At 64.5% G+C, this 53481-nt stretch carries 62 protein-coding genes (2 of these 62 only partly in view); 30 read left to right on the forward strand and 32 right to left on the reverse strand.

Features of this window, described 5'->3' with window-relative positions:
* On the reverse strand, positions 1 to 108 hold the 5' portion of the coding sequence (purE, locus tag ACN0V4_RS02690; protein WP_417672971.1) for a 5-(carboxyamino)imidazole ribonucleotide mutase. 390 nt of this gene lie to the left of the window's left edge; 108 of the gene's 498 nt are visible here — the first part of the coding sequence; its start codon is at positions 106 to 108; its stop codon lies off the left edge, out of view.
* Between the two features lie 106 nt (positions 109 to 214).
* Positions 215 to 439 carry a YdcH family protein gene (locus ACN0V4_RS02695; protein ID WP_417672972.1) on the reverse strand — a complete coding sequence of 75 codons (225 nt, stop codon included), beginning with the start codon at positions 437 to 439 and terminating at the stop codon, positions 215 to 217.
* A gap of 164 nt (positions 440 to 603) precedes the next feature.
* Here ACN0V4_RS02695 and ACN0V4_RS02700 point away from each other — a divergent pair, with 164 nt between their 5' ends.
* The 9 genes from ACN0V4_RS02700 to queF all read left to right on the forward strand — a co-directional run bounded on the left by ACN0V4_RS02700 (position 604) and on the right by queF (position 6737).
* Positions 604 to 1017, forward strand: coding sequence for an Hsp20 family protein (locus tag ACN0V4_RS02700; RefSeq protein WP_417672973.1), 414 nt, complete (start codon positions 604 to 606; stop codon positions 1015 to 1017).
* A gap of 5 nt (positions 1018 to 1022) precedes the next feature.
* Entirely contained in the window at positions 1023 to 1247 is a 225-nt protein-coding gene (locus ACN0V4_RS02705; RefSeq protein ID WP_417672974.1) for a DUF1150 family protein, read from the forward strand.
* On the forward strand, positions 1244 to 2146 hold the full coding sequence (locus ACN0V4_RS02710) for a PhzF family phenazine biosynthesis protein (RefSeq protein WP_417672975.1): 903 nt from the start codon (positions 1244 to 1246) through the stop codon (positions 2144 to 2146). The genes ACN0V4_RS02705 and ACN0V4_RS02710 overlap by 4 nt, the downstream gene beginning before the upstream one ends.
* Before the next feature lie 33 nt (positions 2147 to 2179).
* Positions 2180 to 3040, forward strand: a complete 861-nt coding sequence (locus tag ACN0V4_RS02715; RefSeq protein ID WP_417672976.1) for a glycosyltransferase family 10 domain-containing protein — start codon at positions 2180 to 2182, stop codon at positions 3038 to 3040.
* Positions 3041 to 3137: 97 nt separating this feature from the next.
* Positions 3138 to 4268: a hypothetical protein gene (locus ACN0V4_RS02720; RefSeq protein ID WP_417672977.1), complete on the forward strand. Its 1131-nt coding sequence runs from the start codon at positions 3138 to 3140 to the stop codon at positions 4266 to 4268.
* 224 nt (positions 4269 to 4492) lie between these two features.
* On the forward strand, positions 4493 to 5194 hold the full coding sequence (queC, locus tag ACN0V4_RS02725; RefSeq protein WP_417672978.1) for a 7-cyano-7-deazaguanine synthase QueC: 702 nt from the start codon (positions 4493 to 4495) through the stop codon (positions 5192 to 5194).
* Complete coding sequence (gene queD / locus ACN0V4_RS02730; protein WP_417672979.1) at positions 5194 to 5547, forward strand: 6-carboxytetrahydropterin synthase QueD; 354 nt, start codon at positions 5194 to 5196, stop codon at positions 5545 to 5547. The genes queC and queD overlap by 1 nt, the downstream gene beginning before the upstream one ends.
* On the forward strand, positions 5544 to 6251 hold the full coding sequence (gene queE, locus ACN0V4_RS02735; protein WP_417672980.1) for a 7-carboxy-7-deazaguanine synthase QueE: 708 nt from the start codon (positions 5544 to 5546) through the stop codon (positions 6249 to 6251). Before queD ends, queE begins: the two co-directional genes overlap by 4 nt.
* 21 nt (positions 6252 to 6272) lie before the next feature.
* On the forward strand, positions 6273 to 6737 hold the full coding sequence (gene queF / locus ACN0V4_RS02740; RefSeq protein WP_417672981.1) for a preQ(1) synthase: 465 nt from the start codon (positions 6273 to 6275) through the stop codon (positions 6735 to 6737).
* A 77-nt stretch (positions 6738 to 6814) separates the two neighbouring features.
* Here the strand turns inward: queF and ACN0V4_RS02745 are convergent, their stop codons facing one another.
* From ACN0V4_RS02745 to trxB, 4 genes are all read right to left on the reverse strand, one after another.
* Positions 6815 to 8533 (reverse strand): bifunctional sulfate adenylyltransferase/adenylylsulfate kinase, encoded by a 1719-nt coding sequence (locus ACN0V4_RS02745; protein WP_417672982.1) that lies wholly within the window; start codon positions 8531 to 8533, stop codon positions 6815 to 6817.
* Between the two features lie 176 nt (positions 8534 to 8709).
* A complete protein-coding gene (locus ACN0V4_RS02750) occupies positions 8710 to 10419 on the reverse strand; it encodes an adenylate/guanylate cyclase domain-containing protein (protein ID WP_417672983.1) in 1710 nt (569 codons plus the stop codon).
* A 161-nt stretch (positions 10420 to 10580) separates the two neighbouring features.
* Positions 10581 to 11093 (reverse strand): GNAT family N-acetyltransferase, encoded by a 513-nt coding sequence (locus tag ACN0V4_RS02755; RefSeq protein WP_417672984.1) that lies wholly within the window; start codon positions 11091 to 11093, stop codon positions 10581 to 10583.
* A gap of 144 nt (positions 11094 to 11237) precedes the next feature.
* The gene (trxB, locus tag ACN0V4_RS02760; RefSeq protein WP_417672985.1) at positions 11238 to 12182 is read right to left on the reverse strand and encodes a thioredoxin-disulfide reductase; all 945 of its coding nucleotides are present in this window, start codon (positions 12180 to 12182) and stop codon (positions 11238 to 11240) included.
* 261 nt (positions 12183 to 12443) lie between these two features.
* Here trxB and ACN0V4_RS02765 point away from each other — a divergent pair, with 261 nt between their 5' ends.
* Entirely contained in the window at positions 12444 to 12944 is a 501-nt protein-coding gene (locus tag ACN0V4_RS02765) for an Lrp/AsnC family transcriptional regulator (RefSeq protein WP_417672986.1), read from the forward strand.
* 6 nt (positions 12945 to 12950) lie between these two features.
* On the opposite strand, the gene ACN0V4_RS02770 is transcribed toward ACN0V4_RS02765, so the two are convergent.
* From ACN0V4_RS02770 to lgt, 4 genes are all read right to left on the reverse strand, one after another.
* The gene (locus ACN0V4_RS02770) at positions 12951 to 13736 is read right to left on the reverse strand and encodes a Hint domain-containing protein (RefSeq protein ID WP_417672987.1); all 786 of its coding nucleotides are present in this window, start codon (positions 13734 to 13736) and stop codon (positions 12951 to 12953) included.
* 542 nt (positions 13737 to 14278) lie between these two features.
* Positions 14279 to 15034 carry a peptidoglycan editing factor PgeF gene (pgeF, locus tag ACN0V4_RS02775; protein WP_417672988.1) on the reverse strand — a complete coding sequence of 252 codons (756 nt, stop codon included), beginning with the start codon at positions 15032 to 15034 and terminating at the stop codon, positions 14279 to 14281.
* Positions 15031 to 16101: a class I SAM-dependent methyltransferase gene (locus tag ACN0V4_RS02780; RefSeq protein ID WP_417672989.1), complete on the reverse strand. Its 1071-nt coding sequence runs from the start codon at positions 16099 to 16101 to the stop codon at positions 15031 to 15033. Before ACN0V4_RS02780 ends, pgeF begins: the two co-directional genes overlap by 4 nt.
* On the reverse strand, positions 16098 to 16988 hold the full coding sequence (gene lgt, locus ACN0V4_RS02785; protein WP_417672990.1) for a prolipoprotein diacylglyceryl transferase: 891 nt from the start codon (positions 16986 to 16988) through the stop codon (positions 16098 to 16100). The genes ACN0V4_RS02780 and lgt overlap by 4 nt, the downstream gene beginning before the upstream one ends.
* A gap of 96 nt (positions 16989 to 17084) precedes the next feature.
* On the opposite strand from lgt, the gene ACN0V4_RS02790 reads away from it, so the two are divergent.
* A complete protein-coding gene (locus ACN0V4_RS02790) occupies positions 17085 to 17333 on the forward strand; it encodes an accessory factor UbiK family protein (RefSeq protein WP_417672991.1) in 249 nt (82 codons plus the stop codon).
* A gap of 49 nt (positions 17334 to 17382) precedes the next feature.
* Here ACN0V4_RS02790 and ACN0V4_RS02795 read toward each other — a convergent pair whose 3' ends face one another.
* Positions 17383 to 18807, reverse strand: coding sequence for a TrkH family potassium uptake protein (locus ACN0V4_RS02795; protein WP_417672992.1), 1425 nt, complete (start codon positions 18805 to 18807; stop codon positions 17383 to 17385).
* A gap of 361 nt (positions 18808 to 19168) precedes the next feature.
* Here ACN0V4_RS02795 and ACN0V4_RS02800 point away from each other — a divergent pair, with 361 nt between their 5' ends.
* The gene (locus ACN0V4_RS02800; protein ID WP_417672993.1) at positions 19169 to 19360 is read left to right on the forward strand and encodes a DUF2798 domain-containing protein; all 192 of its coding nucleotides are present in this window, start codon (positions 19169 to 19171) and stop codon (positions 19358 to 19360) included.
* Between the two features lie 44 nt (positions 19361 to 19404).
* Here ACN0V4_RS02800 and ACN0V4_RS02805 read toward each other — a convergent pair whose 3' ends face one another.
* The 8 genes from ACN0V4_RS02805 to ACN0V4_RS02840 form a co-directional block, all read right to left on the reverse strand.
* Positions 19405 to 21477, reverse strand: coding sequence for a TonB-dependent receptor domain-containing protein (locus ACN0V4_RS02805; RefSeq protein WP_417672994.1), 2073 nt, complete (start codon positions 21475 to 21477; stop codon positions 19405 to 19407).
* Between the two features lie 100 nt (positions 21478 to 21577).
* Positions 21578 to 21991, reverse strand: coding sequence for a hypothetical protein (locus tag ACN0V4_RS02810; RefSeq protein ID WP_417672995.1), 414 nt, complete (start codon positions 21989 to 21991; stop codon positions 21578 to 21580).
* A gap of 80 nt (positions 21992 to 22071) precedes the next feature.
* Entirely contained in the window at positions 22072 to 22569 is a 498-nt protein-coding gene (locus tag ACN0V4_RS02815; RefSeq protein WP_417672996.1) for a GNAT family N-acetyltransferase, read from the reverse strand.
* 16 nt (positions 22570 to 22585) lie between these two features.
* Positions 22586 to 22843, reverse strand: a complete 258-nt coding sequence (locus ACN0V4_RS02820) for a YjhX family toxin (protein WP_417672997.1) — start codon at positions 22841 to 22843, stop codon at positions 22586 to 22588.
* A 198-nt stretch (positions 22844 to 23041) separates the two neighbouring features.
* Positions 23042 to 23251 carry a hypothetical protein gene (locus ACN0V4_RS02825; protein ID WP_417672998.1) on the reverse strand — a complete coding sequence of 70 codons (210 nt, stop codon included), beginning with the start codon at positions 23249 to 23251 and terminating at the stop codon, positions 23042 to 23044.
* Positions 23252 to 23324: 73 nt separating this feature from the next.
* Positions 23325 to 23561, reverse strand: coding sequence for a thioredoxin family protein (locus tag ACN0V4_RS02830; protein ID WP_417672999.1), 237 nt, complete (start codon positions 23559 to 23561; stop codon positions 23325 to 23327).
* 10 nt (positions 23562 to 23571) lie between these two features.
* On the reverse strand, positions 23572 to 24627 hold the full coding sequence (locus ACN0V4_RS02835) for a permease (protein ID WP_417673000.1): 1056 nt from the start codon (positions 24625 to 24627) through the stop codon (positions 23572 to 23574).
* Positions 24624 to 24914, reverse strand: coding sequence for an ArsR/SmtB family transcription factor (locus ACN0V4_RS02840; protein ID WP_417673001.1), 291 nt, complete (start codon positions 24912 to 24914; stop codon positions 24624 to 24626). The genes ACN0V4_RS02835 and ACN0V4_RS02840 overlap by 4 nt, the downstream gene beginning before the upstream one ends.
* Positions 24915 to 25217: 303 nt before the next feature.
* On the opposite strand from ACN0V4_RS02840, the gene ACN0V4_RS02845 reads away from it, so the two are divergent.
* The 4 genes from ACN0V4_RS02845 to ACN0V4_RS02860 are packed head-to-tail and all read left to right on the forward strand — an operon-like array spanning position 25218 to position 27859.
* Positions 25218 to 25718, forward strand: a complete 501-nt coding sequence (locus tag ACN0V4_RS02845) for a YbjN domain-containing protein (protein WP_417673002.1) — start codon at positions 25218 to 25220, stop codon at positions 25716 to 25718.
* A 38-nt stretch (positions 25719 to 25756) separates the two neighbouring features.
* On the forward strand, positions 25757 to 26572 hold the full coding sequence (gene proC / locus ACN0V4_RS02850) for a pyrroline-5-carboxylate reductase (protein WP_417673003.1): 816 nt from the start codon (positions 25757 to 25759) through the stop codon (positions 26570 to 26572).
* Positions 26565 to 26906 carry a tRNA-binding protein gene (locus tag ACN0V4_RS02855; protein WP_417673004.1) on the forward strand — a complete coding sequence of 114 codons (342 nt, stop codon included), beginning with the start codon at positions 26565 to 26567 and terminating at the stop codon, positions 26904 to 26906. Before proC ends, ACN0V4_RS02855 begins: the two co-directional genes overlap by 8 nt.
* On the forward strand, positions 26906 to 27859 hold the full coding sequence (locus ACN0V4_RS02860) for a 2-hydroxyacid dehydrogenase (RefSeq protein WP_417673005.1): 954 nt from the start codon (positions 26906 to 26908) through the stop codon (positions 27857 to 27859). The genes ACN0V4_RS02855 and ACN0V4_RS02860 overlap by 1 nt, the downstream gene beginning before the upstream one ends.
* Here ACN0V4_RS02860 and ACN0V4_RS02865 read toward each other — a convergent pair.
* Complete coding sequence (locus ACN0V4_RS02865; RefSeq protein WP_417673006.1) at positions 27856 to 28452, reverse strand: thymidine kinase; 597 nt, start codon at positions 28450 to 28452, stop codon at positions 27856 to 27858. The genes ACN0V4_RS02860 and ACN0V4_RS02865 overlap by 4 nt on opposite strands.
* Before the next feature lie 356 nt (positions 28453 to 28808).
* Between ACN0V4_RS02865 and ACN0V4_RS02870 the strand changes: the two genes are divergently transcribed.
* Positions 28809 to 29267, forward strand: a complete 459-nt coding sequence (locus ACN0V4_RS02870; protein ID WP_417673007.1) for a hypothetical protein — start codon at positions 28809 to 28811, stop codon at positions 29265 to 29267.
* 212 nt (positions 29268 to 29479) lie between these two features.
* Here ACN0V4_RS02870 and ACN0V4_RS02875 read toward each other — a convergent pair whose 3' ends face one another.
* Positions 29480 to 30604: a beta-ketoacyl-ACP synthase III gene (locus ACN0V4_RS02875; protein ID WP_417673008.1), complete on the reverse strand. Its 1125-nt coding sequence runs from the start codon at positions 30602 to 30604 to the stop codon at positions 29480 to 29482.
* Between the two features lie 400 nt (positions 30605 to 31004).
* On the opposite strand from ACN0V4_RS02875, the gene ACN0V4_RS02880 reads away from it, so the two are divergent.
* Positions 31005 to 32726 (forward strand): PHA/PHB synthase family protein, encoded by a 1722-nt coding sequence (locus tag ACN0V4_RS02880; RefSeq protein ID WP_417673067.1) that lies wholly within the window; start codon positions 31005 to 31007, stop codon positions 32724 to 32726.
* Positions 32727 to 32924: 198 nt separating this feature from the next.
* On the opposite strand, the gene carB is transcribed toward ACN0V4_RS02880, so the two are convergent.
* From carB to ACN0V4_RS02895, 3 genes are all read right to left on the reverse strand, one after another.
* The gene (carB, locus tag ACN0V4_RS02885) at positions 32925 to 36287 is read right to left on the reverse strand and encodes a carbamoyl-phosphate synthase large subunit (protein WP_417673009.1); all 3363 of its coding nucleotides are present in this window, start codon (positions 36285 to 36287) and stop codon (positions 32925 to 32927) included.
* 187 nt (positions 36288 to 36474) lie between these two features.
* Positions 36475 to 38028: a M10 family metallopeptidase C-terminal domain-containing protein gene (locus ACN0V4_RS02890; RefSeq protein ID WP_417673010.1), complete on the reverse strand. Its 1554-nt coding sequence runs from the start codon at positions 38026 to 38028 to the stop codon at positions 36475 to 36477.
* Positions 38029 to 38248: 220 nt separating this feature from the next.
* Positions 38249 to 39499: a class I SAM-dependent methyltransferase gene (locus ACN0V4_RS02895; RefSeq protein WP_417673011.1), complete on the reverse strand. Its 1251-nt coding sequence runs from the start codon at positions 39497 to 39499 to the stop codon at positions 38249 to 38251.
* A 177-nt stretch (positions 39500 to 39676) separates the two neighbouring features.
* Between ACN0V4_RS02895 and aspS the strand changes: the two genes are divergently transcribed.
* Positions 39677 to 41563 carry an aspartate--tRNA ligase gene (gene aspS, locus ACN0V4_RS02900; protein WP_417673012.1) on the forward strand — a complete coding sequence of 629 codons (1887 nt, stop codon included), beginning with the start codon at positions 39677 to 39679 and terminating at the stop codon, positions 41561 to 41563.
* 121 nt (positions 41564 to 41684) lie between these two features.
* On the opposite strand, the gene ACN0V4_RS02905 is transcribed toward aspS, so the two are convergent.
* The gene (locus ACN0V4_RS02905; protein WP_417673013.1) at positions 41685 to 42398 is read right to left on the reverse strand and encodes a BglII/BstYI family type II restriction endonuclease; all 714 of its coding nucleotides are present in this window, start codon (positions 42396 to 42398) and stop codon (positions 41685 to 41687) included.
* Positions 42399 to 42401: 3 nt separating this feature from the next.
* Positions 42402 to 43034 (reverse strand): MT-A70 family methyltransferase, encoded by a 633-nt coding sequence (locus ACN0V4_RS02910; protein ID WP_417673014.1) that lies wholly within the window; start codon positions 43032 to 43034, stop codon positions 42402 to 42404.
* 264 nt (positions 43035 to 43298) lie between these two features.
* On the opposite strand from ACN0V4_RS02910, the gene ACN0V4_RS02915 reads away from it, so the two are divergent.
* The 3 genes from ACN0V4_RS02915 to ACN0V4_RS02925 are packed head-to-tail and all read left to right on the forward strand — an operon-like array spanning position 43299 to position 46633.
* A complete protein-coding gene (locus ACN0V4_RS02915) occupies positions 43299 to 44681 on the forward strand; it encodes a DUF1800 domain-containing protein (protein WP_417673015.1) in 1383 nt (460 codons plus the stop codon).
* A gap of 11 nt (positions 44682 to 44692) precedes the next feature.
* Complete coding sequence (locus ACN0V4_RS02920; protein ID WP_417673016.1) at positions 44693 to 45871, forward strand: DUF1501 domain-containing protein; 1179 nt, start codon at positions 44693 to 44695, stop codon at positions 45869 to 45871.
* A gap of 42 nt (positions 45872 to 45913) precedes the next feature.
* Complete coding sequence (locus ACN0V4_RS02925; protein WP_417673017.1) at positions 45914 to 46633, forward strand: GNAT family N-acetyltransferase; 720 nt, start codon at positions 45914 to 45916, stop codon at positions 46631 to 46633.
* 4 nt (positions 46634 to 46637) lie between these two features.
* Here ACN0V4_RS02925 and ACN0V4_RS02930 read toward each other — a convergent pair whose 3' ends face one another.
* On the reverse strand, positions 46638 to 47360 hold the full coding sequence (locus tag ACN0V4_RS02930; RefSeq protein ID WP_417673018.1) for a response regulator: 723 nt from the start codon (positions 47358 to 47360) through the stop codon (positions 46638 to 46640).
* Between the two features lie 156 nt (positions 47361 to 47516).
* On the opposite strand from ACN0V4_RS02930, the gene mce reads away from it, so the two are divergent.
* Complete coding sequence (mce, locus tag ACN0V4_RS02935; protein ID WP_417673019.1) at positions 47517 to 47921, forward strand: methylmalonyl-CoA epimerase; 405 nt, start codon at positions 47517 to 47519, stop codon at positions 47919 to 47921.
* 43 nt (positions 47922 to 47964) lie between these two features.
* The gene (locus tag ACN0V4_RS02940; protein WP_417673020.1) at positions 47965 to 48240 is read left to right on the forward strand and encodes a DUF1467 family protein; all 276 of its coding nucleotides are present in this window, start codon (positions 47965 to 47967) and stop codon (positions 48238 to 48240) included.
* 52 nt (positions 48241 to 48292) lie between these two features.
* On the opposite strand, the gene ACN0V4_RS02945 is transcribed toward ACN0V4_RS02940, so the two are convergent.
* Together ACN0V4_RS02945 and ACN0V4_RS02950 are read right to left on the reverse strand one after the other, a co-directional pair.
* Positions 48293 to 48994, reverse strand: coding sequence for an EI24 domain-containing protein (locus ACN0V4_RS02945; protein WP_417673021.1), 702 nt, complete (start codon positions 48992 to 48994; stop codon positions 48293 to 48295).
* The gene (locus ACN0V4_RS02950; protein ID WP_417673022.1) at positions 48991 to 49569 is read right to left on the reverse strand and encodes a nitroreductase; all 579 of its coding nucleotides are present in this window, start codon (positions 49567 to 49569) and stop codon (positions 48991 to 48993) included. The genes ACN0V4_RS02945 and ACN0V4_RS02950 overlap by 4 nt, the downstream gene beginning before the upstream one ends.
* A 320-nt stretch (positions 49570 to 49889) precedes the next feature.
* Between ACN0V4_RS02950 and ACN0V4_RS02955 the strand changes: the two genes are divergently transcribed.
* Positions 49890 to 50168, forward strand: a complete 279-nt coding sequence (locus tag ACN0V4_RS02955; protein ID WP_417673023.1) for a DUF167 domain-containing protein — start codon at positions 49890 to 49892, stop codon at positions 50166 to 50168.
* A gap of 20 nt (positions 50169 to 50188) precedes the next feature.
* Here the strand turns inward: ACN0V4_RS02955 and ACN0V4_RS02960 are convergent, their stop codons facing one another.
* Positions 50189 to 50437 (reverse strand): hypothetical protein, encoded by a 249-nt coding sequence (locus ACN0V4_RS02960; RefSeq protein WP_417673024.1) that lies wholly within the window; start codon positions 50435 to 50437, stop codon positions 50189 to 50191.
* Between the two features lie 134 nt (positions 50438 to 50571).
* On the opposite strand from ACN0V4_RS02960, the gene ACN0V4_RS02965 reads away from it, so the two are divergent.
* From ACN0V4_RS02965 to ACN0V4_RS02985, 5 genes are all read left to right on the forward strand, one after another.
* Positions 50572 to 51312, forward strand: a complete 741-nt coding sequence (locus tag ACN0V4_RS02965) for a M48 family metallopeptidase (RefSeq protein WP_417673025.1) — start codon at positions 50572 to 50574, stop codon at positions 51310 to 51312.
* Positions 51309 to 51686, forward strand: a complete 378-nt coding sequence (locus ACN0V4_RS02970) for a YigZ family protein (RefSeq protein WP_417673026.1) — start codon at positions 51309 to 51311, stop codon at positions 51684 to 51686. Before ACN0V4_RS02965 ends, ACN0V4_RS02970 begins: the two co-directional genes overlap by 4 nt.
* Before the next feature lie 68 nt (positions 51687 to 51754).
* Positions 51755 to 52018 carry a DUF6455 family protein gene (locus tag ACN0V4_RS02975; protein WP_417673027.1) on the forward strand — a complete coding sequence of 88 codons (264 nt, stop codon included), beginning with the start codon at positions 51755 to 51757 and terminating at the stop codon, positions 52016 to 52018.
* A gap of 22 nt (positions 52019 to 52040) precedes the next feature.
* Positions 52041 to 52322, forward strand: coding sequence for a DUF6455 family protein (locus ACN0V4_RS02980; RefSeq protein ID WP_417673028.1), 282 nt, complete (start codon positions 52041 to 52043; stop codon positions 52320 to 52322).
* 3 nt (positions 52323 to 52325) lie between these two features.
* On the forward strand, positions 52326 to 52601 hold the full coding sequence (locus tag ACN0V4_RS02985; RefSeq protein WP_417673029.1) for a DUF6455 family protein: 276 nt from the start codon (positions 52326 to 52328) through the stop codon (positions 52599 to 52601).
* Between the two features lie 7 nt (positions 52602 to 52608).
* Here the strand turns inward: ACN0V4_RS02985 and ACN0V4_RS02990 are convergent, their stop codons facing one another.
* Both ACN0V4_RS02990 and rimO read right to left on the reverse strand, forming a co-directional pair.
* Complete coding sequence (locus ACN0V4_RS02990; protein WP_417673030.1) at positions 52609 to 52863, reverse strand: CDGSH iron-sulfur domain-containing protein; 255 nt, start codon at positions 52861 to 52863, stop codon at positions 52609 to 52611.
* A gap of 199 nt (positions 52864 to 53062) precedes the next feature.
* A protein-coding gene (rimO, locus tag ACN0V4_RS02995; RefSeq protein ID WP_417673031.1) for a 30S ribosomal protein S12 methylthiotransferase RimO crosses the window boundary here: on the reverse strand, positions 53063 to 53481 show its 3' portion. The gene runs 976 nt beyond the window's last position; only the last 419 of its 1395 coding nucleotides appear in the window; its start codon lies beyond the right edge, outside the window; the stop codon is at positions 53063 to 53065.

A 53481-nucleotide genomic window follows, 5' to 3' on the forward strand; every position in this document is an offset into this window, starting at 1 on the left:
ATAGGGGATCTCCAGGGTGTCGAGGATCTCTGCGGCGAGTTTCATGGTCGGCCAGTCGGACTGGCTGCCCATGATGATGCCGACAGGCGGGTTGGCGGGATTGTCCATGAGCTGCGCGCCCCAAGCTGCGCCGAAACCGGCTAAGGAGCGCGCACTATATCCAAATCGATCCCGCAGGCAATGCGTCTTGCCGACCGGCCCGGCGACTGGTGGCTCAGGCGATGATATCGGGAGTCAGCCGGTCTTCGATCAGCGCGATCATGTCCTTCAACCAGAGTTTTTGCTTTTTCAGCCGTTGCACGGTGAGCTGATCGGCGGTGCCACGGTCGACAAGTGCGATGATCGCCTCGTCCAGGTCGCGATGCTGGCGGCGGAACACCTCAAGCTCGACACGCAGAACCTCATCGGTTTTCATCGAGATATCGGTGCGGATGTTCATGGCGACTCACTTGGTTGGTGAAGCTTTGTCAGAAATCAGAATACGATGCCGCACGGTTTTCGCCTAGCCCTTGTTAATGATCGTCATTCTGCCCATATTCAGTCCAGTAGCGGTCGCCGGCATGGGGCCGCCTGCTCCGTCGCTTTGGTAAAAGGACGAAAGACGTGTCGAAACTTACCCTGGGGTCTTACCCGCATTTGCTGGGCTTCGAACAGCTTGAACGCCTGTTGGAACGTTCGGCCAAATCGGGCAACGAAGGATACCCGCCGTATAATATCGAGCAGACCTCCGAATGCTCCTATCGCATTACCCTGGCGGTTGCCGGGTTTGCCGAGGAGGATCTGTCCATCACGATCGAGGATCGCCAATTGGTGATCCGCGGTCGTCAGAGTGATGACAACGGCGGGCGCGTATTCCTGCATCGTGGCATTGCCAGCCGTCAGTTCCAGCGCATGTTCGTGCTGGCCGATGGGGTCGAGGTGGGGGAAGCCCTGATGGAGAACGGTCTGCTGCATGTGGACCTGACCCGTGCCGAACCGGAAACCGTGGTGCAGACCATCAACATCAGAAAGGGGTAACGCACATGAACACGCCTTTTGATTTCAACCAGGATGGCCGTCGGATCGTTTACGTGAAGGCGGTGGATGTCGCCAACTTGCCGGCCGAAGTTCGTGCCGGGGCGCAGGGGCTTGATCACCTCTATGCGGTGCATGACGCCGAGGGGCAGCAGCTTGCGCTGGTGGCGGATCGGCGGATGGCCTTCATCCTGGCCCGTCAGAACGATCTTGAACCGGTGACCGTCCATTGAGCCGGTTCACCTTCGACTGGGTGGACGCCTTTACCGACCGCGCCTTTGGCGGCAACGGTTGTGTCGTCGTTCACGAGGCCGATGAATTGAGCATCGCGGATCGGCTGGCGCTGGTCCGCGAAACGTCACTATCGGAATGCGCCTTTGTCGTCGGCTCGGACGTGGCCGATTTCGGTGCGCGCTATTATCTCGCCGACAAGGAAATCCTGATGGCGGGCCACCCGACGGTGGCCACCGTGGTGTCGCTGGTCGATCGTGGCCTGGTCAGCTTGACCGAGGGCCGCGCCGATTTCACGCTGGAGGTCGGCTCCGGCGTGCTGCCGATCACGGTCGAGCGGGGGCCGGCCGGCGTGAAGGTCGTCATGACCCAGGCGGCGCCGCAGTTCGGCCGCGCCTTTGATCCCGCCGAGATCGCGGCGATGGTGTCGCTGGCGCCTGAGGATATTCTGGGCACGCCGCAGGTGGTCTCCACCGGCTCGCCCTTCTGCATAACAGTTTTGGAAGACAAGGACGCGCTGCGCCGGGCGCGGCTTGATGTCGATCTGTTCTATGCGATGAACCCGCCGGGCACCCCGCGCGCCGAGGTGATCGAACCCTTCCTGGTCACCCTGGGGGGCGAGACCGAGGCGGGTGATACCTTCTCGCGCCTGCTGCTGCCGCCGCCGTTGCCGGCGGAGGATCCCTTTACCGGCTCGGCTACCGGCTGCATGGCCGGCTACCTGTGGCATCACAACCTGATCGACGCGCCGACTTTCAAGGCGGAGCAGGGCCATTGGATGGGCCGTCCCGGTCTGGCCGAGGTCGAGGTTCTGGGCCCCCGCGCGGCTCCCACCGGCGTCAAGGTCGGCGGCCAGGGCTATGTGCTGATGCGCGGCGAGCTGGAGCTGCCAGCGGCCTGATCCCGGCGGCAGCAAGCAGGACAGGACCACCCGATGACCGAGCCCGCAATCGCCATCCTGCCCTATGGGCGTCGCCTGGGGCCGGGGCTGTCGGCCATGCCGCTCGCCGATCTGATCTGGCCCCTGGGCTGTCCGGACCGGCTGAAGGGCGGCAGCGTCGGCGATCTGGGGCCGCAGGATCACCTGCTGGTCTATCCCCGCACCGACATCCATTTCCGCCTGCGCCGTGGCACAAGGGCGCGGATTTCGCTGATCATGGCGGAACCCGAGGTGATCCACCGCAAGCACCTGCGCCTGCTGCGGCTCAGCTGGCGGCGATTCTATCGCATCCTCACCTTCAACGAGGGGCTGCTGCAGGCGGTGCCCAATGCGGTGCTCTTCCCGCTGGGCACCACCTGGGTGCCGGAATGGCGCGATTTGCCATTGGACAAGACGGCGATGTGTTCGCTGATCGCCTCGGCCAAGCGCGACTCGGAAGGCCACAAGCTGCGCCACGCGATGGTCGACTGGTCACGCGCCACCGGGCAGCAGGTGACGGTTCTGGGCCGCGGCTATACCCCCTTCGAGGCCAAGGCCGAGGGGCTCGCTCCCTACCGTTATTCCATCGTCATCGAGAATGTGCGCGAGACCAATTATTTCTCGGAGAAACTGATGGATGCGGTGCTGTGCAATACGGTGCCGATTTATTGGGGCTGTCCCAATCTCGATCGGTTCATGAACCCGGAGGGCATCATCCAATGCCGGACCGAGGCCGATCTGCGCGCGGCGGTCGCCGCCATGTCGGTCGAGGATTTCGAGGCGCGCTTGCCGCAGCTTCGCCGTCTGCAGGGAGAGCTGCAGAGATATATCGACATCGATGCCCGGGCGGCCGAGGTCATTCAAAAAAGTCTCTGAACCAGTTTTAATTTTCGGAGCTGGCTGGCCGATCTAATTCTGCCCCGTTACGGTCCGAAGCCGGAGATATTTCAGGTTCTGAAGGAGATCGTTCCGTATGAAGCCAATTGTCAGGCTGCTCGGGGCATTTGCCATTTCGTTGTTTTCAGGTCTCACGGCGCAGGCGGGGATGGAGGAGCCCTATGTGCGATGCGTGCAACAGCAATTATCTGCGTTGGGTCTGTCCGATGTTGCCGTGACCGGTCGGATCAATTCTGCGACGAAGGCCGGGGTGGACACCGTCCGCCGCCAGTTTGGCGATGGCACCAACCTGGCCGCCTTGCCGCGCCTCTCTACTGATTCTGTGGTCAGCTGGTGTCGCGAGATCGGAGCGTTGAAACCGGGATTGCGGCAAATGATGCCCAGCAGCCGGCCGCCCTTCGTTCTGGGGCAGAGCGATATGCAGACCGTGCTTCTGCAATCGAGCTTTTCTGAGGTCGAACAGTTTTATCGTTCGTTCTATGGCATTTACCCCGCCAGCCGAGTGGATGTGGCGGGTGCCGATTCAGGGGAAGTTCTGGCAGATTTCGCGCTGGAACTGCAGCGTCGGCGCGGCCCTTCGATCGGGCGGATGCGCGATTACGTGGCCAGAATCTGCGACACCCCGAGCCTGCGTTTCGGCGGGCAGGCCTATATGAACCAGCTTCTCATCTGCTGGCCCTATGAGACCAGCTATGGCGCCGATTGGCGTCGGGATATCGCGGGTCAATTGTCGTTTCTGATGGTTCATGAATACATGCATCACGTGCAGCGAGAGCTTGCCAACAACAAGGTCGGGGGGCCGGGCTATGGCTATCGGACCAAGATGGGGCCGGCTTGGATGGTCGAAGGGTCTGCATCGCTGGCGGAATATCGCTGGGCGCAGCAGCGGGGCGGAAACAGTGCCAAGATGCTGGCAAAGGCGCAGAAATATTCTGAAGACAGCAAAAAGACATTGAACGCCATGCTGGAGCATGGATCGGTCAAAGGATACGAGCAATATCAGATTGCCATGTATGGCGTGTTCCTTTTGGAGGAACGCTTCGGACAGGCATCTGTCCTGAATTATTGGCGTGCGATTGGGGCGAATGCCTCGTGGGAAAGTGCCTTCCATTCTGCATTCGGACTATCGATGGGAGAGTACATGGGGCAATTCAAGACCATGCGTCTTGATCCCGCCAAAGCCATGGCCTTTCGTGCGGTAAAGTAACGCCAGATAATAGGTGGCAAAGACGGGCCGGCATTCGATGCCGGCCTTCGTGTTTTCGCGGGGCCTGCCACGGCGTTCAGGTGGGCTGTCAAGCTGATCTCCCCCATCCGAAGGGCGTGCCTCCCATCCGGGGGGCAGATGCCTTGCGTTTTCGCGGCGTTCTCTGTAAGCCCCCCGCCACACCGGTCGCAGCCTACCCGGTTATCAAAACAAGGACTGAAACGATGAAAACTGCTGTTGTCTGCTCCGGCGGACTCGATTCCGTGTCGTTGGCCCATGTGCTGGCGGCGGAAAACTCTCTCACACGACTGATCTCTTTCGATTACGGCCAAAGGCACCGGAAAGAGCTGGACTTCGCCGCCGCCTGTGCGGCGCGGCTCAAGGTGCCGCATCATGTGATCGACCTGCGATCGGTGGGGGCGGCGCTGACCGGCTCGGCCCTGACCGACGAGCTGGATGTGCCGGACGGCCATTACGCGGAAGAGACCATGCGGATCACCGTGGTCCCCAACCGCAACGCCATCATGCTGACCATCGCCTTCGGCATCGCCGCGGCGCAGGGGGATGACGCGGTGGCCACTGCCGTGCACGGCGGCGATCACTTCATCTATCCTGATTGCCGTCCGGCCTTTACCGAGGCGTTTGACGCGATGCAGCGGGCGGCGCTTGACGGTTATGCCGATGTGCGCCTTTCCACCCCCTTCGTGCACCGCAGCAAGGCCGATATCGTCACCGCCGGCGCCAAGGCCGGCACGCCCTTTGAGCAGACCTGGTCCTGCTACAAGGGCGGCGAGGTACATTGCGGCCGGTGCGGCACCTGTGTCGAGCGGCGCGAGGCCTTCGACCTCGCCGGAGTCGAAGACCCGACGCCCTATGCCGATCCCGACTTCTGGCGTGCGGCGGTGGCGGCGCGGGGCGAGGCGTGATGCACAGGATCAGCAAGGAATTCCACTTCTCCGCCTCGCATCAGCTCTCCCATCTCGCCCCCGATCATCAATGTGCCAGGCTGCATGGGCACAATTACATCGTGGTGGTCGAACTGGCGGCGGCCGAGCTGAACGCCGATGGCTTCGTGCGGGATTACCACGAACTGGCGCCGCTCAAGGCCTATATCGACGGGACTTTCGATCATCGGCACCTGAACGACGTGCTGCCCATGGCCTCCACCGCCGAGAACATGGCGCGGCATTTCTTCGACTGGTGCCGCGCGCGTTGGCCCGAGGTGACGGCGGTGAAGGTCTCCGAGACCCCCAAGACCTGGGCGGAGTACCGGCCATGACCCTGCGGATATCCGAGATTTTCGGGCCGACCATCCAGGGCGAGGGGACGCTGATCGGCGTGCCCACCGTCTTCGTGCGGGCGGGGGGCTGCGATTACCGCTGTGTCTGGTGCGACAGCCTGCATGCGGTGGACAGCGCCTATCGGGCAGACTGGGCGCCGATGACGCCCGAGGCGATCTGGGCCGAGGTGCAGCGCCTATCCTCCGGCCAGCCGCTGGTGGTCTCGATTTCGGGCGGCAATCCGGCGATCCAGGATTTCGCGCCGCTGATCGCCCTGGGCCGGGCCGAGGGCTATGGCTTTGCCTGCGAAACCCAGGGCTCGGTGGCACGCGACTGGTTTGCCGATCTCGACACCCTGGTGCTCAGCCCCAAGCCGCCGTCATCGGGCCAGGTGGTGGATTGGGCGGCTTTTGATGCCTGCCTTGCGGCGGCGGGGCAGGGGCCGCAGGTGGGGATGAAGATCGTGATCTTCGACGAAGTGGATTACCTCTGGGCGCGGGAGGTGGCGCAACGTTACCCCGACCTGCCGCTTTATCTGCAACCCGGGAACCCTGAGGTCGACCCGGAGCGCCCGGTCGATCTGACTGCGGCGCTCGCCCGGCTGGAAGGGCTGATCGACCGGGTCACCGCCGACCGATGGTTCCGCCCCCGGGTGTTGCCGCAGCTTCATATGCTGGTCTGGGGCAACAAGCGCGGCGTCTGACGACAGTTTAGGAGACAGATCATGACCAATTCGATCTACAAGGATCTCAAGCAACTGGGCGGCGCCACCGTGCTGCCCGCAAACCCCGATGAGGCGGTGCTGGAGCGGGTGCAGAACCCGCAGGCGGATGTGACCTATAACGTCCGCTTCACCGCGCCCGAGTTCACCTCGCTCTGCCCGATGACGGGGCAGCCGGACTTTGCTCATCTGGTGATCGACTATGTGCCGGGGAACTGGCTGGTAGAGAGCAAATCGCTGAAGCTCTACCTCGGCGCCTTTCGCAATCACGGCGCCTTTCACGAGGATTGCACCGTGTCGATCGGCCGGCGGCTGGCAGAGTTTCTGGCGCCGCAATGGCTGCGCATCGGCGGCTATTGGTATCCGCGCGGCGGCATCCCGATCGACGTCTTCTGGCAGACGGGTCCGATGCCGGAAGGTGTCTGGATTCCCGATCAGGGGGTGCCGCCCTATCGCGGTCGGGGATAGGCCAGTCGCCCATCGTCAAAGAAAAACGGGCCGGAGCATCGCTCCGGGCCGTTTTCTTTTCTTCAGGGATGGCGCGATCAGCTCAGGCCGATCAGCCCCATCTGCTCCAGCTTCAGCAGCACCTGATGGGCGCAATTGTCCACATCAGTGCCCTCGGTTTCCAGCCGCAGCTCGGGGGTTGCCGGCGCCTCGTAGGGGTCGGAAATCCCGGTGAATTCCTTGATCTTGCCTTCGCGGGCCAGCTTGTAGAGCCCCTTGCGGTCGCGGCGTTCGCATTCCTCGATCGAGGTGGCGACATGCACTTCGACAAAGGCGCCATAGGCTTCGATCATCTCACGCACGGCGCGGCGGGTCGAGGTATAGGGCGCGATCGGGGCACAGATGGCGATCCCGCCGTTCTTGGTGATCTCCGAGGCCACATAGCCGATCCGCTTGATGTTGATGTCGCGGTGCTCTTTCGAGAAGCCCAGCTCGGAGCTGAGGTGCTTGCGCACCACGTCGCCGTCGAGCAGGGTCACCGGACGGCCACCCATCTCCATCAGCTTGACCATCAGCGCGTTGGCGACCGTCGACTTGCCCGAGCCGGAGAAGCCGGTGAAGAAGACGGTGAAGCCCTGCTTGGCCCGCGGCGGCTTGGTCTTGCGCAGCTCGGTCACCACCTCGGGGAAGGAGAACCATTCGGGGATCTCCAGACCTTCGGCCAGACGGCGGCGCAGCTCGGTGCCCGAGATGTTCAGGATCGTGACGTTATCCTTGTCCTCGATCTCGTCCATCGGCTCGTATTGCGCGCGTTCCTGCACCCAGACCATGTGCTTGAAGTCGACCATTTCGACGCCGATCTCGTCCTGATACTGGCGGAACAGGTCCTGGGCGTCGTAAGGCCCATAGAAATCCTCGCCGGCCGAGTTCTTGCCGGGGCCGGCGTGGTCGCGGCCGACGATGAAGTGGGTGCAGCCGTGGTTCTTGCGGATCAGCCCGTGCCAGACCGCCTCGCGCGGGCCGGCCATGCGCATGGCCAGGTTCAGCAGCGACATCGTGGTGGTCGAGGCCGGATATTTGTCCAGCACCGCCTCATAGCAGCGCACGCGGGTGAAGTGATCGACATCGCCCGGCTTGGTCATGCCGACGACCGGATGGATCAGCAGGTTGGCCTGCGCTTCTTTGGCGGCGCGGAAGGTCAGCTCCTGGTGGGCACGGTGCAGCGGGTTGCGGGTCTGGAAGGCGACAATGCGGCGCCAGCCCAGCTTGCGGAAATAGGCGCGCAGCTCGTTCGGGGTGTCGCGGCGGCCCTTGAAATCATAGTGCACGGGCTGCTGGATGCCGGTCACCGGGCCGCCCAGGTAAATCTTGCCGGCCTGATTGTGCAGATAGTTGACGGCCGGGTGCGCCAGATCGTCGGCGCCAAAGACCATCTCGGCCTCGCGCGACTTGTTGGGTTCCCAACGGTCGGTGACGGTCATGGTCGCCAGGATCACGCCTTCCTGGTCGCGCAGCGCGATATCCTCGCCCAGCTCAAGCCCGTCGGCAAAGCTTTCGGACACGTCCAGCGTGATCGGGATCGGCCAGAGAGAACCGTCAGCGGTTCGCATGTTCTCGACGACGCCGTTGTAATCGGCTTCGGTCAGGAACCCCTTGAGCGGGAAAAAACCGCCATTCATCAGGAGTTCGAGATCACAGATCTGGCGCGGGGTCAGATCAAGGCTTTTCAGGTTGGCGGCCTCGAATTTCAGTTTTTGTGCGGAATCGTAGGAAACATAAAGCTCAGGGATAGGAGCCAGATTGCTAAGCATCGTCATTTCAAATCTCTCGACTTCGGTTGTTCGGTCGGGCCCGCGGCCGGGTCGTTGGCGGCATAGCCCTGCTTCCAATTAAAAGTCCAGTAGTCGTTGGGGGATTTCTACCGGGAATAGGTGGTTATAGCACAGTTTTCGCGGCTTTTCGCCGGTTTGGCGCCCGGGCGAGCGAGGCTGCATCATTCGCGCGCGGGGATGGCGGGGGCCTGCGCGACCGCGGGGCCGGGCGTCAGGTGGTCCAGCATGCTGCCGTCCTTGAGCGGCAGCGCCTTCAGGGGGGCAGGGCGGCCGCGCAGGTCTAGCTCGATCAGCGGCAATGGCGCGGTGTCGATCCCGGCGGCCTCGAGCAGCGGGGCGGAGATCAGGAATTCGACTTCAAGATCGCGGGTGCGCCCCTCCAGCCGGCTGGCGGTATTGACGGTGTCGCCGATGATGGTGCGGGGGGCATTGCCGGCGGCGCCGATCTCTCCCAGCACCAGATCGCCCAGATGCAGGCCGACGCCGATGCGGATCGGTGGCACGCCTTCCCGTTCGAGTTCCGCGTTGAAGGTGGTGAGCGCCATGCTCAGCCCGCGGGCGGCCCGCAGCGCGGCGCGGGCAGAGCTTTGCATATCCTCGGTCTCGAAGACGGCCAGCAGCCCGTCGCCGAGGTATTTGTCGACGCTGCCGCCAGCCTCGAGGATCGGCGGCACGATGGCGTCGAAGAAGCGATTTAGCAGGAACACCACGTCATAGGGCAATTGCCCCGCGGTGCGGGCGGTGAAACCGCGCATGTCGAGAAACAGGATCGCCAGTTGCCGTTCTTGCCCGCGGCTGGCATGGGCGCGGTCACGGCGCCCGTCCGGGCGGAAGACGCGAAACACCGTCATCGGATGGGTCGGACGGATCTGGCAGGCCAGCCGGGTATTGGGACCGGCGTTCACCGCCCGCAGGCTGTTGGCCTCGGCAGGGCTGGGCGGAGCGAGGAATTCGCCTCCCGCCTCGATCACCACCCGGCAGGTGGTGCAGCGCCCGCGCCCGCCACAGAGCGCGGTATGCGGCACCCCGTGCAGCTGCGACATCTCCAGCAGGGTCAGACCGCAGGGTGAGGTGGTTTCGGGCCCGTTGACATAGCGGATCCTGACCGAACAGCGCCGCCGCAGCAGCCGGCGCAACAGATGGATCACGGCCGCTAGCAACAAGAGCGCCAGGAACACCTCTCGGCCATGAAGCTCAATCCCGGCTAGGGACTGGAAGACCTGGCGGTCGGGCCAGTGAAATCGGGCCATCTCCAGCGTCCGGGCGGCCGGATCGGCGAAGACTTCGGTGATCCGGCGGCCTTCGGTCATGAAGCCGGCCAGCGCATAGGCGGGGATCAGCATGGCCAGCCCGCTCCAGAGCGGAGCAAGGCGGTTCCACCATGGTTTGCTCCGCAGCCAGAAATGCAGCCCGACGCAGCCATGAACCCAGACCGTCAGCAGCAACAGCGCCTGCGTCCAGCCATCGGCGGTGTTCCAGATCAGCGCGATCAGATAGTCCATCTGGTCATTGACGCCATAGAGCGCATGGGCCAGTCGGGTATGGGTGATATGCGAGATCAACAGCAAGGGGATCGCTAGGCCCGAGACGAACTGCAGCGCGTTCCACCAGGGCATCCGCAGGCTGCGCCGCGCCGCCAGGCTGTAAAGCGCCAGCGCCGCATGGACCAAAAGGGCTGTGTAAAGGATCACCGTGCCGGTCAGGCTGCGTGTGACGATCTCGCGCAGCATCTGTCCCGTCTCCAGCCATTGCGGCGAAAACAGCCCGAGCCCGATGTTGAGCAGGTGGAACAGCACGAAGGTGAAGAGCACCAGACCGCTCGCGATCCGCGCCCTTGTCATCCAATTGCCCCGCCAAAGCTGTGCGGTCACGGGGTCTCTCCCTGTTCTTTGCTGTTGCCGCAAAGTCTGCGGCGCAGCGGACGCCGGGTCAACTGTCGCCGCCGCACAGAGGCCGTGCGACGGACCAGAGCCCAAGGGCAGGGCGGGCGCGTTCGTTCGGTGTATCTCGTCTGCCGCGGCTAACCGGGGTTTCAGCCCGCGCGGGGCGAGCGGAAGACGTCGTTCAAATAGGCCGCGTCCTGAATTCGAAAATGCGTGGTGCCCACCTTTTCGAAGCCCCGGGCCAGATAGAAGCCGATGGCGGGCGTGTTCTCGGAATTCGTGGTCAGCCAGATCGTCGGGCTGCCGGTGGTACGGGCATGGTCCAGCGCAGCGTCCAACAGGGCCTTGCCGATGCCTTTGCCATGGTGGCGTGGCTGGACGTAGAGCGTGGAGAGCTCGGTGGGGAAGCAACCTTCGACGGGGGCAGGGCTGTCGGCGGTGATGCGGGTGAACCCGTCGAGCCCGTCTTCGTTTTCCGATACGATGAAATGTTCCTTGGGATCGTCCAGCAGCGCGCTGAACTTTTCCGTGGTGAATTCGCTCAAGGCGAAATCGGCGAAAAAGGCATTCACGCCCCGGCGAATATAGGTTCCCAGCCAGACCTCGATCGAGATCGCCGCGAGAGACGAGGCGTCAGAGGGGCGGGCGATCCGCAAGGTCATTTGAATTCCGGCCAGCTAGAGGTTCTCGCACCATCTAAAGATGTCCGGCGAAGGGTGGCAAGGGGGCCGTCTGCTGTCGTCTCGGCGGGGCGCCCTGGGGCGCACCCGCCTGCTTCTTGTGTGCTACGCCGGGGGCGAGGCGCGTCAGTCGTTCTGCGCGGCGAGCCAATGCTCGGCGTCGAGCGCCGCCATGCAGCCCATGCCGGCCGAGGTCACCGCCTGGCGATATTTATGATCGGTCAGATCGCCGGCGGCGAAGACGCCGGGCACCGAGGTGGCGGTGGAACCGGGCTGGACCGAGACATAGCCGCCGTTGTGCAGGTCGAGCTGATCCTTGACCAGTTCCGAGGCCGGCGCGTGACCGATGGCGACGAAAACCCCCTTGCAGGGGATTTCGCTGATCTCGCCGCTGCGCACGTCCCTGACCTTGATGCCGGTGACGCCCTTGGGAGACGCTTCGCCCACGACCTCTTCCAGCTCGTGATGCCAGAGCGGGTGGATCTTGGGGTTCTTCATCAGCCGGTCGATCAGGATCTTTTCCGCCCGCAGCTCGTCGCGGCGATGGATCAGCGTCACTTTCGAGGCGAAGTTGGTCAGGAACAGCGCCTCTTCCACGGCGGTATTGCCGCCGCCGATCACCACGATCTCCTGGCCGCGATAGAAGAAGCCATCACAGGTGGCGCAGGCCGAGACGCCGAAGCCCTTGTAGGCCTCTTCCGACGGCAGCCCCAGCCATTTGGCGCGGGCGCCGGTGGCCAGGATCACCGCGTCGGCGGTATAGGTGGTGCCGCTGTCCCCCTTGGCGGTGAAGGGGCGTTTCGACAGGTCGAGATCGGTGATGATGTCGCCGATGATCTCGCAGCCCATCGCTTGGGCGTGCTCCTGCATCTTCACCATCAGGTCGGGGCCCTGCACCTCGGTGAAGCCGGGGAAGTTTTCGACCTCAGTGGTGGTGGTGAGCTGGCCGCCGGGCTCAAGCCCCTGCACCAGGATCGGCGACAGCATGGCGCGGCTGGCATAGATGCCGGCGGTATAGCCGGCCGGGCCGGAGCCGATGATCAGAACCCGGGTGTGGCGCGTGTCAGTCATGATATCCCCATAGATTTCCGCGCGGCGCTCTGGCCGCCAACTTTGACATGGGATATAGCCGCGCCGGCAGGACGCTTAAAGCCCCAAGGGCATCGTGCCCTGACTGCAGCCGGCCAGGTCCACCCCGCCCCGATCGGGGAACTTGCACAGCTTCGTGGCATTGATCCTCAGGAACCATGACGCAATATTGCGTTGCGGCGAAAGATTATTGCGCGTGCCCGGCGTGCTGCTATAAGAAACGCAACTTTAGGGGAGCATTTCATGGCGACCACACGACTCGACCCGATTGATCGCAAGATCCTGTCGGAACTGCAGGCCGATGGCCGGATGACCAATGTCGAACTGGCCAAACGCGTCGGCATCTCGGCGCCGCCTTGCCTGCGCCGCGTGCGCACGCTGGAGGAATCGGGGCTGATCCGCGGCTATCATGCCGACGTCAATGCCCGTGATCTGGGGTTCGAGGTTCAGGTTTTTGCCATGGTCGGGCTCGACAGCCAGGCCGAGGTTGAACTCAGCGCCTTCGAAGAGCGCTGCCGGAATTGGCCGCTGGTTCGCGAATGCCACATGCTGAATGGCGAGGTCGACTTCATCCTGAAATGCGTCGCCCCCGATCTCAGCAGTTTCCAGAGCTTCCTGACCGGCGAGCTGCTGACCACGCCGAACGTGGCCAGCGTCAAGACCTCGCTGGTGATCCGCTGCGCCAAGGACGAACCGGGCGTCCCCTTCGACGTTCTGGAAGAACGGCTGAGCCGCAGCGCCTGAGGCGGCTTAGCTGGCGATCGCGTTGATCTCGCCGTCGCCGGTGCGCGCGAAGGCCTGCGGGCCGAAAGCGTGCAGATCCCGCAGATGCGGGAAGAGGGTGAGGAAGATCTCCCGCATCGCCGGGCTGGTCGTCCGGAATGCGTTGGCGCCGGGGTGATAGGTTTCGAACTCCAGCCCGCCGACACGGATCACCGCATGACGCGGCAGCATCAGGTGATAGACCTGCACCGCCGTCGGCGGCGCGGTTTCGATCACATTCATGCCATCGACGAATTCCTGAACCGAGGTCAGCAAGGGGTTGCCGCCCGCCAGGGTGCGCAGGTGTATCGGGGTTTTCAGCAGCCGGGCCGAGGGGCCGATCAGCACGTCGGACATCGGCGTCTGCATTCCGAAGCTATCGGCCAGGATGCGGATCAGCCGATGATAGCGACCGCGGGCGTCGGGGCGGCCGGGAACGATGGTGGTGCAGCCCTTCCAGGTCAACCTTTCGGCCTGGCCGTCGCGGGTCAGGATCATGTCGCCGGGCAGCAGATCCTCGACCGCGACCGGGCCGCAGTCGGTTTCCACCATCGAGCGGCGGGTAAAGGCGCAGAAGGCATTTTCGAACAACGGCAGCGCCGGGGCGATATGGGTGCTGTCGACGATGTCGCCATTCGGGGCGAGCGTGCTGATTTCATAGCGGCGCAGTTGCGGCCGGCTGTGGGCGCGCAGGGCGGCGGGATCCTGCAGCAGCGGGGAAACTTCGGTGGCATTCTTGACTGCACGAGTCAGGGAATGGGGGATAATCGTCATAACTTACCGGCCCTTGTTCTCAGGGTCGCATCTCTCGCCGGCCCCCACCGACAACGACAGACGGACACGAATTAAAGTGGTCACCATCTGTAACAGATACGCTTTTGCCAAAATTTGGTTAGAATTGTCAAAGAATTGCGGTCATCTCGGTTAACGCGGCGATCAATGCCTTGGATTTCCAAGACATTGTTTCGATGAAACCCGAGGGTTTCGCCTTATTTCCGTCATTATTCGAAAGAATGACGCGAATCTTCTCCTGCACTGGGTGCCTCGGCGTCTCCCGTCAGACGCCGGGGGCGTGGATCAGGCGCCCGAAGAGCTGCGCGGCGGGCGGTTCCAGGGCAGGACGACATCGGCGGATTTCGACGCCTCGATGACCGATTTGATGAAGCGGTTCTTCTGTTTCATTCTGTTCTGCTCCTGTCATGGCCGCGCGGATGCGGGCTTTCGATGAGCAGACAGTCGTTGTCCAATCGGGCGTCGATGGGGCGGATCGGGGGAAATTTATGTGGCAATTGCGGCGGCGCTGCCGCAATTGCCGGTCACAGCCGGATGGCCGAGATCAGCCGGCCATAGTCGGCCTCGCCCTGATGGGTGGCACGGCGATAGGAATAGAAGCGCTCGGGGTCGGAATAGGTGCAATGACGGGTCCATTCCGCCTCTCCCACGCCGGCGTTGCGCAGCCGGTAAAGCCCGAATCCCGGCAGATCAAAGAGATAGCGGTCGCCGTCGCCATTGGCGAAGAAGCGGGCGGCGTCGGGGTCTTCCATGGTGAAGGTGTCGAAGAACTCGGGCCCGACCTCATAGGCGCGCTGGGATATGGTGGGACCGATCACCGCCACGGTATCGGCACGATCGGCGCCAAGCGCCTCCATCGCGTCGAGCGTCGCTTCCAGCACCCCGTCGAGCGCCCCGCGCCAGCCGGCGTGGGCGGCGCCGATGACGCCGGCCTTCCGATCGGCGAAGAGAACCGGCTGGCAATCGGCGGTCAGCACCGTCAGGGCGATGCCCGGCGTGGCGGTGACCAGCGCATCGGCGCGCGGCTTGTCGGCGCTGGGGGCGGTGACGGTGACCACATTGGCCGAATGCACCTGATGCACCGCGGCAAGCGCCAGGGGATCGAGATCCAGCGCCTGGGCGACGCGGCTGCGGTTGATCGCCACCACCTCGGCCAGATCGGTCGAGCCGGGGCCGCAGTTGAGCCCGGCGAAGACCCCGGACGAGGCGCCGCCGCGTCGGGTGAAGAATCCGTGGCGCAGCGGCCGCAGGGTCGGGGAGGTGAGAAGTTCCAGCGTCATTTTTCCAGTCCGGGCGGTGCGGAGCTCTGCGATGGGAAAAGGCCCAGCACCTTGAACAGGTTTCCCATTTCCTCGGGGTGCGTCAACCGGCGATGTGCGGCGACAAGCTGATCGAGCGCCGGCCCCGAGAGGCCGCGCGCCAATGTTTGCGCCCGCGCGGTGATTCCCAGCCGTTCGAGGAAAATCCCCTGCGGGGTCAGTCGGCTATGGGCGATGCCGGCGGCCCTCGCGCTGCGCGCCAGGACTTCGAAGTCGACATGGGCGGTCAGATCGGCCTCGCCAGGGGACTGGAGCGGATCGCTGGGCGCATGCGATTTGAGCGCTTGCAGCGTGTCGCCCAGCGAGACCCAGTCGCCATAGTCGATCATCAGGGCGGCGCCGCCGTGGCCGGCGATTCGCGCCGCGATCTGGGCCGTGATCAGCGGCGCGGCCTCGCAGAGTTCGATCAGATCGCCGTCCTTGGTGTCGTCCAGCCGGTCCGCCAGCGCCGGTTGCGCGGTCTGCGGACCAAGGCCGAAGGACAGCGCGCCCTCGCTCAGCCCCACCAGACGTTCACGCCAGCCGGCACCGTCGCGGACGAACTGGCGGATTGGCAGGGCATCGAAGAATTCGTTGGCGACCAGGAAAAGCGGTTGGTCCTTGGGCAGATCGGCCACATCGTCGATCCAGCGGGGCGCATGGCCCGCCAGGGTCTTCGCCTGCATCTCGCGAAGGGTGGGGGAGGCTTCGACCAGCAGCACCCGGGCGGCGGCATGAAAGCCGGGCACGCCGCGCGTGGCGCGCAACAGATCGGCCATCAGCGTGCCGCGGCCGGGGCCAAGCTCGGCCAGGGTGAAGGGGGTGGGCGATCCCTGATCCAGCCAGTACTGCGCCAGGCAAAGGCCGATCAGCTCGCCGAACATCTGGCTGATTTCCGGGGCGGTGATGAAATCGCCCCTGGTGCCGAAGGGATCGCGGGTGGCGTAATAGCCGTAATCGGGATCCAGCAGGCAATCGGCCATGTAATCGGACACCCGGATCGGCCCGGTGGCCAGAATACGGTCGCGAAGCCTGTCCTTCAGGTTCATGCCGTGGCCTTTCTGGCCCGCCAGATGAACCAGAGCCCCAGCAGGATCATCGGCAGCGACAGGAATTGCCCCATGGTCAGCCCATAGCCGTTCAGGTGCAGCGCCAGCCCCAGCGGGTTGCCGGGGGTGACGAATTGGGCATCCGGCTGGCGGAAGAATTCGACGATGAAGCGGGCGATGCCATAGCCGCCGATGAAGCTGCCCAGCACCAGCCCGGGCCGCTTGAAGGCGCCTCGGCGATAGACCAGCCACAGAAGCAGCGCCCCGAGGATCAGCCCTTCGAGCGCGGCCTCGTAAAGCTGCGAAGGGTGGCGGGCGCAGAGGCCCGGCAGCACGCCGGGGCAATCCTGTGCCGCAACCCCGGGAAAGATCACCGCCCAGGGCAGATCAGACGGGCGGCCCCAAAGCTCGGCATTCACGAAATTGGCCAGCCGTCCCAGCATCAGCCCCGGCGGCACGGAGGAGGCGATCAGATCGGCGGCGGGCAGGCATGCGATGCCCTGTTGCCGGGTATAAGCCCAGGAGGCGACGACCACGCCCAGGAACCCGCCGTGGAATGACATGCCGCCCTGCCAGACCATTATGATTTCGGCCGGGTGGGACAGGTAATAGGCGGGCTGATAGAACAGCACGAACCCCAGCCGGCCGCCGAGGATGACGCCAAGGATGATCCAGGTCAGCAGATCCTCGATCTGCTTCGGCGTCATCGGCGCGCCTGAGGCGGGCCAGAGCGCCGGGCGCTTCACGGCGGCCACCGCCAGACGCCAGGCGATCAGGATGCCCGCGATATAGGCCAGCGCGTACCAGCGCAGCGCGAACTCCATCCCGAAGAGCGAGATCGAGAAGACTTCGGACGAAAGGTGCGGAAAGGGGATGACTGCCTGCATGTGCGTCTCCTTGCCTCCGGTCGCGGGGGCAAGTCAACCTTGCCGCTTGGCCGCATTCCGCCCATATAGGGGCTAACCGCGACACGGAGACAACAGATGCAAACCCGCAACAAGTTCCTGGACGATATCTCGCAGCTCATGACCAATGCGATGGGCGTGGCCCAGGGCGCCAAGGACGAGGCCGAGACGGCGATGAAATCGCTGATGGACCGCTGGCTGGCCGATCGCGATTTTGTGACCCGCGAGGAGTTCGACGCGGTGCGGATCATGGCGCAGAAGGCCCGCGAAGAGAATGCCGCGCTCGAGGCGCGGATCGCTGTGCTGGAAGAGAAACTGTCGAAGTAAGCGCCCTCACGAGGCGTTCGAGAGACCGGTCGCGCGGCGGGCCTGAGGGTCAGGCCGCGCGCCAGAAGGCGGGGGTGAGCAGGACCAGAACGGTCGCCATCTCGAGCCGGCCCAGATACATGCCAATCGCCAGGATCAGCTTTGACGCATTGTCGAGGCTGGCGAAGTTGCCGGCCGGGCCGATGATCTCGCCCACCCCGGGGCCGACGTTGGCGACCGCCGTGAGTGCACCGCTGAGCGCGGTCAGAAAATCCAGCCCCAGCATGTTCAGCATCACCGCCATCACCGTGACGGTGGCGAAATAGAGGGTGAAGAAGGTGATCACGCCTGAGGTCACGTCGGGCCCGATCGGCCGCCCCTCGTAGCGTGGCACCACCACCTGGTGCGGTGCCCGGATCCGGGTGACCGCCGAGGCGGCAAGGCGGAAGAACACGATCCAGCGCATCATCTTGGCGCCGCCGGCGGTCGACCCGGTGCAGCCGCCGACCGCGGTGATGCCGAAGAAGACCGCCACCGCCAGGGGCCCCCAGAGCGTGTAATCGGTGCTGGCATAGCCCGTCGTCGTCACCACCGAGACGACGTTGAAGGCGACCTGGCGGAAGGTCGGTTCGACCTCCATGTCGTTGACCAGCACCAGCCAGGCTGTCAGTGCCAACGTCACCGCCAGCAGGAACACCACCATGACCCTGACCTGTTCGCCCGCCATGTTGCGACGCAGGATGGCGCGGATGTACCAGGCGAAGGGGATGCCGCCGAGGGCCATGAAAATGGTCGCGGTATATTGCAGGAAGGGGCTTTCGAAATGGCCGAAGGAGGCGTCGTAGTTCGAATAGCCGCCGGTCGACAGCGTGGTCATCGCATGGGTGATGGCGTCGAACAGGCTCATCCCCCCCAGCAGATAGAGCAGGAAGCAGATCGCCATCAGGCCGACATAGGCCGTCATCGTCGCCATCGCGAAGCGGGCGGCGTTGGCCAGCTCCTTTTCGCCCTGTTCCGAGCTTTCGGTGCGGAACAGCTGCATGCCGCCCACCTTCAGCATCGGCAGCAGCGCCACGCCGGTCACCACGAAGCCGATGCCGCCCATCCCCTGCAGCAGGGCCCGCCAGAACAGGATGCCCCTCGGGGTCTGGTCCAGTCCGCTCATCACGGTGGAACCCGTGGTGGTGATCCCCGACATCGATTCGAAGAAGGCATCCATCGGCGAGAGCTGCCAGATCATCAGCGGCAGAGCCCCGCAAATCGCGGCGGTCATCCAGACCGTGGCGGTCAGCAGAAAGCCGTGAACTGGCGCCATGTGATGCGAGGATCGCGCCCCGGCCAGCGCGGCGGCACCGCCCAGAAGGCCGGTCAGAACGAAGGCTTCGCTAAACACTGCGGCGGTGGACGGGAAGATCAGCGCGGTCAGCGCCATCAGCCCGGCCATCGCCAGCATGGCGACGCTATTGATGAAGACGACAAAACTCATCTGCTGCATGCCGGGCGTCGTGGGTGGCCCGCTGGTATCCCGCTGTCCGTTGCCTGAGAATTCGGTTCTGCCAATAGCCCATTGTTGTCGTCAAATGACAAGATCCGGAAATGCGGAGGCGGGCGCAGTGTGACCTTTGCCTGCCGCTTGACGGGCCGTCGCGAGCCGCCTGCCTCGGACCTCGCCGAAAAGATTCCAGACCGGTTGGGTCTTCCGGTCCCCGCCCGAGCGCGGGACGAAGTCGTGATCCTCGGGCCCCCGAGGGGCCAACCTTTGACCCGGATGGTGCCGCAGGGAAGAAAGCAACCGCGATCGCGGTCTTTTTCTGCGGGTCTCCCTGAAAGAGCGTGTGCTGCTGGTGGCGCAGGTGATGATCGCCCGTTTTATCGCGGTGTCGATGTCGGGGATCATGTCGGCGGTCGGCCTGGGGCTGACCTGGCACTGGCTGGCGAACTGGCCGAAACAATTCGTCATCGCCTGGCCGATCGCTGTCCTGCCGACCCAGGTCTATGGCCGGCTGGGCTTTGCCGTCGCCGGGCGGATCGTGCCGCGGCGGGATTGAAATCCCCGGGGGCGCTGGTTGAACCGGCGCCCCCGGGGTGAGGATCAGAACTTTACCTCAAGCCGCAGATAGGCGGTGCGGCCGGGTTCGTTGACCTGGGTCACGCTGCTGTCGAAGACATTCGTGCGGCTCAGGTGGTTGGCATAGGTCTTGTCCAGCAGGTTGTTGATGCCGCCGGTCAGCACGACGTTCTCAGCCAGATCATAGCTGCCGAACAGATCGACAGTGGCATAGCCCGGCGTCTTGCCCGGATCGCGCGACGGGTCGATCCGGTCCTGGCCGGTGGCCCAGTTCAGCCGCCCGCCGGCGCGCCAGGCGTCTTGCCCGTAGGAAACGCTGATCTTGCCCTGCAGCGGCGGGATCTGCGCCAAAGGCCGGTTGTCGCTGCGGTTCTGCCCATAGGTATAGGTGGCGTCGCCCGCGACCAGCCAGCCGCCATGCGACCAGCTTGCCTGCAGCTCTGCCCCCGAGAGTTCGGCCGAGACGTTGCGATAATAGGTCAGCCCGGGTTTCGAGAACTGATCACGCAGGATGAAATCGCTGACCCGGTCGTAATAGGCATTCGCCGTCAGGCTCCAGCTCGGGCGTTCCAGCGCGACCCCGAGGTCGAACTGATTGTGCTTCTCGGGGGCGATATCCGGGTTGCCGACCCAGCTGGGCATCCCCATGCTGCCGCGCGCCATGGCGCGTTCGTTGGCGTCCGCCGTGCGGGTCGATCGCGACACCCCGGCAAACAGCTTGGTGCCCTGGCTCAGCTCATGCTCCAGCCGGATCAGCCCGCCGAAGTTGTCCTCGGTCCGTGGGCTGTCGAAGGTGGTGCCATAGACCGCCTGATAATAGACATCCGGCACCGTGGCGGTATAACCGGGCACGCCATTGGCGGCGCCCGCCTCGGCCTTGACGTGATCATAGCGCAGGCCCAGTTTCAGCAGGTTGCGCGGGCTCAGGTCGGTTTCGGTTTCGACATAGAGCCCGGTCTGCGCGATGGTGACATCAGGCCAGCTCAGCGTGCTGGCATTGGCGATGTTCTGGGCCGAGATCACCGGGATCATCCCCATGAAGCCATAGGCCATGCGGTTGTTCGACTGGAAATCCACCCCGACCCGGGCGCGGGTGGCGCCGAATTCGAACTGGCCTTCGAGCTTGCCGCCATGGGTGTCCGAGGTGGTCGGCGACAGCATTCCCATGGTGCCATGCGGGCGCAGGCTGTAGTTGTCCATCACGTGATCGACGTTCGACACGAAGAGGTTGCCCTCGATCCGCCGCAGCGCCCCCATGTCGACATCAACGCCACCGCGCAGCCGATAGGTCCAGGTCTCGGACAGCGGGCTGTCCATGCCGGCGCCGGCGAACAGAACGTCCTCGGCCCGGTCGTGTTCGATGTCGAAGGCCAGCTCGACCCCATCCTTGGCATAGCCGAGGGTGAAGCCGGTGGTCTTCTGGTCAAAGCCGCTGCGCACCCGGGCGCCGCTGCCGTCCTTGTAATCGTTGGCGGTCTTGTATTCGGCGGAGCCCTCCATATAGAAACCGCCGCCCAGATCGTAGGAGACGCTGCCGGCAGATTCAAAGCTGGGCCCGTTATCGGTGCCGCCGATGACGAACTTGCCGGTCAGGCGTTTCTTCTCCTCGAATTCGGGGGCGTCGCGCTCCAGCCGCACGGTGCCGCCGGTGCCGCCCGGGCCGTTGGTGACGCTGGCATAGCCGCGTTCGACGATCACCCGGTCGGCACGGAAGAAATTGGCGATACTGGTCGGCGGGTCCATCCGGTTGGGGCAGCCGCCATAGGTGATGCTGCCGGTGTCGATGATATTGAGCTGATTGCCCTGCTGGCCGCGGATCACGATATCGAGCCCATGGCCGCCCATCCGGCTGGCGGTGACGCCGGGTACTGCCGTCAGCAGCGCGCCGCCGTCAAGCGCCGGAGCCACCGGCAGATCGTCGGGGCTGAATTCGGAATAGCCCGGCACGGGGGTGCTTTGCGGGCCCTGAACCAGGATCGGGTCGAGCGTGAAGGGTTTCTTGTCATACGCGCCGGTGTCTTGCGCCAGCGCCAGCCCGGAAATCGAGCACATCAGAAGGGCGGTCACGCCAAGGCGCGCCGTGGAAATACGGGTCATGTTCATTGTCCCTAGACTTATGAGTTCTTGTGCGCCGACCTCACGCGGCCCGAAGGGCGCATGGTGGCCGGGATCGGCGGGCCGCGAGAGGCCCGGATGCTCAGGCCGTCAGGGGTGGGGCGCGGATCTGTCGGACCCGCGGCGCCGGGCGCGGATGCGCCTGGGTCTCATGGGCCAGCCCATAGCGGATGCGATGATATTCCGCCTTCTGCGCCACCAGGTCGGGGAGGGCAAAATTGCCGGGCAGGCCGACGATGCAGAAGGGGCATTTGCCGGTGATCTCGGCGGTGGGGCCGCCGTTCTCCTTCCCGTCCGTAACCTTGCCGTCGGCGAGGTTGATGGTCACCGTATGCAGCCCTTCAGGGCCGCAGATCACCACCTGGATCAGATCGCCGTTGGCGGCCTCAAGCGTGATGGGAAAGAAGCTCTGGCAGACCTGCAAGGCGAGCAGCACGACCAGACCGGCCGCGATCAGGCGGCGCATCGGGGCGAGCAGGGGCAGGGTTCCAGTCATGGGAGGTGTATCTGGACGATCGCCCTGATCCTGGCAATCGCAAATGGCCGCAACGCCCCGGAGAGCGTTGCGGCAAAACGTCAGTGGGCGCCGAACCCGGGGTGGAAGGTGACCGTGCCGGCAGCCTCGGGGCCGTTCAGAACCAGCCCCATGAAGTTGCGGGCCGGGGCGCCGTCGAACCTGAGCCCGGGCAGGGGGCCAAAGCCGAAGCGGCTGTAATAGGCGGGATCGCCCACCAGGACGACGCCGGCGGCACCCTGGTCCTTCAGTCGCGCCAATCCTTCGCGCAAGAGCGCGCCGCCGATGCCCTGGCGCTGCCGGTCGGGCCGCACCGAAAGCGGGCCGAGCCCGTACCAGCCGCCCGGCTTGCCGTCGATCTCGACCGGGGAGAAGGCGGCATGGCCGAGGATCTCCTGCCCATCCTCGGCCACCAGCGACAGGCGCAGCGCGCCGGCGTCGCGCAGGGCGTCGATGATCGCCGCCTCGGTCTGCTGGCTGAAGGGGTGGTTGGCGAAGGCCGCCGTGGTGATCTCCCCGATGATTGCGCGATCATCGGGGCGTTCGTTGCGGATCTGCATATGGTGATCCCTCCTGTTACCTGTTGTCGAGCTGGGCGCGCACCGTGCGCAGCCCGGTTTCGGTGATCCGATAGGGCGCCGAGGCCTGCGAGCGGATCAGCCGTTTGCGGCGCAGCCGCGCGAAGATGTCGAGCGTGCAATTGCTCAGCACATGGCCGTCGCGGGTATAGCACAGCACGTCGGTCACCCGGCCGTTGGGGCCGCGGTCAAAGCGGATGCAACCGCCCTGCGCCAACGCGTGCAACACGCGTTGTTCGTCTTTCGAGATATTCATGAGATAGAGCCTGTTCAGGAACCAAATCGGCACCCACACGCCAACAGGCCGCAGCCTGATGGGCGGATGCAGTTCAATGCCCCGGTTGGACGGGACATTCAGCGGTTCGAGACAAGCTCCAGCATCGACAATTCCTCAGCCCGGGACAGCCGGGCGCAGCGCCAATATGGGGGTCTTCGCGGTGGGGTCAAGCCGGGCTCAGCGGTTTCCGTCGCGCTGTGGCACATCGCTGCGCTTCAACAGCTTGCTGCCGTGCTGCAGGGTGATCACATCGTCGGGGTAAAGCGCGATCGCCTTGGTATAGGCAGCCTCGGCCAGGGGAAGGTCGCGGCACTGGGCGAGTTCGCAGATGAACTTGCCGGAGGCGGTATTCTGGACGACGCGGAAGGGATGGACAAAGACGGCCATGAGGGGAGCATATTTCCAGTGCAGCGGCCGGGCCCCTGGGGACCCGGCCGCGAAATTCATCAGCGCTCTATATTCAGCTCTGCAGCCAGGTTTCCAGCTTGGTCGCATCGGGAAGGCCGCCGGCATGGACCAGCTTGCCGTCGATGCTGATCCCCGGGGTCGACATCACCCCGGCCTTGGCGATCGAGGCCATGTCGGTCACCTTCTCGACCTGCACGTCGATGCCGAGCTTTTGCGCCGCTGCGCGCACCATGGCTTCGGTGGTCTCACAGCGTTTGCAGCCGGGGCCGTAGACTTTGACATCTTTCATTTCAGGTTCCTCAGAACAGGGCGTTGAACAGAAAGCCGACGGCAAGGATGCCGCAGGCAACGACAGAGATGAAGACCGCGATCAGCCGCAGTTTCAGCACCTGCCGCAGGATGATCATCTCGGGCAGGCTGAGCGCGATCACCGACATCATGAAGGCCAGCACGGTACCAAGGGCGGCGCCCTTGCCCAACAGCGCCTCGACGATCGGGATGACGCCGGCGGCATTGGTATACATCGGGATGCCCATCAGCACCGCCGCCGGCACCGACCACCAGGCATCCGCCCCCATGATGCGAACCATCAGATCCTCGGGCACATAGCCGTGGATCAGCGCCCCCATGCCGATGCCGAGGATGATCCACAGCCAGACCTTGGCGAAGATCTCGCGCACCGCCTCGATCCCCTGGCGGTAGCGGTCGGGGAGGGTGAGGGCCTCGTCCCCGGGCGCCATGGCGTCGCCGGCGTGGATTTCGCGCACCCAGTCCTGCAGCCAGCCTTCCAGATGCAGCCGCCCGATCACCCAGCCGGCGACGATGGCGATGGCCAGGCCGAAGCCCAGATAGACCGCCGCCACTGGCCAGCCGACCAGGCCGATCAGCAGGACAAGCGCCACCTCATTCACCATCGGTGCCGCGATCAGGAAGGAAAACGTCACCCCCAGCGGGATGCCGGCCGAGACGAAACCGATGAACAGCGGCACCGCCGAGCAGGAGCAGAAGGGCGTCAACACCCCCAGACCCGCCGCCATCGCATTGGCCAGCCCTTCGCGCCGGCCCGACAGCAGGGTGCGGGTCTTTTCCGGGCTGAAGAAGCTGCGCACCACGCCCATGGCGAAGACGATCAGCGTGAGCAGCATCATCACCTTGGGCACGTCATAGAAGAAGAAGGCCAGCGCCGATCCGGCATGGCTGTCGCGCGCCACCGGCAGCAGCGAGACCAACCATTCCGACAGGCCGGGAAGTTGACGATAGACCGCCCACCAGAGCAGGACGGCGGCGATGACGCCGGCGGTCCAGACCCAGGCGGGGCGGGGGCGCTGTGGCGCCTGTTCGGACATCACGCTCATGCTGCGGCCCTTTCGGTTTCCTGGTCCAGGTCGATCGCCGCGCTCAGCAGGCGGCGGACGGCGGGGGACAGATCGGGATTGATGCGATAGCGCACCCATTGCGCGTCCCGCCGGTCGATCACCAGCCCGGCCTGTTTCAATACCTGCATATGCCGCGACACCCGGCTTTGCGTTGCCTCAAGGCGGCTGATCAATTCGCAGGCGCAATGTTCGCCCTGATCCCAGAGAATCCGCAGTGCGGCGAGCCGCGTGGGTTCCGCCAGAGCCGAAAGAATCCTGACATGCATGGTCGCCCTCCGAGTTGCTTATGCGCATATGCGCATGTGGTTGACTTGCTGTCCATCGACAGATTGACGCAGCCCTGGAAAAGGCGGAGGAGGGGCGCGAAATGAGGATGACAATATTTCGGCGGACTCTCACATTCCTCCACAACTTATTGCTGTTATCCCCAAAATAATGGTTGCCAGATGTCCCTATGCGGCGCACCATATCTGGTAGAGGCGGGGCAAACTTCCCCGGTCTCTTGAGCAGGCACCTAGCGCTGGGGGCGCTATCGGCCCCACGCCGCTAAAGATCAAAGAGGTGGCACCATGGCCTTGTCTGAATACATGCTTGACGACGATATTCACCCGATCGACATCGTCGAAAATCTGGCGGCGTTCCATGATTGGGACTTCGACCGGATCGGCGACGATCAGATCGCCATGGCGGTCGAGGGGCAGTGGCGCACCTATTCCATCACCCTGGCCTGGTCGGGGTATGACGAGACTTTGCGGCTGGTCTGCACCTTCGAGATGGAGCCGCCCGAAGACCAACTGGGCCGGCTCTACGAGCTGTTGAACGAGATGAACGATCAGTGCTGGGCCGGTGCCTTTACCTATTGGGCCGAGCAGAAGCTGATGGTCTATCGCTATGGTCTGGTTCTGACCGGCGGTCAGATCGCCAGCCCGGAGCAGATCGACACCATGATCAATGCTGCCGTGACGAGCGCAGAGCGCTATTATCCGGCGATCCAGCTGCTGGTCTGGGGCGGGCGCTCCCCGCGTGATGCGATGCAGGCCGCCATTGCAGAGGCCTACGGCCGCGCGTAAACCTAGGCCCCGAACCGGAACGAACGGAAGGGGCCGTCATGGACATGTCGCGGATCGCCGATCAGGGGCTGGTGCTTCTGGGTTGTGGGAAAATGGGCTCCGCCCTGTTGGCCGGATGGCTGGAGGGCGGGCTTCCCCCGGCCTCGGTCTGGGTGGTGGACCCGCATCCCTCTGACTGGCTGAAAAGCCGGGGCGTGCAGATCAACGCGCCGCTGCCCGAGGCGCCGGCGCTGGTGCTGGTTGCCGTCAAACCCCAGATGATGCGCGAGGCGCTGCCGGCGCTGAAGGCGCTGGGCGGTGGTGAGACGCTGTTCGTCAGCGTCGCCGCCGGCACCCCGATCGCCACCTATGAAGAGATGCTGGGCGACGAAACCCCGATCGTGCGGGCCATGCCCAATACCCCTGCCGCCATAGGCCGGGGCATCACTGCGATCATCGGCAATACCCATGCCTCGGCCGAGCATCTCGACGTGGCCGAGGGGCTGCTTTCGGCGGTGGGGCAGGTGGTCCGGCTGGAGCGGGAATCGCAGATCGACGCGGTCACCGGGGTCAGCGGCTCGGGCCCGGCCTATGTCTTCCTTTTGATCGAATGCCTTGCCGCCGCTGGTGAGGCCCAGGGGCTGGGTGCCGATCTGGCGATGCAGCTTGCCAAGGCCACCGTCGCCGGTGCCGGGGCCCTGGCCGAGGCCTCGGACGAACCCCCGTCGCAACTGCGGATCAACGTGACCAGCCCGAACGGCACCACCCAGGCCGCGCTTGAGGTGCTGATGGAGGCCGACCACGGCTTCCCCCACCTGCTGCGCCAGGCGGTGGCCGCCGCCACCCATCGGTCGAAGGAGCTGTCGCGTGGCTGATCAGATCGTTTTCGACGATTTCCTCAAGGTCGACATCCGGGTCGGCGAAATCCTGAGGGCCGAACCCTATCCCGAGGCGCGCAAGCCCGCGATCAAGCTCTGGATCGATTTCGGCGGCGAGATCGGCGAGAAACGCTCGTCGGCGCAGATCACCGCGCATTACGATCCCGCCACCTTGCCGGGCAAACAGGTTCTGGCGGTGGTGAATTTCCCGCCACGTCAGATCGGCAAGTTCATCTCGGAAGTGCTGGTGCTGGGCCTGCCGGATGCGGCGGGCGAGGTGGTGCTGATCGGCCCCGACGGCCCGGTGCCGATCGGCGGGCGGTTGCACTGATGCGGGTGCTGCTGTCGCGGCCGATGCCGCCGGCCACCGTGGCCGCGGCGCAGGAGCTTTTCGAGGTGGAGGTGCGCCAAAGCACCCGGCCGATGACGGCGGCCGAGCTGCGCGCAGGCCTTGCCGTCTTCGACGCGATGATGGTGACCCTGGGCGACCGGGTGACGGCCGAGGTGCTGCAGGACTTCGGGCGCCCTCGCTGCCGGATGCTGGCCAACTTCGGCGTCGGCTACAATCACATCGACGTGGAGGCCTGCCGCGCCCATGGCGTCACCGTGTCGAACACGCCGGGTGCGGTGACGGATGCCACCGCCGATATCGCCATGACGCTGATCCTGATGGCTTGCCGCAGGGCGGGGGAGGGCGAGCGCCTGGTCCGGTCGGGCAAATGGCAGGGCTGGCATCCGACCCAGATGCTGGGGCTGCATGTGACGGGCCGCAAGCTCGGCATCATCGGCATGGGCCGCATCGGCCAGGCGGTGGCGCGGCGCTGCCATTATGGCTTCGGCATGGAGGTCGGCTATTTCAGCCGCTCGGAAAAGCAGGTCGATCATCCCGCCACGCGGTTCGAGGTGCTGACCGATCTGGCCGCTTGGGCTGATATCCTGGTGGTGGCCGCCCCGGGCGGCGCCGAAACTCACCATCTGGTCGGGGCCCAGGTCTTTGCGGCGATGCCGGCGCATGGGGTCTTCGTCAATATCGCCCGGGGCGATATCGTTGACGAGGCGGCGCTGATCGCCGCCTTGCAGGCGCGTCGGATCGGTGCCGCCGGGCTTGATGTCTATGAATTCGAACCCGAGGTGCCGGCCGAGCTGCGCGCGCTTGAAACTGCGGTTCTGCTGCCGCATCTGGGCACCGCCGCCCTCGATGTGCGTGAGGACATGGGCGCCATGGCGGTGGAGAATCTGCGCGCCTATGCCGAGGGGCGGGACATTCCCAACCGGGTGAACTAGGGCGCGTCGGGGGCGCAGTCCCCCATCGCCGCACGCCAGTGCCGGCGGCAAAGCGAGACATAGGTTTCATTGCCGCCGACCTGGATTTGGTCGCCCTCGTGCAGGGGCTGGCCGTCGGCGCCTTGCCGGATCACCATGGTGGCCTTGCGGCCGCAATGGCAGATGGTGCGCACCTCGCGCATCTCGTCTGCCAGCGCCAGCAGGGTGGCCGACCCGGGAAACAGCTCGCCGCGGAAATCGACGCGCAGCCCATAGGCGAGCACCGGCAGCCGCAGATCGTCCACCACGCGCGCCAATTGCCAGACCTGGGCGGGCTGCAGAAACTGCGCCTCGTCGACAAAGACGCAGTCGAGCCGCCCCTCGGCCTGGCGCCCGGCGATCCGGGCGAAAAGATCGTCGCCCGGGGCGAAGGTGTCGGCCGCCTGCGCGATGCCGATCCGCGAGGCGATCTGACCGCGCCCGGCGCGATGATCCAGATCGGCGGTCAGCAGATAGGGCGACATGCCGTTTTCGACATAGTTGTGGGCCGCCTGCAGCAGCACCGTCGATTTGCCGGCGTTCATGGTGGAATAGTTGAAATAGAGCTTGGCCATGGCCGGCGGTCTAAGCCGGCGCCGGCCATCGGGCAAGCGGTGCGGCGCTGCATTTCGGGGATTTTTAGCCGCCGCCGCAGGCAGCCGGTCCGGGACGGAACAGACCCTGGGGATGGACAGGGCACACCTGCGGCGACGACGCTTTGGCCTAATGGGCCGTTGCGGCGGAAGCCAGTCTGAAATAGGACCCCGCCACCAATCACAGTGCGAATGCGAAATGGCACTCGCTACTCTTTGAGATCCCCGAAAACCTGAGGGATAGCAAAGGGATCGCATTTCGATTAGGAATCGGTAATGGGAAAATCTCCGGGCGCTTCCCCCTTGGGGCTCGGGGCGGAAAGGGTAAGGCGCGGCGCATGAGCTCAATCGGAACTTATCTGAAAAAACATACCGAAGCCTTGGTCAAGGAAGTGGGCATCGAGGCTGCCTGTGAAATCACCGGCAAGTCCAAGGCCACGCTCGGCCGCTACTATTCAGACAATCCCGAACATGCCGACCGCTTCATGCCGGTCGACGTGGTGGCGCGGCTCGAGGCCGAGGCGCCCTATCCGCATGTCACCAGCGCCTTGGCGGAACTGCAGAAGATCAGCCTCACCTTCGATGACCGTCGTTCGAACTCGGCCAATGTGGGGAATGTCAATTCTGACGTCATCGCGCTCAGCCAGCGTTTCGCCATGCTGATGAGCGAATATCAGTTGGCGATCGAAGATGGCATCATCACCGTGAACGAGGCCAAGCGGCTGCTCAGGGAGACCGTGCTGCTGCAGCAGGTGCTGATCGACATGAAGCTGCACCTGGAAGAGGAAAGCGCCTGAGGCAAGGCCTCGGCGCCGAGCGTGCCGGCTCTGGCCTGTCTCGCTGGAAATATCCCGGGGGAGCCATCCGGACGGGCGGCGCGGGCCGCGCCCGATTCAGGCAGTCAGGCAGACATGCGCGCCCGACCACCCGGCGCCGCCGAAGGAAGCCTCCGGCGGGAGTATTTGGGCAGAGAAGAAACCGGGGCGGGGTGCCCCCCGTGCCCGGCGGGTCAGAGGTGGCGCCGCAACAGCACCGAGCCCACCGAATAGCCGGCCCCGAAAGAGCAGATCAGCCCCAGATCGCCCTCCGCGAGATCGTCGGAATTCTGCGAAAACGCGATGATCGAGCCGGCGGAAGAGGTATTGGCGTATTCCTGCAGGATGTTCGGCTGTTCCTCGGGGGCCGGTTCGCGGCCCAGGACCTTCTTGCCGATCAGGTCGTTCATGGTCTTGTTGGCCTGGTGCAGCCACATTCGTTTCAGCGCGGCGCCCTCGAGACCCTCGGCGGTCATATGGTCGGCGATATGATGGCTGACCATCGGCACCACTTCCTTGAACACCTTGCGGCCGTTCTGCATGAACTGCATGTCGCGGCGGTCCTTCATGCCGTCGGGGCGGCTGCGGCGCAGAAAGCCGTTGTTGTTGCGGATGTTGTTGGAAAACTGGGTGGCGCAGCGGGTCGAGAGGATTTCGAAATGCGGCCCCTTGGCATCCTCGATCCGTTCGATCACCGTGGCGGTGGCGACATCACCGAAGATGAAGTGGCAGTCGCGGTCGCGCCATTCCAGGTGGCCCGAGCAGATCTCGGGATTGACCACCAGCGCCGCCCGGACCGAGCCGCTGCGGATCATGTCGGCGGCGGCCTGAATGCCGAAGGTGGCCGAGGAACAGGCGACGTTCATGTCGAAGGCGAAGCCCTTGATGCCCAGCAGGCTCTGGATTTCGATGGCGATGGCCGGATAGGCGCGCTCCATGTTGGAGGCGGCGCAGATCACCAGGTCGATGTCCTCGGGGCTGCGCCCGGCCTGCTCCAGCGCCTTGTTCGCGGCATCGAGCGCCATTTCCGCCATGATGCCGGGTTCGTCATCAGAACGCTGGCGCAGCAACGGATGCATCACCTCCGGATCGAGGATGCCGCTCTTGTTCATGACGTGGCGCCGTTCGATGCCCGAGGCCTTGACGATGAAGGCATCCGAGGAATGCTGCATCGGCTCCATCTCGCCGGCGGCGATGGGGGCGGCATTGGCGGCGTTCATGCGGTCGGCATAGGCGTTGAAGGCTTCGACCAGCTCGGCGTTGGTGATGACCTCATCCGGGGTGAAGACCCCGGTTCCGGTGATCGCGGGCGTATACATCTTGTTCAGTCTCTCCTGCGCGGTTGCGCGATGTGGCCCAAAACCCGCGGCAAGGTCAACCCGGCGAGACCGGGCAGGAGGGGAAAGCTCAGATGAAGGGGACGAAGGGTATCCCGCCGCAGGCCGAAAGCGCCAGAAGGCCGAGGAGGGGAAGAAGAATGCGCATCGCCTGGTCCGCCATGTCGGTTTTGTCGCAGTGTTTCCGAAGCGATGCCCTGGGTCAAGGCTGGCCGGGCACGATCCGAGCCGCTAAGCTTTGCGGACAGAGTTCATAAATCCTCAATGACACCCCGCTACTCCTTGTTCGACCCGCCCTTCCCGCGGCGGGCAGAGCGCAAAATCAGGATCGACCGACGTGACAGAACGCCGCCTTGTCCCTTCCGAGGATCACGCCCAGCCCATGCACCAGTCCGAAGAGGAGCTGGCCCATATGGCCGACACGGCGTTTCGCGCCTCGATCAGCCAGCTCACGGCGGGGTTGTCGCCGGCCTCGCTCTTGCTGAACTACTACGACTGGGCGCTGCATATGGCGATGTCGCCGGGCAAGCAGATGCAGCTTGCCGAACTGGCGGGAGAGAACTGGATGCGGTTCCAGCGCTATATGGCCGAATGCGCGTTGAGCCATAACGGCGACCAGTGCGAACAGCCGGATTCGCATGACCGCAGGTTCATGCACGAAGGCTGGCACCACCAGCCCTTCAACGCCTTTCAGCAGGCTTTCCTGCTGACGCAGAAATGGTGGAACGAGGCGACGACCGATGTGCGCGGTGTCTCGGAAGCGCATGAGAAGGTGGTGAATTTCACCGCCCGCCAATTGCTTGACGCGGCGGCGCCGACGAATTTCGTTCTGACCAACCCCGAAATCCTGGCCAAGACGGTGGAGACGGGGGGCAGGAATCTGGTCGATGGCTGGCGCAACTACATGGAGGATTTGCGCCGCATCCTGCTGAAGGAGAAGGCGCCGGTCTCGGAGGAGTTCCAGGTGGGCAAGACGCTGGCGGTGACCCCGGGCAAGGTGGTCTATCGCAATCGGCTGATCGAGCTGATCCAATATGCGCCCACCACCGACAAGGTGCAGCCGGAACCGCTGATGATCGTGCCGGCCTGGATCATGAAATATTACATCCTCGATCTGAGCGCCTCGAATTCCATGGTCAAATTCCTGACAGATCAGGGGTTCACCGTTTTCATGATTTCCTGGCTCAATCCCGATGCCGGGGATGCCGAACTGGGCATGGCGGATTATCGCAAGATGGGACCGATGGCGGCCCTGGCCGAGATCCAGAAGATCACCGGGGCGTCGCGGGTACATGGGGTGGGCTATTGCCTGGGCGGCACGCTGCTGAGCATCACCGCTGCTGCGATGGCGCGCGATGGCGATGACCGGCTGGCCTCGATGACGCTGCTGGCGGCGCAGATGGATTTCACCGAGGCGGGAGAGCTGACGCTGTTCATCAATGAGAGCGAGGTGTCTTTCCTCGAGGACATGATGTGGAAGCACGGCTATCTGGATGCCTCGCAGATGTCGGGGGCCTTCCAGCTCCTGCGCTCGAACGATCTGATCTGGTCGCGGTTGCAGCATGAATATCTGATGGGGGAACGGCCGGGGTCGAGCGATCTGATGGCCTGGAACGCCGATTCGACCCGCATGCCCTATCGGATGCATTCGGAATACTTGCGGCATCTGTTCCTGGACAATGATTTCGCCGCCGGCCGCTTCGAGGTCGAGGGGCGCTCGGTGACGCCGCATGACATCAACGTGCCGATCTTTGCGGTTGGCACCGAGACCGACCATGTGGCGCCCTGGAGATCGGCCTATAAGACCGGGGCGCTGACCCGCAGCGAAGAGGTGACCTTCGTGCTGACCAACGGCGGGCACAACGCCGGCGTGGTGTCAGAGCCGGGGCATCCGCACCGCCATTTCCGCATGGGGCGCATCTTTGCCAACAACCACTATACCCCGGCGGAGGAATGGGCCGAGAGCGCCGCGGAGCACGAGGGCTCGTGGTGGCTGGCCTGGGTCGACTGGCTGCGGGGCCAGCAGAGTGGCGAGGAGATCGCGCCGCCGAAGATGGGCAAGGCGATCTGCGACGCGCCGGGTACCTACGTGCTGGTTTCCTGAGGCGGGCAGGGGAGCCCGTCGTCGGGCGGGAGCATTTGCATCGAGAAGAAGGGGGGCGCGGGGATGAAGGCGCCTCGCGCGTCCGGGCTGGTCTTGGCCAAGAGTGTTAGCGAGGAGCGCGCAATCGCGGGCTTCGGTTCCGATCGAACAAAAAAACGCCCGGCGCGAAGCCGGGCGTTTGGTGTCTCAGGGGGCGTCTCAGGCCTGCAGGCTTTTCACGCCCACCTCACCCTCGGCTTGCGCCTTGATCGCCAGGGCCGCGGCATGGGCGCCGGCGGCGGTAGTGAAATAGGGGATCTTGTCGTAGAGCGCGACCGAACGGATGCCCTTGGAATCCTCGACCGCCTGGGCGCCTTCGGTGGTGTTCATCACCAGCTGGATGCCGCCGTCCTTCATCATGTCGACGATATCGGGGCGGCCCTCATAGACCTTGTTGACCAGATCGCAGGGCACGCCATGGCCGGCCAGCCAGTCCTTGGTGCCGCGGGTGGCGATCAGCGTGAAGCCAAGCGCGACCAGGGTTTGCGCCGCCTCCAGCATCAGGTCGGTCTTGTCGGCGTCCTTGATCGAGACGAAGGCGCGGCCCTCGCGCGGCAGCGCCATGCCGGCGCCCATCTGTGCCTTGAGGAAGGCGCGCGGGAAGTCGCGATCCCAGCCCATCACCTCGCCGGTGGAGCGCATCTCCGGGCCGAGGATGGTGTCAACGCCGGGGAAGCGGGCGAAGGGCAGCACCGCCTCCTTGACCGAGAACCAGGGCATGTTCGGATCGGCCAGCGTCATCGGATCGGCCAAGGGCAGCACGGTGTCGTAATCGGCATCCTGCTGATAGGGCGCGCGATGCGGGAAGGCGGACAGCTTTTCGCCCGCCATCAGCCGCGCGGCGATCGAGGCGATGGCGCTGTCGGTGGCCTTGGCCACGAAGGGAACGGTCCGGCTGGCGCGCGGGTTCACCTCGATCAGATAGATGTCCTCGCCCTTGATGGCAAATTGCACGTTCATCAGCCCGACCACATGCAGCGCACGGGCCAGCGCCTCGGTCTGGCGCTTGATCTCGGCGATGATGTCTTCCGACAGCGAATAGGGCGGCAGCGAGCAGGCGGAGTCGCCGGAATGGACGCCGGCCTCTTCGATGTGCTGCATGATGCCGGCGACATGCACCGCCTCGCCATCGCAGAGCGCGTCGACGTCAAGCTCGGTCGCGCCGGAGAGATAGCTGTCGAGCAGAACCGGGCTGTCGCCCGAGACCACCACGGCCTCGGAGATATAGCGCTTGAGATGGTCCATATCGCGGACGATCTCCATCGCCCGGCCGCCCAGCACATAGGAGGGGCGGATCACCAGCGGGAAGCCGATGCCCTCGGCGATCGCCAGCGCCTCGGCGTCGGAATGGGCGATGCCGTTATGCGGCTGCTTCAGGCCCAGTTGGTTGACCAGGTCCTGGAAGCGTTCGCGGTCCTCGGCCAGGTCGATCGCGTCCGGCGTGGTGCCGAGGATCGGGATCCCCTCGGCTTCGAGCGCGCGCGCCAGTTTCAGCGGCGTCTGGCCGCCGAATTGCACGATCACCCCGTGCAGCGTGCCGTTCTGTTGTTCGACCCGCAGGATTTCCATCACGTGTTCGAAGGTCAGCGGCTCGAAATAGAGCCGGTCCGAGGTGTCGTAGTCGGTCGAGACCGTCTCGGGGTTGCAGTTGACCATGATGGTCTCATAGCCGACATCGCTCAGCGAGAAGCAGGCGTGGCAGCAGCAATAGTCGAATTCGATGCCCTGGCCGATCCGGTTCGGACCGCCGCCCAGGATCACCACCTTTTTGCGGTCCGACGGGCGCGCCTCGCATTCGACCTCGCCCATCATCGGGGCCTCATAGGTCGAATACATATAGGGCGTCTGCGCCTCGAACTCGGCGGCGCAGGTGTCGATCCGCTTGAACACGGCATTGACGCCGAGGTTCTTGCGCGCGCGACGGACGTTGTCTTCGTCCCGGCCGGTCAGCTTGCCCAGGCGTGCGTCGGTGAAGCCCAGCATCTTGAGCTGGCGCAGTTCGTGTTCGGTGACCGGCAGGCCGGTCTTGCGCAGCTTGGCCTCGACCTCGACGATCTCGCGGATGCGGGCCAGGAACCAGGGGTCGAATTTGGTGACGCCGTTGATCTCGTTGTCGCTCAGCCCGTGGCGCATCGCCTGGGCGATGGTACGCATCCGGTCCGGGCTCTGCTTGCTCAGTGCCTTGATGACGGCGGCCTTGTCCTCGCCCTCCGTCACGTCCCACAGCCCGACCGAGGCGCCGGGAATGGCGATCTCGTCGAAGCCGGTCAGGCCCGATTCCATCGAAGCCAGAGCCTTTTGCAGGGATTCATGGATGGTGCGGCCGATCGCCATCGCCTCGCCCACCGATTTCATCGCGGTGGAGAGCACGGGTTCGGAGCCGGGGAATTTCTCGAAGGCGAATTTCGGGATCTTGGTGACGACATAGTCGATGGTCGGCTCGAAGCTGGCCGGGGTCACCTTGGTGATGTCGTTGTCAAGCTCGTCCAGCGTATAGCCCACCGCCAGTTTGGCGGCGATCTTGGCGATCGGGAAGCCGGTGGCCTTGGAGGCCAGCGCCGAGGAGCGCGACACCCGCGGGTTCATCTCGATCACCACCATGCGACCGTTTTCGGGGTTCACGGCCCATTGCACGTTTGACCCGCCGGTCTCCACCCCGATTTCGCGCAGCACGGCGATCGAGCCGTTGCGCATGATCTGATATTCCTTGTCGGTCAGCGTCAGGGCAGGGGCCACGGTGACCGAGTCGCCGGTGTGCACGCCCATCGGGTCGATGTTCTCGATCGCGCAGACGATGATCGCATTGTCCGCCTTGTCGCGGACCACCTCCATCTCGAATTCTTTCCAACCCAGCAGGCTTTCGTCGACCAGGATCTGGCCCACCGGCGAGGCATCCATGCCGGAGCGGCAGAAGTGGATGTAATCCTCGCGGTTATAGGCGACGCCGCCGCCGGTCCCGCCAAGGGTGAAGGCCGGGCGAATGATCGCCGGCAGGCCGATATCATCCAGCGCCTCGAGCGCGATCTGCACGCCGGCCTCCAGATCGAAATGGCCGTTATCCTTTTTCGGCGCGGTGACGATGGTGGCGCGCGGATTTTCCAGCCCGATCCGGTCCATCGCCTCGCGGAACAGCTTGCGGTCCTCGGCCATCTCGATGGCGTCGCGCTTGGCGCCGATCATCTCGACCCCGAATTTCTTCAGCACCCCCATCTCTTCCAGAGCGAGCGAGGTGTTCAGCCCGGTCTGCCCGCCCATGGTGGGCAACAGCGCGTCGGGGCGTTCCTTCTCGATGATCTTGGCGACGACTTCCGGGGTGATCGGCTCGATATAGGTGGCGTCGGCCAGGCCGGGGTCGGTCATGATCGTGGCCGGGTTGGAGTTCACCAGGATCACCCGGTACCCCTCTTCCTTCAGCGCCTTGCAGGCCTGGGCGCCGGAATAGTCGAATTCGCAGGCTTGCCCAATCACGATGGGACCGGCGCCAATGATCATGATCGAGGAGATATCGGTTCTTTTGGGCATGGCCTGTTCCTTCGATTTGATATGCGGCGGGCGAGTCACCGGGGGCGCGCGGGCGCCCAAATTGTCCTGCTTTATAGGGATGAGTCGGAAAGGTGCAAGGGGGCCGGGCCGACAGTCTGGTCATGACGAAAAATCCCCCGCCGAAGCGGGGGATCTGTTTGGATCGCTCGGAACCTTCGTTTAGGTCTCAGACCAGGCCGAAGGAGAAATCCGATGCGTCGATATCGGTCGCGTTGGTATCGAGGAGCGTGGCGAACTTGGTGCCCAACAGCTCGAGAACCACATTGTCGCCAATCTGTGTGGCGGTGATGTCGGCAAAGCTGTGCAGCGCCACATCGAGGACCGCAATCTGATCGCTGCCGTTGGTGAAGTCGACGATGATGTCAGCCTTGTCGACCTTGGGCATGTTGAACTGGAAGGTGTCGTCGCCGGCACCGCCCCTCAGCGTGTCCTTGCCTTGACCGCCGTCCAGCACGTCATTGCCTCGTTCGCCGCTCAGCTTGTCCTTGCCCTGGCCACCGACCAGGGTGTCATTGCCAGTGTCGCCGAAGATCTTGTCGTTGCCAGCCCGGCCACGGATCAGGTTGTTGGCGGAATTGCCGTGGATCACGTCGGCCAAATCGGTGCCGATGGCATTCTCGATCAGCGTGTCGGTGGCGTCGGAAATGCCGCCCTCGATGCTGCCGATGATGTCCGAGCTGTCCGAACTCAGCGTCACCACCGTGCCGAAGCCGAACTCGTCAACCAGCGCCTGATAATCGGAGACCACATCAGAGGTGACCGCGAAGATCGGGATGATCCCGGCGTCGAGCAGCGCCGCCTTGACTTGATCGATGGTCGGGTAATCCTCGCCGGTGCCATTGTCGCCGGGACCGTCCGTCACGGCATCGCCATCGTTCGGCGCCACCGGGTTGTCACCGGCGAAATGCGGCGCTGCGTCGGTGGTCAGCACCACGACCTTCAACGCGTCGCTGGACCAGCCCAGTTCACCCGCGCGCAGGGCGACTTGCAGCAGCCCGGTCATCTGGGCTTCGGGGCCGTCGTTCCCGCTGCCGACGATCATCGCGTCCAGCGCCGCTTTCCAGGCATCGAAATCCGAGGTCAGCCCCAGTTCGGTCTGATACTCATGATCTCCAGGGCTCCCGAAGGGGGAGGTCGGCTTGTCGATGAAGCTGGCAAGGCCCAGACGAACGCTGTCCGCCAGCCCCGACAGGGTGGCGATCAGATCATCCGCCAGTCCGCGCACGGTGATGACGTCATCGCTGAACGAGCCGGATAGATCCTGCAGCAGCACCATCTCGAGCGGGCGTTCGCCGTCGTCGCTGAGGCCGGTCAGTTCGATCACCCGGTCGTCGACATAAGACAGCGACCCGGCGGTCATGTTGATCTTTGCGCCGGTGATGCCGCCGGAGAAATCCAGCGTGTCTCGTCTGCCGGCGGTATCGGTGATCACCACATGGTCACCGGCAAGGCCGTTCACGATGAAGTGGTCATTGCCGTCGCCGCCATAGGCGACATCATCGCCCGCGCTCAGATCGAAGACATCGCGGCCGGAGCCGCCCAGCAGTACGTCATCCCCGAGGCCGCCTGACAGCACATCGTCGCCCTCGCCCCCGTCGAGCGTGTCGTCGCCGCTTTGCCCAAACAGGATGTCATTCCCTCCAAGACCGCGAATCTGGTCGTTGAAAAGAGTTCCGGCAAGGATGTCGTCCTCACCATCGATTCCCCAAATCTCTTTCATAGCTGCGTCCTCCCGCGCTAATGGCTTAATGCCTTGAAAAATGTGCACCGAAAAATCCGACCGGTGCAGCACTCGTTAAAATACTAATGACTGAACTATAGCTGATTCTTTGTTTTAGGTCATTGCAGGATGACTTTACGCGCTCGGCATCTGCAACTGCCCGCCTCGCCGTCGGGGCGGGCGGGCAATCAAGCCTCCGGGCGCAGCTCGGCGCCGACGTCTATTCCGCGGCCTGGCTCTGTGCCGGGGCGGTGGCCACGGCCTGCGGCCAGGGCGGCTGGTACATGTAATCCCGGGTCAGCGGCACTGGGCTGCGCTGATGTCCCAGTTGGAACTGGAACACCACCTGCTTCTCTTCCTCGAAGGTCATGAAGCAGGCGACCAGATAATAGCGCCACATGCGGATGAAGCGTTCGTCATAGCTTTGCCGCACGATGTCGATCTTGTCGTCGAACCGGGCAAGCCAGTGGCGCAGGGTCATCGCGTAATGCAGGCGCAGCACCTCGATATCCAGCGACCACAGGTCTGACCGTTCGATCGCCGGGGCAAGCTGCGACAGGCTGGGGATATAGCCGCCGGGGAAGATGTACTTGTTCACCCATTCGGCCTGGGCGCCCGGCGTGTCCAGGCTGCCGATGGTATGGATCAGCGCCACGCCGGCGTCATCCAGCAGGCGCGAGACCTGGGCGAAATAGTCCCCATAGAAGGGGACACCCACATGCTCCAGCATGCCGACCGAGACGATGCGGTCGAATTTCTCGTTCAGCGCACGATAATCCTGCAGGCGGAATTCGGTCTTGTCGGCGACGCCGGCTTCCTCGGCCCGGCGCTTGGCGGTGGCGAGCTGGTTTTCCGACAGCGTCACGCCGGTGACCCGGGCGCCATAGTCGCGGGCCAGGGTAATTGCCATGCCGCCCCAGCCGCAGCCGATGTCCAGCACCTTCATTCCCGGTTCGATCTGCAGCTTGGCCGCGATATGCGCCTTCTTGGCGATCTGCGCGTCTTCCAGGCTCATCTTCGGGTCGGTGAAGTAGGCGCAGCTATATTGCATGTCCTGATCCAGGAACAGGCGATAGAGGTCATCCGAGATGTCATAGTGATGTGACACGTTCCGGCGCGAATGCTTGGGGGTGTTCAGTCGAACCAGACTTTGCACCGCGAAGCGCAGCTTGCTGTAGAAGCGCGCCCAGACCGGGATGTCCATCGAGCGCGCGTTGCGCAGCACGACGCGGAAGAGACCTTCGAGATCGTCGTCGGCGATCTGCAGCATCCCGTCCATATAGCATTCGCCAAGGGCGAGTTCAGGTTTGAGGCAAAGCGCTTTCGTCGCTTTTTCATCAGTCAGCCTGACCTTGCAGCTCGCCCCATTATTCGAGCCATAGGTCCTGCTTTCGCCGTCGGGATAGGTAACCACCAGCTGACCCCTCTTGATCAGCTTCACCAACATGCGATCGAGTACTGTTTTCCACATGGGGCAAACCTCCGCAGTTCAGGTTCGCTGTTTCTTGCACCGTTCAACGGTACACTGGATCGTTCAAATTCCCAAGTCTAGCGCAATTCCCGTCGCGTCACTCCCTGCTTACTTGACTTCTGGTGCACAGCGGGGTGTATCACCGCCACATTTCTGATCGCTCAAAGGATCGCCAAGATGCACGCCTATCGCAGTCATACCTGCGCCGACCTCACCGCCGCCAATGTTGGGCAGGCCGTTCGCCTGTCTGGCTGGGTTCATCGGATTCGCGACCATGGTGGCATCCTGTTCATCGACCTGCGCGATCATTATGGCATCACCCAGGTGCTCTGCGATCCCGACAGCCCGGCCTTCGCCGAGGTCGAGAAGGTGCGTTCGGAATGGTGCATCCGTATCGACGGTGAGGTCAAGGCGCGCGACGAGAGCCTGGTGAACCCCAAGCTTGCGACCGGCGAGATCGAGGTCTTCGTGCGTGACATCGAAGTGCTGGGCGCCGCCAAGGAACTGCCGCTGATCGTCTTCGGCGATCAGGAGTATCCGGAGGAAACCCGGCTGCGCTATCGCTATCTCGACCTGCGGCGCGAGGCGATGCAGCGCAACATGACCCTGCGGTCCGATGTGGTGGCTTCGATGCGCCGGCGGATGTGGGACAAGGGCTTCCGCGAATACCAGACCCCGATCATCACCGCGTCGAGCCCCGAGGGCGCGCGCGACTTCCTGGTGCCGTCGCGTCTGCACCCGGGCAAGTTCTATGCCCTGCCGCAGGCGCCGCAGCAGTTCAAGCAATTGCTGATGGTCTCGGGCTTCGACAAGTATTTCCAGATCGCGCCCTGTTTCCGCGACGAGGATCCGCGCGCCGACCGCTCGCCCACCGATTTCTATCAGCTTGACCTCGAGATGAGCTTTGTCACCCAGCAGGATGTGTTCGACACCATCTCGCCGGTGCTGGCGGGCGTGTTCGAGGAATTCGGCGGCGGCCGCAAGGTCGACAACCCGGCAGAGTGGCCGCAGATCTCCTATCGCGACTCGGCCCTGTGGTACGGCACCGACAAGCCCGACCTCAGGAACCCGATCAAGATGCAGGTCGTCAGCGAACATTTCGCCGGGTCCGGCTTTGCCATCTTCGCCAAGCTTCTGGAGCAGGAAGGCACCGAAATCCGCGCCATCCCGGCGCCCACGGGGGGCAGCCGCAAGTTCTGCGACCGCATGAACGCCTTTGCGCAGAAGGAAGGCCTGCCCGGCATGGGCTATATCTTCTGGCGAAGAAGAGGCGATACACTTTCGGACATTGATATTCAATTGCTCGCTAGTGCTTTGGAGAGAGCTCAGGCCCAGGGCCTAGACGGTGAAGTTCAGCGCTTGACCGAGAGGTGGCTGGAGGCAGTCGAACCGGCTGGCCCGCTGGCCAAGAACATCGGCCCGGAACGCACCGAGGCGATCCGCCAGCAGCTGGGCCTGGGCGTCGGCGACGCGGCCTTCTTCCTTGGCGGCAAGCCCGAGGCGTTCCAGACCGTTGCCGGCAAGGCCCGCACCGTGATCGGCGACGAACTGGGGCTGACCGACACCGACCGGTTCGCCTTTGCCTGGATCGTCGATTTCCCGATCTACGAAAAGGACGCCGAATCCGGCAAGATCGACTTCGAACACAACCCCTTCTCGATGCCGCAGGGTGGCATGGAGGCGCTGCTGGGCGATCCGCTCAAGGTGCTGGGCTTCCAGTACGATCTGGCCTGCAACGGGTACGAGCTGGTCTCGGGCGCGATCCGGAACCACAAGCCGGAAATCATGTTCAAGGCCTTCGAGATCGCCGGCTATGGCGAAGATGAGGTGCGCAAGCGGTTTGGCGGCATGGTCAACGCCTTCCAGTTCGGCGCCCCGCCGCACGGTGGCTGCGCCGCCGGGATCGACCGGATCGTCATGTTGCTGGCCGATGAGCAGAACATCCGCGAGGTCATCCTGTTCCCGATGAACCAGCGCGCCGAAGACCTGATGATGGGCGCGCCCTCCGAGCCGACGCCCGAGCAGCTGATGGAGCTGAACCTGCGGGTGATCCCGCAGGACTGATCCTGGCAAGAGTTTCGAGCAGTAAAGCGGCGGCCTTCGGGCCGTCGTTTTCGTTTGTGGGCTTGGTGGGGGGGCCGGTCCGTGGGGGGCAGCCTCAGTCGCGGGTAATGGCCCCCGGGCATCACTCCGGGGTGATGTTCTCCGGCAGGATGCCGATCGCCAGCACCGGACAGCCACCGCTGCGACCGGCGGCGATGCGGCTGATCAGCTTGTGGGTGCCGGTGGTGCTGGCGCCGAACTTGGCGGCGACGGTCTGGTCGGTCTCGCGCCCGAGCCGGTCCAGACAAAGGCCCAGCGACTTGAAGAAGTCGTTCGACAGCTCCCGGGTGACGATGACGCCGACGTCGATCACGCCGGCCTCAAAGAAGCTGCGGAAGGCGTAGAGATCGCGGTCATAGGTCTGGTCCTTGCTGTTCCATTCGTAATCGAAGGCGACCCGACCCTTCCAGAAGTCGATCATGTGGTTGTGGATGTAATCCTGCCGCAGGATGCGGTCGACCTCCTGCGCCGACTGGCCCTTGCCGGCCTTCAGCTTGACCACCAGGTCGGCCTCGATATGCACCTCTTCGTGAAAGCCCGCCGCGCCTGCCAGCTTGGCAAAACGCGTCGTCGCCTCCATCCGGTTGCCACCGGGGCTGCGGATCTCGGTCGCCGAGATGGTGAACGCGCGCAGAACCCGCTTGATTGCCGCGAATTCCTCCGGCGCGCGTTGCTGCAGCACTGCGGTGGCGCTGCGATAGCTGCGCACCGAATAGCGGCGCAGCAGGTCGCCGTCGAAGGCGGCCTCGGCCAGCTCCTGCGGGTCGAAGACCAGATCTGTGATGTCGCGGGCCATGGGCTATTCCGCCGCGACGCCCGAGTTATAGGCGTAGGTCTTCCAGCCGGGCTTGTAATCGGCATCGGCCTGATTGCCCCAGACCGTCCAACCCTCGCGCACGCCACGGCCGAAGAGTTCCAGATAGGGCCCCCAGGAACAGCCCTCGATCAGCTCGTACTGCTCATCCGGCTTGCGGGAATGTTCGCGCTTGCGGGTCTGGATCATGTTCACCTGGCGGCGGCCCAGATCCAGCGTGCGGGCGTTCTTGCCGCGGGTGCCGAACAGCAAAAGTTCGGTCACGTTGCGAAAATAGAAGCCGACACCGCGCCCGTCACTGCCGCCATCCTTGCGGATCTTGTGCCAGACGATGTTCGATTTGTATTCGAACCCCCAGGCGCGCAGCACTTCCAGCCCCTCGGGCAACAGCGCATTGGGCACCCAGACATAGCAATGCGCCTTGTCCTCAAGATGCTCCGCCACCGGCAGGGCGCAGATTTCCTCAAGCTCCATGGTGGGATAGCGGGCCAGCCGCTTGTGTTCGGGCGCGACCTTGCCGGTGCGGTTGGTGAATCGCCAAGGCGGGTCCGCCATTACGCAGCCGAACCGCGAATCCCCCAGGAACTTGGCCAAATCTTGTGCGGCTGTCTGTGTCATACGCGATATACTGCTTGAATTTCGTCGGGGTGTCACTGGGGTTTTCGTCGCCTTGCCTCGGGAACATAGGGGGAACGATGGCGGAAAGCCACCTTTTTCCCCGATGGGGCCCGCGTTTGCGGGTCGGGCGAATTTCGGCCATCGCGCGAAAATGTGAGCGTGGTAGCATCACCGGCGAATGTATAAAAGGGCCGGAGGCCCCATATTCCGGGGCAGGGCCTGCGGCGGACCGCAGGCGTTCGGAACTTAGCAGTGGGTGGCAGCGTGAGTTTTTCCCCGGATCTTTCAGAGACGCGCTTCGGCTGTGGTCTCTCGCCAGTGATCGCCGCACCGGGGTCGGTCGAGGCGATGCTGGCCGGACTCGACCGGCCGGACGACATGGCGACTCGCTTTCCCATGCTGTCCTATTCCGTCTTTATCGAGCGGCACCAACAGGACCTGAAGCTGAAGAAACAACTCAAGGAAGCTTCCGGCGCCAAGGCAGATGACCTGAAGACACAGATTCGTGCCATCAATCGGGAAAGCCAGCACGACAGGCAGCAGTCGGCGGTTCAGACCGTTCTGCGCTGGAGTCAAACCGGGCAGGGGTTTCGCGAAAGGCTGGCGCGGTTTTGGGGGGACCACTTCACCGTGGTGGGCAAATCCGCGCTGCCAGCCAGCGTTGTGTCGACCTATATCGACGAGGCGATCCGCCCGCATCTGTCTGGGTCCTTCGGCAATATGCTGGTGGCGGTGACCACCCATCCGATGATGCTGCAATACCTGAACCAAAAGGGATCGGTCGGGCCCGGCAGCCGCTTTGCCCTGAAGGGTGACAAATCGCTGGGGCTGAACGAGAATCTCGCCCGCGAGGTGATGGAGCTGCACACGCTCGGGGTGGGGGCCGCCTATACCCAGGATGACGTGCGCCAACTGGCCGAGCTGTTTACCGGCATGGGGGTGAATGAGCAGGGCACCTTCGTCTTTCGGCCCAACCGGGCCGAGCCCGGGGCGGAAACCGTCCTGGGCCACCGTTATGGCGGCGATCCGGCACAGTTCGCCGCGGTCGAACAGGCCTTGCAGGATCTGGCGGTGCATCCGTCGACCGCCAATCATATCGCGCGCAAGCTGGTGGTGCATTTCGTCTCGGATACCCCCGATCCAGCGCTGGTCGATCATGTCGCCGCTCGCTATCGCGAGACCGGCGGCGATCTGCGCGCGGTCTACGGGGCGCTGCTGGAGCACCCCGCGGCCTGGACCGACGCGCCGGGCAACGTCAAGCCGGGGTTCGATTTCATCGCCTCGGCCTGCCGTGGGCTGGCGCTGGGGGCCGAGGCGATGGCGCCGCTGCAGCCGAAGCAGATCAATCAGCTTTTCATGGTGCCGTTGACCAAGATGGGGCAGGAGTGGCAGAAGCCCTCGGGCCCGAACGGCTGGCCCGAAGAAGATCAGGCCTGGATCACCCCTCAGGGGCTTTCGGCCCGGATCGACTGGGCGCTGACCGTCCCTGGCCGTCTCAGGCCCGAGCTGCCCGATCCACGGCTTTTCGTCACCCAGGTTTTGGGCGAGGGCGCCCCGGAAAGCGTGCGCTTCGCCGCCGGCGCTGCGGAAACCCAGGCCGAGGCCGTGGCGCTTGTGCTGGCTTCCCCCGCTTTCCAGCGCCGATAAGGAGATGTGAGATGTCCAATACCTTGTCCCGCCGCGGTTTTCTGGGTCGCGCTGCCCTGCTGGGCTGTTCCGCGGCGGCCAGCCCGCTCTGGTCGCGGGTCAGCTTCGCCGCGGCGCCCTGGGACACCCGGCTGGTGGTGATCATCCTGCGCGGTGCCATGGATGGGCTCGATGTGGTGCAGCCCTATGGCACGCCGGACTATGCGCGGCTGCGGGGCGGGCTGGCGGGCGGTCCTGCGACCGGTGCCGCCGATCTCGATGGGTTCTTCTCGCTGCATCCGGGGCTTGTGTCGTTGATGCCGCTCTGGCAGCAGGGGCAGCTCGGCTTCGTCCATGCGGTCTCCACCCCCTATCGCGACAAGCGCAGCCATTTCGATGGTCAGGATATCCTCGAAGCCGGCACCGCCGGTCTGGGGCAGGGGGTGCGCGACGGCTGGCTGAACCGGATGCTGCAGCACCTGCCCGGGGTCGAGGCACAGACCGCCTTTGCCCTGGGGCATGGCGAGATGAAGGTCCTGGCGGGGCCCGCGACCATCGCCAACTGGGCCCCGGACGCCGATCTGGTGATGAGCCCGCAGGCCGCCCGGTTGATGGAGCGGGTGATGCAGGACGATCCGGCCTTTCACGCCGCCCTGTCGGAGGCGATGATGCTCTCCTCTGGGACTGACGACCCGATGCGTGGCGATGCCGGGCCGGAGGCGGTGCAGATCGCCCGTTTCGCGGCAGAGCGGATGCGGGGCGACACAAGGATCGTGTCGTTTTCGCTGAATGGCTGGGATACCCACGGCAATCAGGGCAAGGCCATCCAGCCGGCGCTGAAAAGCCTGGCCGCCACCATCACCACGCTGCACGACGATCTGGGGCCGGAGCTCTGGGGCAAGACCGCGGTGGTGGCGATGACCGAATTCGGTCGCACCGTCGCCATCAATGGCACCGGCGGCACCGATCACGGCACCGGCGGGGTGATGGTGCTGGCGGGCGGCGCCCTGCGCGGCGGCAAGGTGCATGGACAATGGCCCGGCCTGGCCGAGGTCGATCTTTACGAGCGGCGCGATCTGATGCCGACCGGCGATGTCCGCGCCGCGGCCGCCTGGATCCTGCGTGGGGTATCGGGACTTGATCGCGGGGTGCTGGAACAGGCGGTCTTCCCGGGGCTCGACATGGGCGGCGATCCCGGGTTGATGCTCTGATCCGGCTTGCCAGGCTTGCGGCGGCCTCCTAGGCTCCGCCGCATGAGCACCGATCCCTCGCGCCCATTGGGCCCGCCCGTTCTGAACTGGACCCCGCCGCCCGCCCCCGAGGGCGCGGTGCTGGAGGGATCCTTTGCCCGGCTCGAGCCACTGGCGGCCGAAGCCCATGCGGCGCAGCTTTTCGACGCCTATGAGGGGCACGACTGGCTGTGGGATTACATGGCCTATGGGCCATTCCATTCCGCTGCGCTTTATCATCGCTGGGTGCGCGAGGTCGAAACCGGTTCCGATCCGCTGTTCTACGCGATCCGCGATCTGGACAGTGGCGATCTGGGTGGGGTGGCGAGCTTTCTGCGGGTGACGCCGGCGCATGGCACGATCGAGATCGGCAATATCAACTTCGCCCCCCGGATGCAGCGCAGCCGCGCCGCGAGCGAGGCGATCGTGCTGATGATGGGCTGGGCCTTTGACGCCGGCTATCGTCGCTGCGAATGGAAATGCGACGCCTTGAACAGCCCGTCGCGCCGCGCGGCGCAGCGGCTGGGGTTCAGCTATGAGGGGCTGTTCCGCCAGCATCTGGTGATCAAGGGCCGCAACCGCGACACCGCCTGGTTCGCAGTGACCGATCAGGACTGGCCGGCGCTGCGCCAAGCCTATGCCGCCTGGTTGGGGGCAGAGAACTTCGATGCCGAAGGCCGGCAGGTGCAGCGGCTCAGCGATCTGACGCGGCCGCTGCGGGCAGGGTCTGACCCGGCCCTTTGACCGGTCAGATCAGCCGGTCGCCCTCCTGCATCCGCTGTTGGACGAGGCCGGCGATTCGCGCCGCGGTTGAGCCGACCGGCGCCCCCTCCCGCCGAATCTGGGTCAGCTCGGCGGCGGCTTCGGCCAGATCCTCATCGGCGGCGCTGCGGGCCACGCCGCGCAGGAATTGCGCCACGTAATCCAGCACCCGCCCGTCGTTCGTTTCGGTCAGGATATCGGCGACATGGGCCATGTCGTCCCGAAAGGCGAGCGGATCGGGATGGATGATCTCGTCCTCGCCGATGCTGGGCGGCATGTCCAGCAGATCGAGCGGCAGGCGCCGCAGGATCATGGTCTGGAAGGCGGCCAGTGAGCTGAGCGGTTTCGGCAAGAACCCATCGGCGCCGGCGGCAATGGCGAAATCTTCGGAAAAACTGTCGCCGGAGAGGCCAAGGATGGTTGAAATCCGCGGCCGCGCCTGCGCCATTTCCTCGATCAGTTCGGTGCCCGAGCCGTCCGGCAGGCCGAGATCGACGATCAGCACCGACGGGCGATAGGCCTGCAGATGGTGGCGCGCCGACTTCAGGCTGTCGGCCCGGCGAATCCGCGCGCCGCTGCGCAGGCAGAGCAGGCGCAACGCCTCTGCCGCGAAATTGCTGTCTTCGACCACCAGAACAGTCAGCCCCAGCAACGGCCTGCGGCTCCGGCCGCTTGGCCCCTCGGTGTCGAAAGGATCGGTGTCATCCATTTTATAGCCCCCCGGTCATGGATTGCCGCTGACGCTAGGGTGATATGCCTAAGACCGGGTTAATGCTGCTGCGACAGGAGCCGAGGTGCCGCTGCACTTGCTCTTGCATCCGGCAGGGCCCATAACCCTGCCAAACGAGGATTGAGGAGACCCGCCATGATCGGCCGTCTGAACCATGTCGCCATCGCCGTTCCGGATCTGGAGGCCGCGGCAGAGCAATATCGCACCACGCTGGGCGCCAAGGTCGGTGCGCCGCAGGACGAACCCGATCACGGCGTCACGGTGATCTTCATCGAACTGCCCAATACCAAGATCGAACTGCTCTATCCCCTGGGCGAGAACAGCCCGATCAAGGGGTTTCTGGACAAAAATCCCTCGGGCGGTATCCATCACATCTGCTATGAGGTGGATGACATCATCGCCGCGCGCGATCATCTGAAATCGTCCGGCGCCCGGGTTCTGGGCAATGGCGAACCGAAGATCGGCGCCCATGGCAAGCCGGTGCTGTTCCTGCATCCGAAGGATTTCAACGGCTGCCTGATCGAGCTTGAACAGGTCTGAGCCCCGGCTCTGACCGCACATCCGGGTAGGGGAGGAGGCCTGAATGTCGATCACATCCGCCATCGTGCTTTATGCGGTGCTCTGGTTCATGACCTTCTTCATCGCCCTGCCGATCCGTCTGAAGACGCAGGGGGACATGGGCGAGGTGGTTCCGGGCACCCATGCTGGGGCGCCCGAACATCATTATCTGAAGGCGAAGGCCATCATCACCACGGTGGTGGCGGCGGTTCTCTGGCTGGTGATCGCCTGGATCATCTCCTCGGGGCTGATCACGCTTGGCGATATCGACTGGATGCACCGGTTGTCGCCGGCGCAATAGGGCAAGATTGAAAACGGCGCCCTCGGGCGCCGTTTCTGGTTTCTGCTCGCGCTCAGCCCCGGTCGCCGCGGGCGGCCAGCTGGTGGAAGATATGGGTGAAGGTCGCCGCCCCCAGGATCGGGATCACCAGGTTCAAAAGCGGCACCGACAGCGGCACCGCCATCAGCGTGCCGGCGGCCCAGATGGTGCCGGCATAGCGCGACCGCATCTGTTTCGCCCCCTCGCGGCCGATCCGGCGCATCGCCGCCAGCATGAAATACTCACGCCCCAGCAGAAAACCGTTCAGCGCCCAGAAGATGAAGACCGCGGCCGGCGGGATCAGCAGGTAGATGATCAGCGCCAGGGTATTGGCGGCGATCAGCACCCCCATGAAATTGACGCTGTCCTTCAGCCCGTCCCAGAACGACACGCCCGGCACCGGCGGCAGCGTGGGATAGTGCTTGTCCTCCACCGCCTGCGCCACCTCGTCGAGGAACATCGAGGTGATGGCCGAGGCGACCGGCACCATCAGGAAGACCGACAGGATCATCATCAGGACGAAGGAGCCGACGCTGAGCAGATCGTTCAACCAGTTGACCTGTCCGATCAGCGGCAGGGTGACCTGATCGCCCACCAGCCAGTTGATCAACCACAGCACCACCGCATAGGCGGCCACCAGCAGCGCAAAGGTCAGCCCGATGCCCAGGAACAGGACCTTGCGGAACTTCGGGTCGTTGGTCTGTTGCAGGGCAAGCAGAAAGGATTGGAAAATCACCGCTCGACCCACTCGGTGATGGCGGCCAGATCCGGGCGCGGGCGCTCCGGGGCGGGAACGGTTTCGGTTGCGATGTGGATAAGTCCCGCGATACGTTCGTTTTCGGCAAGTCCCAGCGCCTCTTCGCAGAAGCCGCGATCGTGCGACACCCAACCGGTCAGCCAGTTCGCGCCCCAGCCGGAAGCCAGCGCGGCATTCAGCATCGCCAGGCAGACGGCACCGGCGGAATAGGTCTGTTCGATCGGCGGGATCTTGTCCGAAGCTTTCTGCACCTCGATCACCGCCACCGCCAGAATGCCCTGATCGAACTGGCCGCGTCCCTTGGCGATATCGGTCTCGTCCTTGCCAAGCGCCTTGCCGCGCGCCTCGGCCAGATCGGCCAGCCGGGCCATGGCCCCCTGTTCGATCACGATGAAACGCCAGGGCTCCAGCTTGCCGTGGTCGGGTGTGCGGGCGGCGGCGCGCAGGATCGGCTCCAGCTCGTCTCGGGTCGGGGCCGGGGTGGTCAAGGTCTTGGCGGGGCGCGACCGGCGGGTCAGCAGGAAGTCGAGCGCGGCGGGATTGGAAGTGGGCATTGATGTGAAGCCTGTATACATTAGGGGTTCCCTCAATCTCAGGGCGGGGCGGGGCAGTTTCAAGGGCAAATCCGCCGGGCGCGCTGCTGTGGTTGTCACGCGATTGTGCCTGATTGTGCAAAGCGCGGCAGCCGCAGCGCTGCTAGTCTGCAAACAGACCGGAGCGGAGGTGTCCGGGGGACAAGCCGGATGCTTCTGTTGCCTGTTTCCACGTCTCGCGTCGCTTCCGCGCTCCTCGGCGCCGGCCCGCCGCTCCGGTCACTTCCGCGCCGTCGCGAAACTGGTGGAACCCGGTCGCGATCCGTCGCAAGATGCGGCCCATGGCGAAGAAACCCAAGATCCGCGATCTGCCCGATCTCTCTGACCTGGCCCGGCCGGGGACAGAGATCGCCTTGCGTGTGACCCCCAAGGCGGCGCGCACCAGTCTGACGCGCGACGGCGATGCCCTGCGCGCCACCGTCACCGTGGTGCCGGAGAACGGCAAGGCGAATGCCGCGGTCCAGGCGCTGCTGGCGGCGGCCATGGGGGTTGCCCCCTCGCGGCTGGAAATCCGTCGCGGCCAGACCGCGCGCGACAAGGTCTTTGTCTTTCTGGGCTGAGCTTGCGCCGGTTCCGGGAACTAGCCCTTGTTCTCGGGAAGCTCGCGGAGCTGATAGACCCCCTCCGGCAGATCAAGCGCGGCGGCCAGATCGCGCAATTGCTCGGGTGAGAGGGTGATCATCTGCACCCGGTCGGTGCGCGGATCGAGCTGTTCGATGGTCACGCATTCGGCAAAGGCGTTGATGGTGATATCCTCCTGCAAGGGCAGGCTGCCCTCGTCGATCAGGGTGATTACCGTGGCGTCGAAATCGTGCTCGATCGTAAACATAAGCTCAGAGTGACGCCGGTCGCGTTGCAATGCAAGCACCATAATGAGGGTGCGGATGGCAAGGGGCTGGCGGGGGCTGCGGGCTGTGCTACAGTCGCCTGATTATACTGATTTGCAAGGAAAAGGTCCGAGCGATGCGCTGGATGTTCTTGTTGGCGGCGCTGCTGCTGACCGCCGCCTGCGACACCGGCGGCCCTTTGCCGACCTCGGGGATCGATCCGCGCGATCAGGCCCGTCTCGACAGTTTTGTCGAGGTGATCAAGGTGGTGGAGCCGGTGGCTGAATCCGAATGCAAGGATTTCGCCCTGGCGCGCAACTGCAACTTCCAGATTCAGGTCGATACCGATCCGAAGGAACCCGCCAATGCCTTCCAGTCGCTGGACCGGCTTGGCCGGCCGGTGATCACCTTTACCATGTCGCTGATCGACACCACCCAGAACAAGGATGAACTGGCCTTCGTGCTGGCGCATGAGACCTCGCATCACGTCCTGGGTCATCTGGCGCGGCAGGCGCAGAACGCCCAGGCCGGGGCGCGGATTCTGGGGCAGATGGCGACGATGGATGGGGCCAATCCGGTCACCATCGCGCGGGCCCGTCAGATCGGGGCAGAGCTGGGCGCGCGCAGCTTCTCGAAGGAGTTCGAGCTTGAGGCCGATCACCTGGGCACGATCATCACCTATGAGGCGGGGTTCGACCCGCTCAAGGGGGCGGCCTATTTCGACCGGCTGCCCGATCCCGGCGACCAGTTCCTGGGCTCGCATCCGCCCAATGCCGCGCGCAAGCAGATGGTCTATGACACCATGCGGCAAATTCGCGCCACCGTCGCGGCGGGTCGCCCGGTGAGCGCGCGCACCGTCGTCGAGGCGGGGGGATGACGGCGCCGCCACTCCGCTGTCTGGGGGTGGTGGTGACCGATCGCGGTTCGCGCTATGCGGTCACCGGGGCGCCGGTGCGAACCCGGGACGAGATCGACGCGGCGCTGGCGGCGCTGAAAACGGATCGCGCCTATGCCAAGGCGACGCATAACACCTGGGCGGCGCGGCTGCCGACCGGCGCGCTGAAGGCCGATGACGGCGAGGCCGGCGCCGGCATGGTGATCCTGCGGATGCTGGAACGCGCCGGGCTCGACGACCATCTGGTGGTGGTCACCCGCTGGTATGGCGGCAAGAAACTGGGCGGCGACCGGTTCCGCCGGGTCCAGGACGCGGTGCGCGCCTATCTCGAAACGACCGGCCTGGCGGTGGATTGACCTGCATCAAGGGGAAGCGATCGGGGATTCTGTAAGATGGGACCATGCCGACAAGGGAGGGCCCGAGGATGCAGGATCGCGACCGCTTGAAGCGCCACGCCGCGCTGGTTGACCAGATGGCCGAAACTCTTGGCATCGATCTGGAAGAGGCGGCGCTGCAGGGTGCGCTGGCGATGGACGAAATCGCCGATGCGGTGCTGCGCTGCACCGGCTGTTCCGATCCCATGTATTGCGCGGGCTGGCTCGCCGCTCATGGCGGCGGTGCCGAACAGACGCCCGGCTATTGCCGAAACAAGGATTTGCTGGCGCGGCTTCGGCCCGGCGCCGCCTGACCGGGGAGGGTGAGGATCAAGGATGACCGTTCTGGGCGAGGTGAGGGAACACGTGCAGCTGGTGTCGCGCATGGCGCAGGCGACGGGGACCGATCTGGTCGGCGCCTATGAGGCCGGCGATCTGACGCAGGAGGCCTGGGCCGAGATGGTGCAGGCCTGCCGCGGCTGTGGCTGGGCGGGGGACTGTGGTGCCTGGCTCGATGCCCATGACCAGGTCGACCACGCGCCCAAGGACTGTCCGAACCAGGCCCGTTTCCTTGATCTGCAGGCGCTGGCGGCGCTGCGGATGCCCGAGGAGGCCTGAGCGATGGATGGCGGCCCCATTCCCTCGGAAATGGACCGTCACTTCTGGCTGACCCGCTCGGTGGCGCGGGTGGCGGGCGTCAGCCTGACCCGCGCGATGGCCGAGGGTGGACTGAACGCCGATGAATACGTGCGGATGATCGAGCGTTGTCAGGTGGGCGGCTGCGAGACCGCCTGTGCCGATTGGCTGGCGGCGCAGACCGATTGGCCCGCCGCGCCGCCGCCGTTCTGCGCCCATGTCGAGATTCTCGCCCGGCTCAGCCGGCGGCAGGCGGGCTGAGCCGGGCTCAGAGCTTGGAATGCGTGCCGTCGCAGAACGGCGGCTTGCCGGTATGCTTGCAGCCGCAGAAGAACACTTTCTTGTCCTCCTCAGCGGTATATTTCACCGGCGAAAAGCCGGTGTCCTTGTGGCTGCCATCGCAGAAGGGCTGCTTGGCGCTGCGACCGCAGGCGCACCAGAAATAGGTTTTCCCGGCGCTGACCTCGACCGGATAGGGGGCCTTCTGGGCGATGACGGGGTCTTTGGCGGGGGTGTCGGACATTGGCTGGCTCCTCTGGCTGGCGACTGGTTGACCGCGGGGTGGTCGGACAGGCCATGCTGACAAGCCGGAGCGGGGTCGGTCAATGGCGGTGACGTCGCTGAGGCGGCTGTGGACAAGCCTGTGGGTAATATCGGCGAAATACTCCGCCGATATTGAGAAAAGACAAGCTTTTGAGGGATGCTTGTGGAAAACGGGGGCCTTATGCCTGCAAGAGACGACCCCAAAGATCGTATTCGCTGGCCTCTTCCACCTCGACCGTGACGATATCGCCGGGATTCAGCCCTTCGAAATCCTCGTCGATGAACAGGTTGCCGTCGATCTCGGGCGCGTCGGCCATGGTGCGGCAGGTGGCGGCCTCGGCGTCCACCTCGTCGACGATGACCTGGCAGGTGGTGCCCACCTTTGCCTCGAGCTTGGCGGCGGAAATCGCCTGCGCCTTTTCCATGAAACGGTCCCAGCGGTCCTGCTTCACCTCGTCCGGCACATGGTCGGGCAGGTCGTTCGACCGGGCGCCCTCGACGTTCTCGTATTGAAAACAGCCGACGCGATCCAGTTGCGCCTCATCCAGCCAGTCGAGCAGCGTCTGGAATTCCGCTTCGGTTTCACCGGGATAGCCAA

Source organism: Pseudodonghicola sp., assembly GCF_048268305.1.
Lineage (GTDB): Bacteria > Pseudomonadota > Alphaproteobacteria > Rhodobacterales > Rhodobacteraceae > Pseudodonghicola.

Bases quoted from the DNA above. Each gene is read 5' to 3' on its own strand.
- ACN0V4_RS02695 (WP_417672972.1), bottom strand. From the start codon at position 439: ATGAACATCCGCACCGATATCTCGATGAAAACCGATGAGGTTCTGCGT.
- ACN0V4_RS02705 (WP_417672974.1), top strand. From the start codon at position 1,023: ATGAACACGCCTTTTGATTTCAACCAGGATGGCCGTCGGATCGTTTAC.
- ACN0V4_RS02715 (WP_417672976.1), top strand. From the start codon at position 2,180: ATGACCGAGCCCGCAATCGCCATCCTGCCCTATGGGCGTCGCCTGGGG.
- ACN0V4_RS02720 (WP_417672977.1), top strand. From the start codon at position 3,138: ATGAAGCCAATTGTCAGGCTGCTCGGGGCATTTGCCATTTCGTTGTTT.
- queC (WP_417672978.1), top strand. From the start codon at position 4,493: ATGAAAACTGCTGTTGTCTGCTCCGGCGGACTCGATTCCGTGTCGTTG.
- queD (WP_417672979.1), top strand. From the start codon at position 5,194: ATGCACAGGATCAGCAAGGAATTCCACTTCTCCGCCTCGCATCAGCTC.
- queE (WP_417672980.1), top strand. From the start codon at position 5,544: ATGACCCTGCGGATATCCGAGATTTTCGGGCCGACCATCCAGGGCGAG.
- queF (WP_417672981.1), top strand. From the start codon at position 6,273: ATGACCAATTCGATCTACAAGGATCTCAAGCAACTGGGCGGCGCCACC.
- ACN0V4_RS02745 (WP_417672982.1), bottom strand. From the start codon at position 8,533: ATGACGATGCTTAGCAATCTGGCTCCTATCCCTGAGCTTTATGTTTCC.
- ACN0V4_RS02755 (WP_417672984.1), bottom strand. From the start codon at position 11,093: ATGACCTTGCGGATCGCCCGCCCCTCTGACGCCTCGTCTCTCGCGGCG.
- trxB (WP_417672985.1), bottom strand. From the start codon at position 12,182: ATGACTGACACGCGCCACACCCGGGTTCTGATCATCGGCTCCGGCCCG.
- ACN0V4_RS02765 (WP_417672986.1), top strand. From the start codon at position 12,444: ATGGCGACCACACGACTCGACCCGATTGATCGCAAGATCCTGTCGGAA.
- ACN0V4_RS02770 (WP_417672987.1), bottom strand. From the start codon at position 13,736: ATGACGATTATCCCCCATTCCCTGACTCGTGCAGTCAAGAATGCCACC.
- pgeF (WP_417672988.1), bottom strand. From the start codon at position 15,034: ATGACGCTGGAACTTCTCACCTCCCCGACCCTGCGGCCGCTGCGCCAC.
- ACN0V4_RS02780 (WP_417672989.1), bottom strand. From the start codon at position 16,101: ATGAACCTGAAGGACAGGCTTCGCGACCGTATTCTGGCCACCGGGCCG.
- lgt (WP_417672990.1), bottom strand. From the start codon at position 16,988: ATGCAGGCAGTCATCCCCTTTCCGCACCTTTCGTCCGAAGTCTTCTCG.
- ACN0V4_RS02790 (WP_417672991.1), top strand. From the start codon at position 17,085: ATGCAAACCCGCAACAAGTTCCTGGACGATATCTCGCAGCTCATGACC.
- ACN0V4_RS02795 (WP_417672992.1), bottom strand. From the start codon at position 18,807: ATGCAGCAGATGAGTTTTGTCGTCTTCATCAATAGCGTCGCCATGCTG.
- ACN0V4_RS02800 (WP_417672993.1), top strand. From the start codon at position 19,169: ATGATCGCCCGTTTTATCGCGGTGTCGATGTCGGGGATCATGTCGGCG.
- ACN0V4_RS02805 (WP_417672994.1), bottom strand. From the start codon at position 21,477: ATGACCCGTATTTCCACGGCGCGCCTTGGCGTGACCGCCCTTCTGATG.
- ACN0V4_RS02810 (WP_417672995.1), bottom strand. From the start codon at position 21,991: ATGACTGGAACCCTGCCCCTGCTCGCCCCGATGCGCCGCCTGATCGCG.
- ACN0V4_RS02815 (WP_417672996.1), bottom strand. From the start codon at position 22,569: ATGCAGATCCGCAACGAACGCCCCGATGATCGCGCAATCATCGGGGAG.
- ACN0V4_RS02820 (WP_417672997.1), bottom strand. From the start codon at position 22,843: ATGAATATCTCGAAAGACGAACAACGCGTGTTGCACGCGTTGGCGCAG.
- ACN0V4_RS02825 (WP_417672998.1), bottom strand. From the start codon at position 23,251: ATGGCCGTCTTTGTCCATCCCTTCCGCGTCGTCCAGAATACCGCCTCC.
- ACN0V4_RS02830 (WP_417672999.1), bottom strand. From the start codon at position 23,561: ATGAAAGATGTCAAAGTCTACGGCCCCGGCTGCAAACGCTGTGAGACC.
- ACN0V4_RS02835 (WP_417673000.1), bottom strand. From the start codon at position 24,627: ATGAGCGTGATGTCCGAACAGGCGCCACAGCGCCCCCGCCCCGCCTGG.
- ACN0V4_RS02840 (WP_417673001.1), bottom strand. From the start codon at position 24,914: ATGCATGTCAGGATTCTTTCGGCTCTGGCGGAACCCACGCGGCTCGCC.
- ACN0V4_RS02845 (WP_417673002.1), top strand. From the start codon at position 25,218: ATGGCCTTGTCTGAATACATGCTTGACGACGATATTCACCCGATCGAC.
- proC (WP_417673003.1), top strand. From the start codon at position 25,757: ATGGACATGTCGCGGATCGCCGATCAGGGGCTGGTGCTTCTGGGTTGT.
- ACN0V4_RS02860 (WP_417673005.1), top strand. From the start codon at position 26,906: ATGCGGGTGCTGCTGTCGCGGCCGATGCCGCCGGCCACCGTGGCCGCG.
- ACN0V4_RS02865 (WP_417673006.1), bottom strand. From the start codon at position 28,452: ATGGCCAAGCTCTATTTCAACTATTCCACCATGAACGCCGGCAAATCG.
- ACN0V4_RS02870 (WP_417673007.1), top strand. From the start codon at position 28,809: ATGAGCTCAATCGGAACTTATCTGAAAAAACATACCGAAGCCTTGGTC.
- ACN0V4_RS02875 (WP_417673008.1), bottom strand. From the start codon at position 30,604: ATGTATACGCCCGCGATCACCGGAACCGGGGTCTTCACCCCGGATGAG.
- ACN0V4_RS02880 (WP_417673067.1), top strand. From the start codon at position 31,005: ATGCACCAGTCCGAAGAGGAGCTGGCCCATATGGCCGACACGGCGTTT.
- carB (WP_417673009.1), bottom strand. From the start codon at position 36,287: ATGCCCAAAAGAACCGATATCTCCTCGATCATGATCATTGGCGCCGGT.
- ACN0V4_RS02890 (WP_417673010.1), bottom strand. From the start codon at position 38,028: ATGAAAGAGATTTGGGGAATCGATGGTGAGGACGACATCCTTGCCGGA.
- ACN0V4_RS02895 (WP_417673011.1), bottom strand. From the start codon at position 39,499: ATGTGGAAAACAGTACTCGATCGCATGTTGGTGAAGCTGATCAAGAGG.
- aspS (WP_417673012.1), top strand. From the start codon at position 39,677: ATGCACGCCTATCGCAGTCATACCTGCGCCGACCTCACCGCCGCCAAT.
- ACN0V4_RS02905 (WP_417673013.1), bottom strand. From the start codon at position 42,398: ATGGCCCGCGACATCACAGATCTGGTCTTCGACCCGCAGGAGCTGGCC.
- ACN0V4_RS02910 (WP_417673014.1), bottom strand. From the start codon at position 43,034: ATGACACAGACAGCCGCACAAGATTTGGCCAAGTTCCTGGGGGATTCG.
- ACN0V4_RS02920 (WP_417673016.1), top strand. From the start codon at position 44,693: ATGTCCAATACCTTGTCCCGCCGCGGTTTTCTGGGTCGCGCTGCCCTG.
- ACN0V4_RS02925 (WP_417673017.1), top strand. From the start codon at position 45,914: ATGAGCACCGATCCCTCGCGCCCATTGGGCCCGCCCGTTCTGAACTGG.
- ACN0V4_RS02930 (WP_417673018.1), bottom strand. From the start codon at position 47,360: ATGGATGACACCGATCCTTTCGACACCGAGGGGCCAAGCGGCCGGAGC.
- mce (WP_417673019.1), top strand. From the start codon at position 47,517: ATGATCGGCCGTCTGAACCATGTCGCCATCGCCGTTCCGGATCTGGAG.
- ACN0V4_RS02940 (WP_417673020.1), top strand. From the start codon at position 47,965: ATGTCGATCACATCCGCCATCGTGCTTTATGCGGTGCTCTGGTTCATG.
- ACN0V4_RS02950 (WP_417673022.1), bottom strand. From the start codon at position 49,569: ATGCCCACTTCCAATCCCGCCGCGCTCGACTTCCTGCTGACCCGCCGG.
- ACN0V4_RS02955 (WP_417673023.1), top strand. From the start codon at position 49,890: ATGGCGAAGAAACCCAAGATCCGCGATCTGCCCGATCTCTCTGACCTG.
- ACN0V4_RS02960 (WP_417673024.1), bottom strand. From the start codon at position 50,437: ATGTTTACGATCGAGCACGATTTCGACGCCACGGTAATCACCCTGATC.
- ACN0V4_RS02965 (WP_417673025.1), top strand. From the start codon at position 50,572: ATGCGCTGGATGTTCTTGTTGGCGGCGCTGCTGCTGACCGCCGCCTGC.
- ACN0V4_RS02970 (WP_417673026.1), top strand. From the start codon at position 51,309: ATGACGGCGCCGCCACTCCGCTGTCTGGGGGTGGTGGTGACCGATCGC.
- ACN0V4_RS02975 (WP_417673027.1), top strand. From the start codon at position 51,755: ATGCAGGATCGCGACCGCTTGAAGCGCCACGCCGCGCTGGTTGACCAG.
- ACN0V4_RS02980 (WP_417673028.1), top strand. From the start codon at position 52,041: ATGACCGTTCTGGGCGAGGTGAGGGAACACGTGCAGCTGGTGTCGCGC.
- ACN0V4_RS02985 (WP_417673029.1), top strand. From the start codon at position 52,326: ATGGATGGCGGCCCCATTCCCTCGGAAATGGACCGTCACTTCTGGCTG.
- ACN0V4_RS02990 (WP_417673030.1), bottom strand. From the start codon at position 52,863: ATGTCCGACACCCCCGCCAAAGACCCCGTCATCGCCCAGAAGGCCCCC.